General features: G+C 55.8%; 50 protein-coding genes, 5 tRNA genes and 1 riboswitch (1 of these 56 running past the window's edge). Of the genes, 22 read left to right on the top strand and 33 right to left on the bottom strand.

Going from position 1 to position 57,671, the window contains the following annotated elements; translation table 11 throughout:
- Window positions 1–39: 39 nt before the first annotated feature.
- The 9 genes from QMK58_RS06745 to QMK58_RS06705 all read left to right on the top strand — a co-directional run bounded on the left by QMK58_RS06745 (window position 40) and on the right by QMK58_RS06705 (window position 12,005).
- Window positions 40–240: a 4-oxalocrotonate tautomerase gene (locus QMK58_RS06745; protein WP_259198756.1), complete on the top strand. Its 201-nt coding sequence runs from the start codon at window positions 40–42 to the stop codon at window positions 238–240.
- A 286-nt stretch (window positions 241–526) separates the two neighbouring features.
- Complete coding sequence (gene putA / locus QMK58_RS06740; protein WP_320396041.1) at window positions 527–4,486, top strand: trifunctional transcriptional regulator/proline dehydrogenase/L-glutamate gamma-semialdehyde dehydrogenase; 3,960 nt, start codon at window positions 527–529, stop codon at window positions 4,484–4,486.
- Window positions 4,487–4,521: 35 nt separating this feature from the next.
- Window positions 4,522–5,307, top strand: coding sequence for a pyrroline-5-carboxylate reductase (proC, locus tag QMK58_RS06735; RefSeq protein ID WP_320396040.1), 786 nt, complete (start codon window positions 4,522–4,524; stop codon window positions 5,305–5,307).
- 620 nt (window positions 5,308–5,927) lie between these two features.
- Window positions 5,928–6,743, top strand: a complete 816-nt coding sequence (locus tag QMK58_RS06730; RefSeq protein ID WP_320396039.1) for a transporter substrate-binding domain-containing protein — start codon at window positions 5,928–5,930, stop codon at window positions 6,741–6,743.
- A gap of 37 nt (window positions 6,744–6,780) precedes the next feature.
- Window positions 6,781–7,443 (top strand): amino acid ABC transporter permease, encoded by a 663-nt coding sequence (locus QMK58_RS06725; RefSeq protein ID WP_320396038.1) that lies wholly within the window; start codon window positions 6,781–6,783, stop codon window positions 7,441–7,443.
- 21 nt (window positions 7,444–7,464) lie between these two features.
- Window positions 7,465–8,115, top strand: coding sequence for an amino acid ABC transporter permease (locus QMK58_RS06720; RefSeq protein ID WP_320396037.1), 651 nt, complete (start codon window positions 7,465–7,467; stop codon window positions 8,113–8,115).
- Window positions 8,108–8,830 (top strand): amino acid ABC transporter ATP-binding protein, encoded by a 723-nt coding sequence (locus QMK58_RS06715; protein WP_320396036.1) that lies wholly within the window; start codon window positions 8,108–8,110, stop codon window positions 8,828–8,830. The genes QMK58_RS06720 and QMK58_RS06715 overlap by 8 nt, the downstream gene beginning before the upstream one ends.
- Window positions 8,831–8,906: 76 nt before the next feature.
- A complete protein-coding gene (locus tag QMK58_RS06710; protein WP_320396035.1) occupies window positions 8,907–10,529 on the top strand; it encodes a choline dehydrogenase in 1,623 nt (540 codons plus the stop codon).
- Between the two features lie 39 nt (window positions 10,530–10,568).
- Window positions 10,569–12,005 (top strand): NAD-dependent succinate-semialdehyde dehydrogenase, encoded by a 1,437-nt coding sequence (locus QMK58_RS06705; RefSeq protein ID WP_320396034.1) that lies wholly within the window; start codon window positions 10,569–10,571, stop codon window positions 12,003–12,005.
- A gap of 38 nt (window positions 12,006–12,043) precedes the next feature.
- On the opposite strand, the gene QMK58_RS06700 is transcribed toward QMK58_RS06705, so the two are convergent.
- The 3 genes from QMK58_RS06700 to QMK58_RS06690 form a co-directional block, all read right to left on the bottom strand.
- Complete coding sequence (locus QMK58_RS06700; RefSeq protein WP_320396033.1) at window positions 12,044–12,793, bottom strand: helix-turn-helix domain-containing protein; 750 nt, start codon at window positions 12,791–12,793, stop codon at window positions 12,044–12,046.
- Window positions 12,794–12,832: 39 nt separating this feature from the next.
- The gene (locus QMK58_RS06695) at window positions 12,833–13,579 is read right to left on the bottom strand and encodes a GntR family transcriptional regulator (RefSeq protein WP_320396032.1); all 747 of its coding nucleotides are present in this window, start codon (window positions 13,577–13,579) and stop codon (window positions 12,833–12,835) included.
- Window positions 13,580–14,159: 580 nt separating this feature from the next.
- Entirely contained in the window at window positions 14,160–15,341 is a 1,182-nt protein-coding gene (locus tag QMK58_RS06690; RefSeq protein ID WP_320396031.1) for an FAD-binding oxidoreductase, read from the bottom strand.
- 247 nt (window positions 15,342–15,588) lie between these two features.
- Here QMK58_RS06690 and QMK58_RS06685 point away from each other — a divergent pair, with 247 nt between their 5' ends.
- Both QMK58_RS06685 and QMK58_RS06680 read left to right on the top strand, forming a co-directional pair.
- Window positions 15,589–16,212 (top strand): TetR/AcrR family transcriptional regulator, encoded by a 624-nt coding sequence (locus tag QMK58_RS06685; protein WP_320396030.1) that lies wholly within the window; start codon window positions 15,589–15,591, stop codon window positions 16,210–16,212.
- Between the two features lie 121 nt (window positions 16,213–16,333).
- Window positions 16,334–16,627, top strand: a complete 294-nt coding sequence (locus QMK58_RS06680) for a DUF3422 family protein (protein WP_320396029.1) — start codon at window positions 16,334–16,336, stop codon at window positions 16,625–16,627.
- Here the strand turns inward: QMK58_RS06680 and QMK58_RS06675 are convergent.
- Window positions 16,624–17,774 (bottom strand): IS3 family transposase gene (locus QMK58_RS06675; RefSeq protein ID WP_320394926.1). Its coding sequence is split into 2 segments (ribosomal slippage): window positions 16,624–17,540 and window positions 17,540–17,774, totalling 1,152 coding nucleotides; the frame shifts between segments, so codons are not numbered across the junction. The two genes, QMK58_RS06680 and QMK58_RS06675, sit on opposite strands and share 4 nt — an antisense overlap.
- Window positions 17,775–17,810: 36 nt before the next feature.
- On the opposite strand from QMK58_RS06675, the gene QMK58_RS06670 reads away from it, so the two are divergent.
- Complete coding sequence (locus tag QMK58_RS06670) at window positions 17,811–20,159, top strand: AAA family ATPase (protein WP_320396028.1); 2,349 nt, start codon at window positions 17,811–17,813, stop codon at window positions 20,157–20,159.
- 374 nt (window positions 20,160–20,533) lie between these two features.
- On the opposite strand, the gene QMK58_RS06665 is transcribed toward QMK58_RS06670, so the two are convergent.
- Window positions 20,534–20,605: transfer RNA gene (locus QMK58_RS06665), tRNA-Arg, on the bottom strand.
- 187 nt (window positions 20,606–20,792) lie between these two features.
- Window positions 20,793–20,861, bottom strand: a tRNA-Arg gene (locus QMK58_RS06660).
- A gap of 290 nt (window positions 20,862–21,151) precedes the next feature.
- Between QMK58_RS06660 and QMK58_RS06655 the strand changes: the two genes are divergently transcribed.
- The 3 genes from QMK58_RS06655 to QMK58_RS06645 all read left to right on the top strand — a co-directional run bounded on the left by QMK58_RS06655 (window position 21,152) and on the right by QMK58_RS06645 (window position 22,323).
- Complete coding sequence (locus QMK58_RS06655; RefSeq protein WP_053156140.1) at window positions 21,152–21,385, top strand: hypothetical protein; 234 nt, start codon at window positions 21,152–21,154, stop codon at window positions 21,383–21,385.
- 21 nt (window positions 21,386–21,406) lie between these two features.
- Window positions 21,407–21,586 carry a PA3371 family protein gene (locus tag QMK58_RS06650; protein ID WP_053156134.1) on the top strand — a complete coding sequence of 60 codons (180 nt, stop codon included), beginning with the start codon at window positions 21,407–21,409 and terminating at the stop codon, window positions 21,584–21,586.
- A 410-nt stretch (window positions 21,587–21,996) separates the two neighbouring features.
- Window positions 21,997–22,323, top strand: a complete 327-nt coding sequence (locus QMK58_RS06645; RefSeq protein WP_003178899.1) for an Arc family DNA-binding protein — start codon at window positions 21,997–21,999, stop codon at window positions 22,321–22,323.
- A gap of 100 nt (window positions 22,324–22,423) precedes the next feature.
- Here the strand turns inward: QMK58_RS06645 and mgtE are convergent, their stop codons facing one another.
- The gene (mgtE, locus tag QMK58_RS06640; protein WP_053156131.1) at window positions 22,424–23,866 is read right to left on the bottom strand and encodes a magnesium transporter; all 1,443 of its coding nucleotides are present in this window, start codon (window positions 23,864–23,866) and stop codon (window positions 22,424–22,426) included.
- A gap of 320 nt (window positions 23,867–24,186) precedes the next feature.
- On the opposite strand from mgtE, the gene QMK58_RS06635 reads away from it, so the two are divergent.
- A complete protein-coding gene (locus tag QMK58_RS06635; protein ID WP_320396027.1) occupies window positions 24,187–24,705 on the top strand; it encodes a cell envelope protein SmpA in 519 nt (172 codons plus the stop codon).
- Between the two features lie 19 nt (window positions 24,706–24,724).
- Here QMK58_RS06635 and QMK58_RS06630 read toward each other — a convergent pair.
- The 7 genes from QMK58_RS06630 to ltaE all read right to left on the bottom strand — a co-directional run bounded on the left by QMK58_RS06630 (window position 24,725) and on the right by ltaE (window position 30,689).
- Window positions 24,725–24,801, bottom strand: a tRNA-Arg gene (locus tag QMK58_RS06630).
- A gap of 72 nt (window positions 24,802–24,873) precedes the next feature.
- Window positions 24,874–24,950 (bottom strand) — tRNA-Arg (locus QMK58_RS06625).
- Window positions 24,951–25,057: 107 nt separating this feature from the next.
- Window positions 25,058–25,148: transfer RNA gene (locus tag QMK58_RS06620), tRNA-Ser, on the bottom strand.
- Between the two features lie 62 nt (window positions 25,149–25,210).
- On the bottom strand, window positions 25,211–25,399 hold the full coding sequence (gene csrA, locus QMK58_RS06615; RefSeq protein WP_002554426.1) for a carbon storage regulator CsrA: 189 nt from the start codon (window positions 25,397–25,399) through the stop codon (window positions 25,211–25,213).
- A gap of 186 nt (window positions 25,400–25,585) precedes the next feature.
- Window positions 25,586–26,827 (bottom strand): aspartate kinase, encoded by a 1,242-nt coding sequence (locus QMK58_RS06610; RefSeq protein ID WP_053156406.1) that lies wholly within the window; start codon window positions 26,825–26,827, stop codon window positions 25,586–25,588.
- 92 nt (window positions 26,828–26,919) lie between these two features.
- Window positions 26,920–29,538, bottom strand: a complete 2,619-nt coding sequence (gene alaS, locus QMK58_RS06605; RefSeq protein WP_053156125.1) for an alanine--tRNA ligase — start codon at window positions 29,536–29,538, stop codon at window positions 26,920–26,922.
- 146 nt (window positions 29,539–29,684) lie between these two features.
- Window positions 29,685–30,689, bottom strand: coding sequence for a low-specificity L-threonine aldolase (gene ltaE, locus QMK58_RS06600; protein ID WP_320396026.1), 1,005 nt, complete (start codon window positions 30,687–30,689; stop codon window positions 29,685–29,687).
- Window positions 30,690–30,885: 196 nt separating this feature from the next.
- A riboswitch (FMN riboswitch) is annotated at window positions 30,886–31,056 on the top strand.
- Window positions 31,057–31,157: 101 nt separating this feature from the next.
- Here ltaE and QMK58_RS06595 point away from each other — a divergent pair.
- Window positions 31,158–31,670 (top strand): 6,7-dimethyl-8-ribityllumazine synthase, encoded by a 513-nt coding sequence (locus QMK58_RS06595; RefSeq protein ID WP_053156117.1) that lies wholly within the window; start codon window positions 31,158–31,160, stop codon window positions 31,668–31,670.
- Between the two features lie 126 nt (window positions 31,671–31,796).
- On the opposite strand, the gene astE is transcribed toward QMK58_RS06595, so the two are convergent.
- The 14 genes from astE to acs form a co-directional block, all read right to left on the bottom strand.
- A complete protein-coding gene (gene astE / locus QMK58_RS06590; protein WP_053156115.1) occupies window positions 31,797–32,807 on the bottom strand; it encodes a succinylglutamate desuccinylase in 1,011 nt (336 codons plus the stop codon).
- Window positions 32,808–32,819: 12 nt separating this feature from the next.
- Window positions 32,820–33,110 carry a topoisomerase II gene (locus QMK58_RS06585; protein ID WP_320396025.1) on the bottom strand — a complete coding sequence of 97 codons (291 nt, stop codon included), beginning with the start codon at window positions 33,108–33,110 and terminating at the stop codon, window positions 32,820–32,822.
- A 60-nt stretch (window positions 33,111–33,170) separates the two neighbouring features.
- Window positions 33,171–34,517, bottom strand: coding sequence for an N-succinylarginine dihydrolase (gene astB / locus QMK58_RS06580; protein ID WP_053156109.1), 1,347 nt, complete (start codon window positions 34,515–34,517; stop codon window positions 33,171–33,173).
- Window positions 34,518–34,680: 163 nt separating this feature from the next.
- Window positions 34,681–36,150: a succinylglutamate-semialdehyde dehydrogenase gene (gene astD, locus QMK58_RS06575; protein WP_172681801.1), complete on the bottom strand. Its 1,470-nt coding sequence runs from the start codon at window positions 36,148–36,150 to the stop codon at window positions 34,681–34,683.
- Window positions 36,147–37,172, bottom strand: coding sequence for an arginine N-succinyltransferase (astA, locus tag QMK58_RS06570; RefSeq protein ID WP_053156104.1), 1,026 nt, complete (start codon window positions 37,170–37,172; stop codon window positions 36,147–36,149). Before astA ends, astD begins: the two co-directional genes overlap by 4 nt.
- Window positions 37,173–37,242: 70 nt before the next feature.
- Window positions 37,243–38,262, bottom strand: a complete 1,020-nt coding sequence (aruF, locus tag QMK58_RS06565) for an arginine/ornithine succinyltransferase subunit alpha (protein WP_053156101.1) — start codon at window positions 38,260–38,262, stop codon at window positions 37,243–37,245.
- 223 nt (window positions 38,263–38,485) lie between these two features.
- Window positions 38,486–39,706: an aspartate aminotransferase family protein gene (locus QMK58_RS06560; RefSeq protein ID WP_320396024.1), complete on the bottom strand. Its 1,221-nt coding sequence runs from the start codon at window positions 39,704–39,706 to the stop codon at window positions 38,486–38,488.
- A 328-nt stretch (window positions 39,707–40,034) separates the two neighbouring features.
- Window positions 40,035–41,015: a transcriptional regulator ArgR gene (gene argR, locus QMK58_RS06555; protein ID WP_053156095.1), complete on the bottom strand. Its 981-nt coding sequence runs from the start codon at window positions 41,013–41,015 to the stop codon at window positions 40,035–40,037.
- A 248-nt stretch (window positions 41,016–41,263) separates the two neighbouring features.
- Window positions 41,264–42,028, bottom strand: coding sequence for an ABC transporter ATP-binding protein (locus QMK58_RS06550; protein WP_053156092.1), 765 nt, complete (start codon window positions 42,026–42,028; stop codon window positions 41,264–41,266).
- A gap of 27 nt (window positions 42,029–42,055) precedes the next feature.
- Window positions 42,056–43,168, bottom strand: a complete 1,113-nt coding sequence (locus tag QMK58_RS06545) for a M14 family metallopeptidase (protein WP_053156089.1) — start codon at window positions 43,166–43,168, stop codon at window positions 42,056–42,058.
- A gap of 1 nt (window position 43,169) precedes the next feature.
- Window positions 43,170–43,868 carry an ABC transporter permease gene (locus QMK58_RS06540; RefSeq protein WP_053156085.1) on the bottom strand — a complete coding sequence of 233 codons (699 nt, stop codon included), beginning with the start codon at window positions 43,866–43,868 and terminating at the stop codon, window positions 43,170–43,172.
- Window positions 43,865–44,554 (bottom strand): ABC transporter permease, encoded by a 690-nt coding sequence (locus QMK58_RS06535; RefSeq protein WP_046819608.1) that lies wholly within the window; start codon window positions 44,552–44,554, stop codon window positions 43,865–43,867. The genes QMK58_RS06540 and QMK58_RS06535 overlap by 4 nt, the downstream gene beginning before the upstream one ends.
- An 83-nt stretch (window positions 44,555–44,637) precedes the next feature.
- The gene (locus tag QMK58_RS06530; protein WP_053156082.1) at window positions 44,638–45,411 is read right to left on the bottom strand and encodes an ABC transporter substrate-binding protein; all 774 of its coding nucleotides are present in this window, start codon (window positions 45,409–45,411) and stop codon (window positions 44,638–44,640) included.
- 703 nt (window positions 45,412–46,114) lie between these two features.
- Window positions 46,115–48,070, bottom strand: a complete 1,956-nt coding sequence (gene acs / locus QMK58_RS06525; RefSeq protein ID WP_053156080.1) for an acetate--CoA ligase — start codon at window positions 48,068–48,070, stop codon at window positions 46,115–46,117.
- 474 nt (window positions 48,071–48,544) lie between these two features.
- On the opposite strand from acs, the gene QMK58_RS06520 reads away from it, so the two are divergent.
- The 4 genes from QMK58_RS06520 to QMK58_RS06505 all read left to right on the top strand — a co-directional run bounded on the left by QMK58_RS06520 (window position 48,545) and on the right by QMK58_RS06505 (window position 51,759).
- The gene (locus tag QMK58_RS06520; protein WP_053156077.1) at window positions 48,545–48,808 is read left to right on the top strand and encodes a DUF2790 domain-containing protein; all 264 of its coding nucleotides are present in this window, start codon (window positions 48,545–48,547) and stop codon (window positions 48,806–48,808) included.
- 196 nt (window positions 48,809–49,004) lie between these two features.
- Window positions 49,005–49,280, top strand: a complete 276-nt coding sequence (locus QMK58_RS06515; RefSeq protein ID WP_053156074.1) for a hypothetical protein — start codon at window positions 49,005–49,007, stop codon at window positions 49,278–49,280.
- A gap of 526 nt (window positions 49,281–49,806) precedes the next feature.
- On the top strand, window positions 49,807–51,054 hold the full coding sequence (locus QMK58_RS06510; protein WP_007978181.1) for a ribonucleotide-diphosphate reductase subunit beta: 1,248 nt from the start codon (window positions 49,807–49,809) through the stop codon (window positions 51,052–51,054).
- A 480-nt stretch (window positions 51,055–51,534) separates the two neighbouring features.
- Window positions 51,535–51,759, top strand: a complete 225-nt coding sequence (locus QMK58_RS06505; protein WP_320396023.1) for a DUF2188 domain-containing protein — start codon at window positions 51,535–51,537, stop codon at window positions 51,757–51,759.
- A gap of 144 nt (window positions 51,760–51,903) precedes the next feature.
- Here the strand turns inward: QMK58_RS06505 and QMK58_RS06500 are convergent, their stop codons facing one another.
- The 3 genes from QMK58_RS06500 to dcm form a co-directional block, all read right to left on the bottom strand.
- Window positions 51,904–52,335: a very short patch repair endonuclease gene (locus tag QMK58_RS06500; protein ID WP_320396022.1), complete on the bottom strand. Its 432-nt coding sequence runs from the start codon at window positions 52,333–52,335 to the stop codon at window positions 51,904–51,906.
- A gap of 159 nt (window positions 52,336–52,494) precedes the next feature.
- A complete protein-coding gene (locus QMK58_RS06495) occupies window positions 52,495–53,706 on the bottom strand; it encodes a type II restriction endonuclease (protein ID WP_320396021.1) in 1,212 nt (403 codons plus the stop codon).
- 167 nt (window positions 53,707–53,873) lie between these two features.
- A complete protein-coding gene (gene dcm, locus QMK58_RS06490; protein ID WP_320396020.1) occupies window positions 53,874–55,310 on the bottom strand; it encodes a DNA (cytosine-5-)-methyltransferase in 1,437 nt (478 codons plus the stop codon).
- Window positions 55,311–55,885: 575 nt separating this feature from the next.
- On the opposite strand from dcm, the gene QMK58_RS06485 reads away from it, so the two are divergent.
- Window positions 55,886–56,395 (top strand): Bro-N domain-containing protein, encoded by a 510-nt coding sequence (locus tag QMK58_RS06485; RefSeq protein ID WP_320396019.1) that lies wholly within the window; start codon window positions 55,886–55,888, stop codon window positions 56,393–56,395.
- Between the two features lie 231 nt (window positions 56,396–56,626).
- Here QMK58_RS06485 and QMK58_RS06480 read toward each other — a convergent pair whose 3' ends face one another.
- Together QMK58_RS06480 and QMK58_RS06475 are read right to left on the bottom strand one after the other, a co-directional pair.
- Window positions 56,627–56,896, bottom strand: a complete 270-nt coding sequence (locus QMK58_RS06480) for a type II toxin-antitoxin system prevent-host-death family antitoxin (protein ID WP_320396018.1) — start codon at window positions 56,894–56,896, stop codon at window positions 56,627–56,629.
- Window positions 56,897–56,960: 64 nt separating this feature from the next.
- Window positions 56,961–57,671, bottom strand: partial view of a SulP family inorganic anion transporter gene (locus QMK58_RS06475; protein WP_320396017.1) — the final stretch only. Its footprint extends 1,065 nt past the window's final position; 711 of the gene's 1,776 nt are visible here — the last part of the coding sequence; the start codon falls outside the window, past its right edge; the stop codon is at window positions 56,961–56,963.

Raw genomic sequence — 57,671 nt, 5'->3', positions numbered from 1 at the left:
AGCGGTTCTTAAATCTGATAACAACCTGAGGAATCTGAGATGCCAACAGTCCGTGTGGAACTTTGCACTGGTAGGTCGCAAGAGCAAAAAGCTCAGTACGTGAAGGAGGTCACTCGCCTGACCGCAGACGTGCTGAAGTGCTCTCCGGAAAGTGTGGATGTCATATTTGCTGAAATCGCCCCTGAGAACTGGGCCCATGGAGGCCGCTTTTACTCAACCCCCGCTACAGAGGCTAGCTAAGATCCTAAAGCCCCCCCCCATCCAACCGCATGCGATGGGGATACCTGGTAGAGCGACGATAACAGGGCGAGACGCTTAAGCTCCGAGCAAAATCACCGCAGCGGCAAGCTTTTAGTCAATGGCATTGACTTGGCGCTCTCGCCGGCTAACTGCCTAGCAGTCAGCACGGCATCAATTGATGCAGACGTCAAAGTATACGAAATCTAATTAACGAATAATATTTCAAGGCGTTGTGGCTTGTGCCAAGCACCGAGCAAACGCTAACTCTGATTAGCAAGGATCACACATGAGCACGTCGACTGTTGGAGTGAAGTTATCCCCCGAAACCCGAGACCGCCTAAAGAAGGCGGCCCACGGCGCCGACAGAACTCCTCATTTTGTCATCAAACAACTCATCCTCCACTTCATTGAGCGATCCGAGCGTGGAGATATCGTCAACGACCTTCTGAATTTTCCGACCTCCGATGATGAGCCCTCCTTGCCGCTGTCAGAGATCGAAGCCAGCGGCCCGCTCATGCCGTTTTTGGATTTCGCCGAAACCGTTTTACCCCAGTCCACATTGCGCGCCGCGATCACAGGCGCTTACCGTCGCCCCGAAACTGAATCGGTGCCAATGTTGCTGGAACAAGCCCGCCTATCTGACGCGATGATCGACGCTACCAATAAGCTCGCGGCGGGGATCGCAGAGAAACTGCGCAACCAAAAAAATGCCAGCGGTCGTGCCGGTATCGTTCAAGGATTGCTACAAGAGTTTTCGCTTTCCTCGCAAGAGGGCGTTGCGTTGATGTGCCTGGCCGAGGCCTTACTCCGCGTTCCCGACAAAGGCACACGCGACGCTTTGATACGCGACAAAATCAGTACCGGTAACTGGCAGCCTCATCTAGGAAATAGCACATCACTGTTTGTAAACGCCGCTACTTGGGGCCTTCTGCTCACGGGGAAACTGGTCGGCACCCATAATGAATCTGGCCTCACATCCTCCCTGAGTCGGATCATTGGCAAGTCTGGCGAGCCTATGATCCGTAAAGGCGTAGACATGGCCATGCGCCTGATGGGAGAGCAATTCGTCACCGGCGAAACCATCGCTGCTGCCTTGGCGAATGCAAATAAATTCGAAAGCAAAGGCTTCCGGTACTCCTACGACATGCTGGGTGAAGCCGCTCTCACTGAAGTCGATGCACAGAAATACCTTGCGTCTTACGAACAAGCTATCCACTCAATTGGCAAAGCCTCACACGGCCGTGGCATTTATGAGGGGCCTGGCATCTCGATCAAGCTTTCGGCGCTGCACCCCCGTTACAGCCGGGCCCAGTACGATCGGGTGATGAACGAGCTGTACCCGCGCCTGCTGTCGTTGACCTTACTCGCCAAGCAGTACGACATCGGCTTGAACATTGACGCTGAGGAAGCTGACCGCCTGGAGCTGTCACTGGATCTATTGGAGCGCCTGTGTTTTGAGCCGCAACTCGCTGGATGGAATGGCATCGGTTTCGTGATTCAGGCATATCAAAAGCGATGCCCCTATGTGATCGACTACGTAATCGACCTAGCCCGCCGCAGCCGTCACCGCCTGATGATTCGCCTTGTAAAAGGCGCTTATTGGGATAGTGAAATTAAACGCGCACAGGTCGAAGGACTTGAGGGCTACCCGGTCTACACACGTAAGGTGTACACCGATGTTTCTTACATCGCGTGCGCACGCAAATTGCTCTCAGTGCCGGAAGCAATCTACCCACAGTTCGCCACTCATAACGCGCACACGCTATCCGCGATTTATCATATTGCCGGACAGAATTACTACCCAGGTCAGTACGAATTCCAATGCCTCCATGGCATGGGTGAGCCACTGTACGAACAGGTTGTTGGGAAGGTTTCCGATGGCAAGCTGAACCGCCCATGTCGCGTGTACGCGCCGGTTGGGACGCACGAAACCTTGTTGGCGTACCTCGTACGTCGCCTCCTGGAGAACGGTGCCAATACTTCGTTTGTTAATCGCATTGCAGACCACTCCATCTCCATACAAGAACTGGTCGCAGACCCTGTCCTGGTCATCGAAAATATGGCCAACCAGGAAGGGGGATTCGGCTTGCCCCACCCGCGCATACCTCTGCCGCGCCATCTGTACGGTAGCGATCGCTCCAACTCGTCTGGCATCGACATGGCCAACGAGCACCGTCTCGGCTCCCTGTCCAGCGCCCTGCTAGCTACTGCTCACAACGAATGGGTAGCTGGCCCATTGCTTGGTGGCCCGACTGTTCAAGGAACAGCGATTCCAGTGCGCAACCCTTCAGATCATCGAGATATCGTTGGTTACGTCCAAGAAGCATGCCTCAATGACGTCAGCACAGCGATTGAAGCTTCGCTAATCACAGGGCCAATCTGGCAAGCCACTCCACCAAGTCAGCGCGCTTCAATTCTTGATCGTGCGGCTGATCAAATGGAATCGAAGATTCAACCGTTGATGGGCTTGCTCGTACGCGAAGCGGGCAAAACATTTGCCAATGCGATCGCCGAAGTCCGTGAAGCCGTAGACTTCTTGCGTTACTACGCAGCGCAGGCTAGGCAAGACCTTTCGAATGATACCCACCGTCCTCTCGGGCCCGTGGTGTGCATTAGTCCGTGGAACTTCCCTCTGGCCATTTTCACCGGCCAAATCGCCGCAGCATTGGCTGCCGGCAACTCTGTACTCGCCAAGCCAGCGGAACAGACGCCCCTTGTTGCCGCCCAGGCAGTCCGTATTCTCCTGGGTGCTGGCGTGCCAGAAGGCGTGCTGCAGCTTCTCCCTGGTCGCGGGGAAACAGTAGGCGCCGGCTTGGTCGGCGACGAGCGCGTTAAAGGGGTTATGTTTACTGGTTCTACCGAGGTCGCACGCCTTCTGCAGCGTAACATCGCCGGCCGTTTGGACTCTCAAGGACGGCCTATCCCACTGATAGCCGAAACCGGCGGTCAGAACGCGATGATCGTCGACTCCTCAGCTCTGACTGAGCAAGTGGTCGTAGACGTGGTCTCCTCAGCGTTTGACAGCGCCGGCCAGCGCTGCTCGGCGTTGCGCGTACTATGCTTGCAGGAGGATTCCGCCGACCGTGTAATCGAGATGCTTAGAGGCGCAATGTCTGAAAGTCGCCTTGGCAACCCTGAGCGCTTGTCCGTAGACATCGGCCCGGTGATCGATGCAGAAGCCAAATCTGGTATTGAAAAGCACATTCAAGCCATGCGTGATAAGGGCCGTTCCGTCTACCAAGTCGCTATCGCGGACAAGGACGAAGTAAAGCGTGGCACTTATGTCATGCCAACCCTCATCGAACTTGAAAGCCTCGACGAACTGAAGCGCGAGATCTTCGGCCCGGTGCTGCACGTTGTTCGCTACAAACGCAAAGAGTTGGATCAGCTGATTGCGCAAATCAACGCGTCAGGTTATGGCCTGACACTAGGCGTACACACGCGCATCGATGAGACGATTGCCAAAGTCGTCGACAACGTCCATGCAGGCAACATTTACGTCAACCGCAACATCGTAGGCGCAGTGGTCGGGGTGCAGCCATTCGGTGGTGAGGGGTTGTCGGGGACAGGCCCAAAAGCGGGTGGCCCTCTCTACCTATATCGACTGCTTTCGACCTCTTCCTCGGACTCAGTCACTAAAACTCTCACACGCACCGCATCCTCAGCGCCTGATGAGCGAGCCAAAGAGAAGCAACTCGCCCCCCTGAAAGCGTTGAAAGCCTGGGCGGAAGCGAATAAAAAAATCGAGCTACGTGACCTCTGTATACGGTTCGCAGAACAGTCTCAGAGCGGGATGACTTATCTGCTTCCTGGCCCAACAGGAGAACGGAACTCCTACAGCATCCTCGGTCGCGATCGGGTGCTGTGCATAGCCGAGACACAGGGCGATTTGCTGATCCAGTTAGCAGCTGTTCTGGCTGTGGGTGGCAGTACGGTTTGGCTCGACGCCGATTCCAGCGTTCGACTTCTGACGAGCCTTCCCAAAGAGGTCACCTCTCAAATTCAGATGGTGTCTGATTGGGATAAAGACGACGTGCATTTTGACGCAGTACTCCACCACGGGGATTCAGATCAGTTGCGGATGATCTGCCAGCAGGTTGCGAAACGTGCAGGAGCCATTGTTGGAGTTCAAGGACTATCCCAAGGCGAAACAACGGTTGCCCTTGAACGTCTGGTCATCGAGCGAGCGGTAAGCGTGAATACGGCAGCTGCTGGCGGAAACGCAAGCTTGATGACCATCGACTAAGTCAGCCAAAACCAAACCGATCGGAGGACAATTGAATGAAAGTCTTGTTTCTAGGTTACGGAAAAATGGGTAGTGCATTAGGCGAGGCTTGGTTGAACACCGGCCTTGTCAATGAAGTAACTGCGTACGATCCGGGAGCACCCAGCGGTATGCAGGCGCTAATCGTTAACGACCTCTCCCAACTGCCTTCCCATAAGTTTGATCTTGTCGTCGTGGCGGTCAAACCCAACATGGCTGCCCAGGCAATTTCAGCGTTACCTGCTTCAGCGCTTCAAGGCGCAATTTTGCTGTCGGTAATGGCTGGAGTCACTAGCGCCACGTTGAAAACTGCGAGTGGTCACGCCATTCCAGTGGTACGAGCAATGCCAAATACACCGGTAATGGTAAATGCCGGCTGCACCGGGCTCTATACAGACTCTGATATCGGACAGCGCCGGCATGATCTGACTCGGTTATTCGAGGCAGTCGGTATTGCCTGCTGGGTCGATGAAGAGGAGCAGCTCCACGCGGTTACTGCAATCAGCGGAAGCGGCCCAGCTTATTTTCATCTCTTCAGCGAATCATTGGCTGATGCTGGCGCGGCTATGGGCCTCCCGGAAGAGCTTGCGAAGAGGTTGGCGAGCCACACGGCGCTGGGTGCTGCGAAACTGCAATGCCAACCAGATGCTAGCTTCGAAGCTCTGCGTAAGGCCGTTACCTCTCCCAATGGAACGACTGCTGCAGCCATCGATGTATTTGAGAAGCAGGGCTCTCTACGCGAGCTCGTGAAGACTGCAGCCGATGCTGCTCGTCAACGATCAGTGGAATTGTCCCAAGACTGATCCCCTCTAGACCCTAGCAATCCGTTGCTAGGGTCTGTACCCCCAATCCCCCTCCACACCGTCCCGCCCCCAGAAAAGCTCCCCCCACTCCGAACGCGGATAAAAAGCGCATTTGGCCAGAAATCCACAGCGGATTACTGCACACATTCTAAAATAAAATGTGTGCAAATTTTGCCACCACCCCACTTTCTCTCCAATCAGTTGCACCAGCCAGGTGCGCCATCTGCATACCCCGAAAAATAAGGCCCACAAAGTGTGCACTTAAGCGCTTTTTAGCGATGTTCCCTTTGGTAGCAGTGTGGATTTAAGCCGTGAGATAGAAACGGAATTCTGCACAATAAATAAATCACGGTTTTCTGCACAATTTTCAGAAAATTTTTTTTTCTGATTCCACGGTGTCATCTCTCACCTTCTTCATGAACTTGTGGGGATACGCAAACCCTTGGCCCAACGGGGCTGCATCGAATATCGCCTCCCCTCAGTGACCCTAGAAAACGAGACGATTGTTCGAGGCTCTTGGGCCGCCAATTGCCCCACCCCCGAAGACTGGCACGCTCTCTGCTCTATCACTATCGATCCTGTAGCACTTAGTGCTTAACCCACAAAGGCATCTAAACGTTATGAGCAAGTTTAATATTGTGTCTCTCGCGACCGCGATCAGCCTGGTTTCTGTATCCGCAGCACATGCCGATAAATTGGAAGATATCGTGGGGGACGGAACACTTCGCTGTGCAATCACACTGGATAATGGTCAAGCAGGTTTTCGCGATGCTCAAAACAATCCGGCAGGCTTCGACGTAGATTACTGTAAAGACCTCGCTGCCGCCTTGGGAGTCAAGGCCTCGATCATTGACGTCCCATTTCCTGACCGCATTCCATCAATCATTTCCGGCCGTGCCGATGTCGCTGTCGCATCGACATCACCAACAATGGAACGCGCTAGATCGATTGGCTTTTCGGTTCCATATTTCGCTTACCAGTACGTTGTGCTTACACGTGAAGATACCGGGATTAAAGGCTACGAGGATTTGAAAGGGCACACTGTCAGCACCCCTCAAGGTAACTACGGTACTGATTTTTTGACCGCAGACATCAAACGATGGAACGACCCTAAGGGTAGCCTGAAGTCATTCCAGAACATGAACGACAACATTCTTGCCGTCAGCCAAGGTCATAGCGATGCCACAGTTGTTGTGAATACGGTTGCTCAGGACGCGGTTAAATCTGGGAAATTTAAAGGCTTGAAAGTTGTTGGCGCCGCACCTTGGCAAATCGACTATGTATCTCTGGCTGTAGCACGAGACGAATATGGCTTCCTAAATTACTTAAACCTCTTCGTCAATCAACAGACGCGCTCCGGCCGTTATACCGAGTTGTGGAACAAGTGGATTGGCGGCCCAGTTCTGGATCCGAGCAAATCTGGCGAGCTCCTTTGATTGTGTGTCACCCGTTATCTGATTTGCGAGGGCCGTTATGAGTTACAACATCCAATGGAGCGCGATACGCCGAGCACTCCCCGCTATGCTAGACGGAGCCCTTGTCACCATTGAGATCGCTGCGATCTCAATGGTACTCGGAGTCATCATTGCGTTGCTGCTGACGGTTATGAGGGAATCGCCATTCCGCATCCTGAAAGGCATAGCAATGAGCTGGGTATCGATTGCTCGCAATACGCCTTCGCTTTTTCAGATCTACATTTTGTACTTCGGTCTCGGCTCCTTCGGCCTGCATGTGCCATCGCTTGTCGCTCTGGTGGCCGGCATTACCTTCAACAATGCTGGCTACCTGGCTGAAAGTTTCCGAGGGGGGATGAAGGCGGTACCTGATACTCAGGTCAGAGCTGCAAGGTCGCTTGGGCTTACCGCTACCCAAGCGTATCTACACATCGTCGTACCACAACTGTTGCGAATTGTTTTCCACCCCATAGCTAACCAGATGGTTTGGGCCGTACTGATGACGTCCCTCGGAGTTATTGTAGGCCTGAACAATGATCTCGCCGGGGTAACTCAAGAAATCAACATCAAGACCTTCCGTACGTTTGAACTCTTTGTAACAGCAGCCGTGATGTACTACTGCATTTGCAAGTTGGTGGTCGGATTAGCCCGCCTTTTAGGTTGGCGCTTATTCCGCTATTAAACACCAGCGAGGGATAGACACATGCTTACCACAAGCTTTACAAGCTCTGACCTGATGATATTGCTATCAGGCACTTGGCTCACCATACAATTGACATTTTGGGCGGTACTAATAGGAACCGTCTTGGGCATGGTGTTGGGCTGGTTGCGAAATTACGCACCCAGACTGACACTACCACTAGGCTGGATCCTGGATATTTTCAGAAGCGTGCCATTGTTAATCCAGTTTGTCGTGGCCAACTCGCTAAATAGCATCTTGGGCTGGCACTTTCAAACCTTCACTATCGGCTGTATCGCACTGGGACTTTATTGCACTGCCTATTGTACAGATATCGTCAGGAGCGGACTGCAGTCGGTTTCATACAACGTTACCCGTGCCGCGCGCTCACTGGGCTTAACTTACTGGCAGGAAATTCGTTGCATTAGTGCGCCACTTGCTGCACGAGTTGCGTTTCCATCTTGGGTAAATATGACCCTGGCGGCAATGAAGGATACAGCGCTTGTAACTTGGCTAGGCTTGTATGAGCTATTGCGATCATCTCAATCGATAATTACCCGAATACAAGAACCTTTGTTGGTGCTGTGCATCGTTGGTCTTATCTACTACATCATGAGTTGGGGTGTCGCCTGGTGCGGTGCTCACGTTGAAAAAAGGTTGAACAGCAATGATTAATATCCATCAAGTTCGCAAATCCTTTGGGGATCTAGAAGTTGTCAAAGGCGTTTCGCTGGATGTTAAGAAAGGCGAAGTGCTCTCGATCATTGGTGGTTCGGGTTCCGGCAAATCTACGCTCCTCATGTGTATCAACGGTCTGGAAAAAATTCAATCCGGCACGATCAAGGTTGACGGCATTGATGTCCACAACCCGAAAACCAACCTCAACCTGCTGCGTCGAAAAATCGGAATCGTTTTTCAACAATGGAATGCTTTTCCGCACCTTACGGTGCTCGAAAACGTGATGCTCGCGCCACGCAAGGTTTTGGGTAAAAGTCGTGAAGAAGCAGAGGAGGAAGCTGTTCGACAACTCAAGCATGTGGGGTTGGGAGAGAAGCTTAACGTGTTTCCTACCAGACTCTCAGGGGGCCAGCAACAGCGCATGGCAATCGCTCGTGCGCTGGCAATGAATCCCGACTATATGCTGTTCGATGAAGCCACATCCGCCTTGGATCCTCAACTCGTGGGCGAGGTACTCGATACGATGAGAATGCTCGCAGAAGACGGCATGACGATGGTGCTTGTAACGCACGAAATCGCATTTGCCCGAGAGGTCTCGGATCGAGTCGCCTTCTTCCGCCATGGTCTCATTCATGAGCTGGGCACTCCCGACGAAGTCATTCGCAATCCCACACGGCCAGAGACGATCGATTTCCTGAAGTCCATAAAATGATCAGCACTGAAGGCGGTTACGGGATCGAAGTATCGCCGTTATCCCAAATCCGAGTCACATGAAGATCGAGGCTCACGTGGAATACGATTACATAATTATTGGCGCGGGCTCTGCTGGATGCATTGTCGCTAACCGACTGACCGAGGATCCGTCTGTACGGGTTTTGCTGATTGAAGCCGGTGGAAAAGACAAGTCGCTTATCATCGATATGCCAGCAGCTTTGCCATTTGCGTATGGAAGCAAGAAATTGGGCTGGCAGTATGATTCCGGGCCAGAGCCGCACCTGAACAATCGCTTGATCGACGAAAAGCGAGGCAAAGTGCTCGGTGGTAGCTCGTCTATCAATGCCATGATTTTCAACCGTGGTAATCCGCTGGATTTCGAAGGCTGGGCTGCCAACGGCCTCCCCGAGTGGAGCTTCGCCCATTGCTTGCCCTATTTCCGTCGTATGGAAACTTTCTCCGGTGGCGCCGATCAATGGCGAGGTGGCGAAGGCCCGATGCAGATCACTCGCTGCAAGGCCGAGCACAAGCTCTACGACACCTTCCTGCGCTGCGGTGAACAAGCCGGATATGCGCTGACCAACGACCACAACGGGTACAAGCAGGAGGGCCTGCATGTTGCCCAGGCTCTGGTATATAACGGCGTGCGCTGGTCTTCCTCAAGGGGCTATCTGCACCCAGTGGAAAATCGCACCAACCTCGAAGTCTGGACTCACTCTACGGTGCGCCGTATTGATATCGAGAAGAAAATAGCCATTGGCGCACAGGTAGACCATCAAGGTAAAACCCATTCAATTCGTTGCAAACGCGAAGTGATTCTGTGCGCGGGAGCGTTTAACTCTCCACAGCTTCTGATGCTGTCGGGCATTGGCGACGCGGACGAGCTCATCAAGCTTGGTATCAAAAGCGAAGTACACCTCCCTGCAGTGGGCAAAAATCTGGAAAACCACCCTGGGGTGAACATCCAGTACGCCGCACGCCATCAGGATTCTCTCGTCTCGCAGCTTGGGCCCATTGGCAAGGTGAAGATGGGTGCACAGTGGCTGTTGCAGAAAAAAGGCTTGGGGGCGACCAACTTCTTTGAGACGGGCGCGTTTCTTAGAAGCCGTGACGACGTCGAATTCCCCAACGTTCAGTTCGAGTTTTTACCGCTGACCCGCTTTGTCCGCAATGGAAAGCTCGTAGCCGTTCCGGGATTCCAATTCTGGGTTGATCTTTCTCGTCCCGAAAGCCGTGGCTCGGTGACTCTTCGCTCCAAAGACCCGACTGACGCTCCTCTGATTGTGTTCAACCATTTGAGCACTCAACAGGACATGCGCGACATGATCGATTCGATCCGCCTCGCTCGCAAGCTGATCGCGCAGCCGGTCTGGGATGGAATTCGAGGAGAGGAGCTTGCACCCGGAGCTGACGCCCAGACCGATAAGGATCTGGAGGCATTCATACGCGCGAATACCGGCACTTCGTATCACCCCGCTGGAACTTGCCGGATGGGTTCTGATGATGACTCTGTAGTTGACTCAGAAGGTCGCGTGCGCGGTGTTCAGAAGTTGCGAGTTGTAGACGCCTCGATCATGCCACGCGTAGTCACAGCCAATCTCAGTGCCTCGATCATGATGATTGCTGAAAAAATCAGCGACCGCATCGCTGGCAAAACTCCTCTTCCCCCATCAACAGCGTCGTTTTACCGAAGCTGATCCGGGCATCGCGTCATACCCAAATTCATTGGAGTTCACATGTTTAACGAAAAGATCGAATTGCTGATTGATGGAGCATGGTGCCTTGGCAGCGAGGGTGAAACTCTACCTCTGCTCAACCCAGCCACTGGAGAAGAAATTGCCACCATTCCATGTGCGAGCATCGAAGACCTCGACCGGGCTCTCAATGCTACCCAGCGAGCGTTTGAAGAATGGAAACAGCTGACTGCAGCCCAACGATGGACGCTGCTCAGCAAAGCAGCTGATCTTTTGGAAGCGCGCAAACCAGAAATTTCCCGCGTACTCACCCAAGAGAACGGAAAGTCGTTGCAAGAAGCTGCTGGTGAAGTTCAGTTCTGTGTTGATGCCATCCGCTGGTACGCCGAGGAAGGCAAACGAGCATATGGTCGAATCATTCCTGCACGAAACCCGCTTGTTCGCCAGAGCGTTCTTAAAGAACCTGTCGGGCCGGCTTTGGGGTTTGCAGCTTGGAACTTCCCCGCTGGGAACGTTGCACTGAAGATCGCCGGCGCGCTAGCGGCGGGATGCTCCATCATCGTGAAACCAAGCAATGAAACACCTGGTACTGCAGTGGGTATCGTTCGTTGCTTCCAGGACGCAGGCATTCCAGCAGGAGTTATCGGTCTGGTATTTGGCCCCCCTGGCCCGATCTCGGAATACCTGATTGGCTCACCCATCCCCAAGAAAGTGTCACTCACCGGCTCCACACCAGTAGGGAAAACGCTGCAGAAGCTCGCTGCGGACACACTGAAACGTTGCACTATGGAACTGGGCGGACACGCTCCTGTATTGGTATTTGAGGACGCGAATCTGGAGCGTGCTCTCGATCAACTCGTGGCAGCGAAATTCAAAAACGCTGGGCAGGTGTGCACCTCCCCTACCCGCTTCTTTATCCACCGTTCAATCTATGAGCAATTCATAGCGGGTTTTCTGGAGCGTACCAAACGCCTGGTTATTGGGAACGGCTTGGAGCAAGGCGTAGTAATGGGCCCGCTGATCACCGAACGCCGCTTGGATAACATGGATACTTTGGTGGCAGATGCAGTAGCGAAAGGCGCCAAAGTACTCACCGGAGGAAGCCGACTGGAGCGCGAAGGTTTCTTCTTTGCTCCAACGGTAATGCGTGACGTCCCAGATGACGCATTAATCATGGTTGATGAACCGTTTGGCCCGCTCGCTCCTCTGACCGTGTTCGACACCTTCGAAGAGGTGATTCAGCGAGCGAACGCGCTGCCATATGCATTGGCCGCGTACATCTTTACTCGCGATGGAACGACTGCTGCACGAGCCAGCCAAGCGGTTGAGGCGGGCGTGGTGGGCATCAACCATATGTCTGTACATGAGGCAGAGACCCCTTTCGGAGGATTCAATGAATCAGGATATGGCCATGAAAGCGGGCTGGAAGGCTTGGACGCTTATCTGCGAACCAAAATGGTAGCTGACGCGCAGGTTTAACTAGAAGGTGCTCCAACCTAGTAAGGTTGGAGCACTCATTATCGACGCAAACCCGCAACCGCATGTCGATACTGAAGAGGGGTGTAGTGGGTACTCGCCTTGAACTGACGTGTGAATGCACTATGGTCTACATATCCGCAGTCACCGACAATCTCATTTACGCTCTGAGTCGTCGTTTCCAGCAGCGTGCAGGCTCTCTCCATGCGGAGCTGGGTCAAAATCTGCTTAGGCGTGAGACTGAACAGCTCTCGTGTCAGACGCTCAAGCACATCCGAAGAAAAATTAAACGTTTTGGCAGCATCCTTGATTAGGATAGGTGTGTTGCAGTTGTCTTTCAGATACGCCAAAAATGAATTCAACGTCCTATAGTTGTCATGCCGCTCCTCAGTCGCAGGGAGCACCCTGGAAATCCCCACCAACGCCGCGCCACCTGGCACTGCTCCTCGCACTTTAAATTTTGAGCTCAGACACCACTTGCGCTGTTTATTCAGGGAAAGGCACATCTCCAAAGCGTTCAGGACTTCTTTTCCCGTCTCGATGACATGCAAATCCTGCTGTGAAATCTTCCCGCCTGGGTTGGTGAAAATCTCTTCGCATGTGCGGCCGATCATGTCCCTTTTGTCTGATAGGCCAGCATGTTCGACAATGGCCTGGTTCACCACCAAATATCGAGCAGCGTGATCCTTGATAAAAAATTGGACATCCGGCAAGAGATCGAAGAGCTGTTCGACAAAGGACAAATTCGTTCCGGAGCAGGAGAGATCCGTTAAAAAATCAAGATCGACCATTTCGTAATCCTGTTTCTAAGCTGTGGTGATGTATCTAAGTCAAAATGCGAACGGCTCTGGGAGCACAGGTATTTGCAACAAAGCATTTTGAGTGTGCTCGATGTGCTGTTCCAACAAGAGGATAGCGGTTGCAACATCGCGGGCTTCGCACGCTTCCAAAATGTCTGCGTGCTCCCTAAGCGAGGATTTTTGCCCTACTGAATTGGACTGCAACACCTTGAGATGTAGGTCTACACCTTTGACAGTGTCCGCGATCATTTTCAACAGCGTTGGACGCTGACAGGCACGATAGAGAATGGAATGGAACTCAAGGTTCAGCTCACCCCACTCTCGTGGAGATGTACTTTCTTCGTATCGATGCAGCACATCCCGAGCGGCGCTAAAGTCGGAATCCTGGAGCTTTGGGATCGACAGCTGGAGTGCTCTGCTCTCTAGGGCGATCCGGATGTCCAGCGTTTCAATCAGGTCAGCAACTGACTTGTTCGCCACGACTGAACCTTGACGCGCTACGTGGCGGATGAGCCCCTCAGCTTCCAGTCTTTTTAGCGCCTCTCGAACTGGCAGCCGACTCACTCCAAACTGCTTGGCCAAATGAACCTGCTTAAGCTGTACGCCTATACCGATAGTCCCGCTCAATATCATTTCCCGGAGGCGGTTCGTGACGGCGTCGGCGCTTAAGCCGATCTTGTTTTCTTCGAGAGCACTTTGCACGGGCATATAAAGATCTTTTTGATGGACGGTTGAGAACAACACCCTAGCCTCAGGAGATCCCAAGACCCCCTGCATGGCGGAAACTCCTGAGGAATACTTGTTCTGCGCTTGAATAGAGCTGTAACGATTTGCTGGGTTATCAAATGACAGGAAAATGGTGATCTTGATGGGGCTAGATCAATAACGATTTTTTGCACATTTTCTGCGCACAAAAACTCTTCGAAATTCGGCATATCCACGTTGTATCCTTTTATGGATCCACTGTAAAGACCTGCCCTTATGGACTGCTGGTACTTTCTTATGTGGGACGTCTTGGTTGTTTCCACCGACACGAGAAGGTTTTCCTTGTCCCGCATTTCCGCACAAAACCGGCAGCCTGCCCGCTACTTGAATCACTGAGCGGTGCTCATCCGAGATGGCTGGATATCAACGACAGGGAATCGAAGCGACACCAACCAGATAAGTCAATGCGCACCTTCAAAAAATTGCCCAACTACAACAGTTGGGCAAGTGAGGAAACAACCCCGGGCAAGATGCCCAGTAGTACAGAGAGGCGGCATCAGCCTCGCCGCTGGCCGGCATCTGGCAGGTAGACGCCGGCACTCAATTAGTGATGTCTCTCAGCAGCATCCGCATCCTGTTTATTGCGGAAGAGTCAGAGAATACCTTCTTCAGCGTAAGGCGCATTTGCCTCCACTCGCTCATAACCCAGGCGAGTCAGATCCAAGGACTGGTACGAACCTTGGAGTAGTAGCTCGGCGATCGCTCGGCCCGCTGCGGGTGCATGCATCATTCCGTGCCCAGAGAAACCTGCAACTGTGTAGAGGTTAGGTAGTTTGGAGTTCCAGCGACCAATTACCGCGTTGCCATCCAGCTCGTTGACCTCATACAGGCCCGACCAAGTGCGATGGCATTTAGCAGCTTCCAATGCAGGGAAGCGGTGCGCGACGGCCGGCCAAACCACCTGCTCCCAGTAATCGTGATCAACTTCGAAATTGAAACCACGTGGCTCTGCACCGTTGACCAGCCCACCAGAAAAACCCTCCCCTTCGGAGCGGAATGCCAAACGCGAAAGGTCTTTGACGTACGGCAGCCGCTCCATCGGGGTAGCAGGCGTGAAGTAGTGCTCGAATCGACGCATGGGGACAATCGGCAGTTGCATGCCAAATTTCTCGGCAATCAGTCCTGACCAGGCTCCGCCGGCGTTGATGAAGGCCTCAGCATCGATGCGCAACCCAGACTCCAGAACAGCTGTCTGCGCCTTGTGGGTGCTCACCACCGCATCGACGAATTTATCCTTTATGTAGACCGCTCCCAGCTCTACAGCCTTGCGGCGATAACCCCAGAGCAGGCCGTTCGGATCGCACCAGCCATCATGGGGCGTAAATGCGCCTACGCCTAAGTCATCACTGTTGATAGATGGGAAGCGATTCTTGAGTCCCGCTGCGTCAAGGAGCTCCACCACGCATCCGTGCTCTTGCTGCTTGCGCACATTGCGCTCGATCGCGGCGACGTGTTCGGGCTCGACAACAAAAAGATATCCGCCCTCAACCCAATCTACAGGAGCCGGACGCCCCTTCGACTCCATCTCGTGCTCGAAATTTTTGATGCGCTCAATGCTGTAGAGCGACATCTCGATGTTCTCAGTACCGGTGAATTGAACTCGGCAACCACCCGAGGAACGCAGTGCACTTGCGAACTCATAGGTTGAATCTGGCTCGATCACGCACACCGACGTACCAGGCGAAGCCTTGAGGATATGGTACGCAACACTGGAGCCGATGATGCCGCCACCGATGATAGCAACATCGAATTTCTGCACATTTTGCTGAGTCATTTGTAGCCACCTGCTGGATTGATGGTGACTTTGTATCCTTTCGTGGATCCACTGTAAACCCCCTATTTACTTGGCATAAGATAAAATTCTATATTCATCTCAGCACATTTAGGGACGCATAAAAAACTGTGCAGCAATGCACTAATTAAAAACGGATTTCAGCACAAAATTGCGTCGCACTGGCTCTTGTCCGAGATCCAAACTGCGCCAAACACGAATCGCCCCAGCAACATGGATCGACTTGAACATGAATACCGCTATTGGCACCGCCCATGCGCCCTGCGCAGATACCATCGGCCAGCACATCGTGGACTCGGCTTGCCAACTGATCACCGATCAAGGCTTTTCTGGAATGTCCATGCGCGGCCTTGCGAAAACAGTTGGGCTTCACGCTGGGAGTCTCTACTACCACTTTCCAAGCAAACAGGATTTGCTTGAGGAAGTAATGGAGCATCTTCACCAGAAGCGACTGGCATCATGGCGTAGGGAAAAATCGAAGCACCGGTCAACGCGTCCAAGGCTGGAAGCATTCATTCGCTTCAACGTGCAAAGACATCTCCACAGCGAACCAGAGGAGCGCCTGCTCAAGATGGAAGCTTGTCATCTAGATCCTGTCCAGCAGAAGCGCGTTTTGGAACAGGAGCAGGTGTATACCCGTGAGCTCGAATGCATTTTGAAGAGAGGGATGAAAGAAGGCATTTTTCAGCGCATTGATGCCGAAGTCATTGCCTGCGGGATTCTCGGATTAACTAGCTGCACAGTAACGCTGAAGCAGCATCGCAATCTGCCAGAGCCAACACTTGTGAGTCTCATCAATGGCATGGTGAACCAGCTTCTGTCAGCGAGAACCGAGGCTTCTCGATCACCTTAACTCTATCGGCGCGGCATCTTGAGCGGCACGGATCCCGCTGAGCAATGCCTATGTATAGGGCGAATCACCCTAACGCTCCCACTATGAAAACGTGTCAGATCACTCACAATCCGAGCCCTTCATGCATTGTCAAAGACAGTCCCTCCATAACGAATTGCACGCTCGACCTTCTCTCTACTTTGAGGAACCCGCGCATGTTTATCACTTGGCATTCATCGGTGATCCGTTTGAATGCAAATCGCTTGTGGAAAAGCTCTGCCATTCACCTATAGACCCACTATCTGTTCAAGGCATCTCGCGACTGGGTGGCCACCCATTGAAATGGGAACAGCATGCCGAATTTTTTACGGTGACCTGGGTGGTGCCTTCTGAGGATGGACTCCGGAACTGGACTGAATCGCCCCGGATTCTCTAGACACCTTGCAAGCTCATTGCGTAACGCTTTTCAAACTCTACCGGCGACAGCTGATTGTTGAAACCATGACGACGTTTTGCGTTGTAGAACATCTCGATGTAATCGAACACATCACTACGAGCATCTTCCCGCGTGGTGTAAATTTTCCGCTTGATCCGTTCCCGTTTCAGAAGCTGGAAAAAGCTCTCGGCCACGGCATTATCATGACAGTTGCCTCGGCGACTCATGCTGGCAACCAAATTGTTCGCCTTCAAAAAGCTGCGCCAATCGGAGCTGCTGTACTGGCTACCTTGGTCGCTATGAACCATTACCTCTTGTTTCGGTTTACGCCTCCAAACCGCCATCAATAACGCATCAATAGCCAAATCACTGGTCATCTGAGACTTCATTGACCAGCCTACAACCTGACGAGAAAACAGATCCAGCACCACAGCCAAGTACAACCAGCCTTCATATGTACGAATGTAGGTGATGTCGGTGACCCAAACCTTGTTGGGTTCCACGACATCGAACTGGCGCTTCAGCAAATTGGGTGAGGCGACCGCTGGCTTACCGCCGTACTTTCCAGGGCGACGTCGATACCCTGTCTGAGAGCGCAGACCTTCAAGACGCATCAGCCTCGCTACACGATGGCGACCACAGTCTTCACCGACCTCGCGCAGATCGTCATGGATTTTGCGATAGCCATAAACGCCGCCACTTTCCAGCCATGAATGCTTGATCAAACCCAGCAGTCGTTGGTCGTCTTTGGCGCGTGCAGATTGCGGCTCAGACAACCAGGCGTAATACCCACTGGGGTGGACTTTCAGCGTCAGGCAAAGCCGTCGTATGGAATAGTCATCTGCTCGCTGCTTGATAAAGGCGTACTTCAACCGCACTCCTTGGCAAAGTACGCGGCGGCCTTTTTTAAGATGTCTCGCTCTTCAGTAACCCGCTTGAGTTCTGCTCGCAGACGACGCAGTTCAGCGTGCTGATCATCGTCCTGCTGCCGTTCTTCTTGAGGTTTGCTGTAGCGCTTTATCCAGGCGTAGAGGCTATGCGTCGACACGCCAAGACGGGCCGCTACATCAGCGACAGGCAGCTTCTTTTCGGTCACTTGATTGACCGCTTGGATTTTGAATTCTTCGGGGTAACGCGGGTTGCTCATGGCACCTCCTAATTGGCCTCAGTTTAAGGCAAAGAGGTGTCTACGAAACCCGGGGCGATTCATGCCGTCAAAGCAGGAGCCGCGCTTTCATTCGGGGCCGGGAACATAACGGTGTTCTATGGCCAGAATGGCTCAGGCAAGAGCGGCTACGCACGACTTCTAAAACAAGCTTGCGGCTCCAGATCGAAAGACGAAATTCACCCCAACGTGTTCGTCGAAGAGCCGGTGCCTTGCCGGGCTCAATTCCAGCTTTCTATTGGTGGCCAAGCTGGAAAAATCGAATGGACACTCGCCGACGGCGCTCATCCAAAGCTTCGCCATGCTCAGATCTTTGACTCAAGAACAGCCACACAGTACATGGGCAAAAACGAGGCAAGCTACGAACCTAGCCAGATGAAGTTCGTTGCGGCATTGATCGCAATATCAGATAGGGTTAGCCAGCACCTAGGATCGGCGAAGAACGCCTTATTGAGTTCGTTACCTCAATTTCCATTGGATTTGGGAATTACCGAAGAAAGCAAATGGCTTGCTGCGCTGAAGCCGGCAACAATCACAACAACCATCGACAAAGCATGTCTGTACACAGAGGAAAATGATGCAGAACGAATCGGCCTCGAAGGCGCTTTAGCTCAAAAAGACGTCGTTGGACGACTGGGCGAGATCACCAAGGAGAAGCAGGGCCTGGCTAACGTGCAATTGGCGATGAGTTCGCTCAAGGAGAAGCTTTCCGATGGTGCTGCCCAAGCCATCGTTAATGCCCACTCAGATGCAAAACTCAAACGTCAGGCTGCCCAACAGTCAGCTCAGCAACTGTTCGCAGAAGCTCCTCTCGACGGCGTGGGTGAACCCATATGGCAGCAACTTTGGGCACAGGCCCGGCTTTTTTCCCAAAGCCATGCCTATCCTGGAAACGAATTCCCCGTAGTTGGTCACGAGTCGCGATGCGTGCTCTGCCAACAGGAACTCAAGGACGATTCGGCTGATCGATTGCGACATTTCGAAAGTTTTGTCACCGAAGGCCTCGAACGTGCGGCCAAAGATGCAGAAGACAAATTAAAAGGATTGCTCCGCGCACTCCCCCACTCACCGACAGAGCAGGACTGGCTAGCTCACATGTCGCTGCTCAAAATAGACCAGCAGCACGCCATTGATTTACACACGGCATTAGTTAAAAGACGTGCAGACTTAGATAAGGCAGATCAGATTGAAAAGGTTGCAGCTTTTGATTGGGCGCCTGTGAATCAGGCACTAACTGATCAGTCACAGACGCTTGAGACGGAAGAGAAATCGCTGAACGAACTGCTGCAAGACGGTAAAAGGCAGCAAATGGAAGAACGAGTACGGAAGCTGAAGGGGATACAGTGGCTGGCTCAGAATAAACAATCAGTACTGACGGAGCGGGATCGACTGATAGCCGTTGAACAGTATGGGAAAGCAATAAAGCTCGCGGCCACCAACTCGCTCACAACAAAGAACAACGAGCTGGCAAAATCCGAATTAGACGCTGGTTATCAAACTCGCTTCGCTGCAGAACTGAAACTACTAGGCGGTTCGCGGCTACCTGTAGCTCCCCAAAGCAAGACCATTGGCAAAGGGCGGACTACTTTTGGATTGACGCTGATAGGTGCGAAAGGAAGTCGTCCGCCAGAGCAAATTCTCAGTGAAGGTGAGACGCGTATAGTTGCGCTCGCAGCTTTTTTTGCGGACATAACCGGTTCAAACCAGGTAGCCCCTTTTATCTTCGATGACCCGATCTCATCACTCGATCAGGATTTTGAAGAGCGAGTTGTCGCACGCCTTGTTGACCTTGCACAAACACGCCAAGTCATAATCTTCACTCACAGATTGTCACTGATCACACTTCTGGACGCCGCCGTGAAGAAGGTGGCAGAGCACCCGGATCTCCCAAATATTGTCCATGAGGTTCAAACCCTTCGACGCTTAGAGAAGATATCCGGAATCTTGACAGGACAAAGTGCCAGAGACTCGAAACCCAAAACGGCCATTAACAAGCTCTTGAACGAATTTCTGCCTAAGCTCAAAAAGCACCAAGCCGAAGGCGACGCCGAAAGCTATGACCTCATGGCTAAGAGTGTCTGCAGCGACTTCCGGATAATCGTAGAGCGTGCGGTAGAGGTGGTACTGCTGAACAGCGTCGTACTGCGATTCAGAAGAGAGGTGATGACTAAAGGGCTCCTCAGACAGCTGAGCAATATCACCCAGGAGGATTGCGATCTGATCGACGATCTGATGACTCGATATTCAGTTTACGAGCACTCCCAGGCAGATGATCTGCCCGCTGTTCCACCTGAGCTTGCAGACCTCGAAACAGACATGAAGTCGCTTGCCGATTGGATGGGAGAATACTCAAAACGGGTTGCCTGATTTTTGTCTTCAAGTGCCGGCCACGGACGATGAATCCGGGGCTGACTTTGGAGTGGCGAAAGTGCTGGAGCAGCTAGGGCGGGCTAAGTCGAAGGTGAATCGGTACCGGCAGTCGTAGGGGCTTTCTTACACCTAGCATTCGAAACGCCTAGTGATGAGCTATGACTGTGATTCCGCCCCAACGTGTATTCGTGCTCACCGCTAAGCCACGGCACTAGAATTGCTAGCTAAGGAGACTGGAAAGGGCAGAGTCGATCGGGCTAAAGCCTGTTAGCAGATAGCTTATCGAAACCGTTTCGCGATCGTCTTGGAAGGGGTATTGCTTGAGGGCTTAGCAACAAAGAATCTAGAGGAAAAAGCAAAGCGGGAGGATATGTCCCCTGCAGGAATCGAACCTGCATCTAGCCCTTAGGAGGGGCTCGTTCTATCCGTTGAACTAAGAGGACTCAACACATGTATCTTCGGTTCTTTCTCAGTCAGTTTCAAGCAAAGAGCAAGAAAAACAAAGCTTTAATGCTCAGTGCTCACCGATTTTCCATTTCGCCCCCGGCCCCCTTAAACCGAGTTGAGTCAGCTCAATCTCCTTACACCACTCCCAGTCAAAGGAGATGATCTCAATAGGAGTCTAGGGAGTACCCCAGATAAGAACTGCCAACCTTCCCCTTAGGAGGGGGATGCTCTATCCAATTGAGCTACTGAGACACAAATCCCCCGCATGATTCACAGTGCGATGGACGGCGTGCATGTTAACGGGCAGGCACGATTTTGTCATGTCGTCCGTAGGGCTTTTTAAGTGTAGGCAAGCGCCTCTTTCGAGCGAAGAGTTACCTACCGTGCAAAATGCATCACCGCAAAAAGCCACCATTGCAAAATGCAACATCAGCCTTTCGAAAACTCGACCTATCTAATTGTTTTTAAAGGAAAAAAATACATACAGAGTCTGGCATGCGAGCTGCTTTAGCTGTTCTCACAGAACAAATGAGGCCAGCGTCATGAACCGTGTCCTTTTAATATCGAATGCGATCACGCTGACAATACTGCTGGGTGGTCATTTTTTTGCCGATCACATTGATACGCAGGTGGCCCAACGCATGCCGCACTACCTTCAACTGCAGGAATCTCCACAACTGGCAGTGATGAGCGATCAGCGTGGGTTTGTCGGTCAGGACGTAAGCCAGGAAAACGTCGTGTTGCCAGCACCTTCTGCCGAACGTCTGGTTTTTTAATCTACCCTCGAGGAGCACAGCATGTCCAAATCAGCCGCAGGATTTTTTATCCTCGCCTTACTGAGCGGCCTTTTCCATTTGATGATGGCCCAGGACATGTCCTTCACCCTGCCGCTGCTGGCCTGCGGGATTTTCACCACGCTGTTCGTGCTGGCATTGATAGTCGGGCGCAAGATCAAATTTGACCCGGTCTTGCGTTAATCCCCCCGCTATCGGATGGCTGAACCGACTGCCATCCATCCTGAATTTCCTCGCTCACTGCATGCCACCTAGTAAATCGGCCATTTGCCACTACTCTGTATAATTAAGAAACAGTGATCGCATCTGCCTGTTCACGCCTTCAAACGCCGTTTGTCGGTCAAAAAGCACGGTCGGCTATAGGCGCTTGTCCAAGTTTTCAAACCAGTCCGCATTTTTGACAAATGGTGCTGGCAGAACGCCTTTATCCAGTTCAATATTTGTCACAGAATTGACGCCAAGGATCCGGCTTGCTTGAGGCATGATGCACGCCTCCATCAATTCAGGTTGAACATTTGGCCAGAGCGCTTGTCTTATCAGACATCCTGCGGCCAATCCCGAAAACCGCTCCCCTGAACTAACCGGTTAAATATATGCGCCCATTGAAACAGGCAATTTATTCCAGCCGTACGGCTGACAAGTTCGTCGTACGTCTGCCAGACGGAATGCGTGAACGCATTGCCGAGGTGGCTCGCAATCATCATCGCAGCATGAACTCCGAAATCATCGCACGCCTTGAGCAGAGTCTTATTCAGGAAGGCGCCTTGGGAGAAGAGCTGAGCATGCGCCTGGACAGCCCAGAGCTCTCGCTGCACGAGCGCGAGTTGCTGCAACGCTTTCGCCAACTCTCACACCGTCAGCAGAACGCCCTTGTTTCGCTGATCGCTCATGATGCCGAAATGGCCGCCGACGCGTCCTGATTCAACCCGAAAGCCCAAGCCAGCCTGATCGCTGGCTTTTTTTTGCCTGAAATTCGCACACAAAAAACCCGCCGAGCGGCGGGTTTTGGTGAGCGGTAACTCAGAGCAGGAAGATCGTTGCCAACCCCAAAAAGATGAAAAAACCACCGCTGTCGGTCATCGCGGTAATCATCACACTGGCGCCCATCGCAGGATCTCGCCCAAGCCGCGCCAGCGTCATCGGGATCAAGACCCCCATCAAAGCCGCCAGCAACAGGTTGAGGATCATCGCCGCGGTCATCACCACACCCAGCGACCAACTGCCGTACAACAGGTAGGCGACGACCCCGATCACCCCACCCCAGATCACGCCGTTGATCAAGGCAACCGCCAACTCTTTGCGCATCAGCCGTGTCGTATTGCCAGTGCTGACCTGATCCAGCGCCATGGCCCGAACAATCATGGTGATGGTCTGGTTGCCCGAGTTGCCACCAATGCCCGCCACGATAGGCATCAATGCCGCGAGCGCCACGAGTTTTTCGATCGAGCCCTCGAACAACCCAATCACTCGGGACGCCACAAACGCGGTAATCAGGTTGATCGCCAGCCAGGCCCAGCGGTTACGCAAAGACTTCCAGACCGATGCGAAGATATCTTCCTCTTCGCGCAGACCCGCCATGTTGAGGACTTCGTTTTCACTCTCTTCACGGATAAGGTCGACCATTTCGTCAATGGTCAGACGGCCGATCAGCTTGCCGTTCTTGTCGACCACGGGAGCGGAAATCAAGTCATAACGCTCGAACGCCTGCGCAGCATCGTAAGCGTCTTCGTCCGGGTGGAAACTCACCGGATCGCTCGCCATCACTTCGGAAACCTGTTTGTCCGGGTCGTTGACCAGCAAACGCTTGATCGGCAACACACCCTTGAGGACGCCGTCGTAATCGACCACAAACAGCTTGTCGGTATGCCCCGGAAGCTCCTTGAGACGGCGAAGGTAACGCAGGACCACTTCAAGGCTGACATCCTCGCGAATCGTCACCATCTCGAAGTCCATCAGTGCGCCGACTTGCTCCTCGTCATAGGACAGCGCTGAGCGCACCCGCTCGCGTTGCTGCAGGTCCAGAGTCTCCATCAGTTCATGGACGACGTCTCGCGGCAGCTCGGAGGCCAGGTCAGCGAGTTCGTCGGCATCCATGTCCTTGGCTGCAGCCAGGAGCTCGTGATCGTCCATGTCGGCGATCAGGGTTTCACGAACCGAATCTGATACTTCAAGAAGGATGTCGCCGTCGCGATCAGCCTTGACCAGTTGCCAAAGCGTCAGACGGTCGTCCAGAGGCAAGGCTTCAAGGATGTAAGCGACGTCGGCGGAGTGCAAATCATCGAGCTTGCGTTGTAACTCGACGAGGTTTTGCCGATGAACCAGGTTCTCGATCCGATCGTGATGCGGACCTTCCTGGCGATGAGTCAGGTCTTCGACAACTCGCTGGCGCTGCAGCAATTCAACCACCTGAGCCAGGCGGTCCTGCAAGCTTTCCTGCGTTTTCTTTACTTCAACTTCAGACATAGGCGAACTCCACTCCCAGCAGCGGGGCGCGCCGGAAGGATCAATCAGTCAATTCATGATTGGAAAAACGGGGTGCTGAGTAACTACTGGGTAAGTCCATGGAAAAAATCCAAAAGCCCCGGCGGGGCTGACGGGCGCAATGATACACCGCCTGACGGTTTAAAACGTTAAAAAATCGCGGCTGAAACAAGCGCTTGCGAAACAAACTTGAGCACTGTCCTGACCCATGAAAGTGCGACGACTCATTCTGAAAAGAAAACACACCGCCCTCGAAATTTGTTCCGGCTACCCTTCTGACAGCACGTCCAGGAGGACGATCAATGCGATCGAATGCGCCGTACTTTTTACTGCTCGCCCTGCTCAACCTGCCGCCCCCGGTGCTCGCTGCCACCGTTAACCGCTGCGAGGCAGGCGATGGCCGGATCACCTTCACGACATTGAGTTGCGAGGCGGGAGAACGCGTTTCGATACACCACATTCGTACCTTTCAACCTGGAAGCATCATGACTCTCATGCCGGAATCCGAAATGCGCGACACACCAGGTATGAAATCCACGAGGAGAGAACCGGTCGTGGTCGGCCAGCAGGAGGACAAATGTGGAAACTTGCTCAATGCCAGGCAGCGCCGCGAGGCAATCATCAATCAGCGCGTGGTCGCCGGCATGAGCCGCCAGGATGTCGAAAGCGCACTCGGCAAGCCGGATAGGATCAGTATTCGAAATTCGGCCACGAGTTACCGCTACGACACACAGCGAGGCCGCAGCGCACACATTGAGTTTGACGAGAGGGGATGCACAAAGGGAAAAGCCAAATCCCAGACGGCAAAAAGCCCGCTTTAAAAGCGGGCTTTCTGTTGTATGGTGCACTCGACAGGATTCGAACCTGTGACCGCTCGGTTCGTAGCCGAGTACTCTATCCAGCTGAGCTACGAGTGCAGTTTGTGTTTTTAGACCAGATCACAACTGGTTGAAGCCAAGTTACTTACATTACTATAAATAACTCTTAAATGGTGCACTCGACAGGATTCGAACCTGTGACCGCTCGGTTCGTAGCCGAGTACTCTATCCAGCTGAGCTACGAGTGCATTTGTTGCCGCGCATTATAGGCCGTCTAATCTCTATGTCAAACACTTTTTCTAGTAATTTCAACAACTTACCGAAAAAGCCAGATTACAACGTACTACGCAAATAATGGCGGAGAACGGGGGATTCGAACCCCCGACACCCTTTTGAGGTGTACTCCCTTAGCAGGGGAGCGCCTTCGGCCACTCGGCCAGCTCTCCGCAACACGGGGCGTATATTAACCAGCTTCTTCCCCGTTTGCAAACATAAAAAACGATAAAAATTAATGGCTTGGTTCTTCGTCCTTCTCTTTCTTGATACGCAGGTAAATTTCTTCCCGGTGAACCGCCACCTCTTTAGGGGCGTTGACGCCGATGCGCACTTGATTTCCTTTGACGCCGAGCACGGTCACGGTGATTTCGCCATCACCGATAATCAGGCTTTCTGCGCACCGACGAGTCAGAATCAGCATACCTTTCTCCTCACGCAATTCATTTCAGGGACAACAGTCTGCAAAAAAAAGGCACTCGACCCACAACCGGAGCGGTCGCAGCCCTACATGCCTGAGTATTGACCAGCGCGAGCAAAAGAACAGGCTCGGGGTCACGCCATTCAAAAAACAAAGGGCGCGGTCAGACCGCGCCCTCTGGCAAACGCATTACTCGCCCTGTCGGGCCGGTGCGTCCAGTTCGAAAGCCGTGTGCAGAGCGCGCACAGCCAGTTCCAGGTACTTCTCTTCGATCACTACGGAAACCTTGATTTCCGAAGTCGAGATCATCTGGATATTGATGCTTTCCTTGGCCAGGGATTCGAACATGCGGCTGGCCACGCCTGCGTGAGAGCGCATGCCAACGCCGACGATCGACACCTTGGCGATCTTGGTGTCACCAACCACTTCGCGGGCACCCAGCTCGGCAGCGGTCTTTTCCAGCACCGCTTGCGCGGCCTGGTAGTCGTTGCGGTGCACAGTGAAGGTGAAGTCGGTGGTGTTATCGTGCGCAACGTTCTGCACGATCATGTCGACTTCGATGTTCGCGGCACTGATCGGGCCGAGAATCTTGAAGGCAACGCCCGGGATGTCTGGCACGCCACGGATGGTCAGCTTGGCTTCATCGCGGTTGAAAGCGATACCGGAAATGATCGGCTGTTCCATGGTTTCCTCTTCATCAATAGTAATGAGGGTGCCCGGACCCTCCTTGAAGCTGTGCAATACGCGCAGCGGAACGTTGTACTTGCCGGCGAACTCGACCGCGCGGATCTGCAACACCTTGGAACCGAGGCTGGCCATTTCCAGCATCTCTTCGAAGGTGATCTTGTCCAGACGCTGCGCCACGGAGACCACACGCGGGTCAGTGGTGTAGACACCGTCGACGTCGGTGTAGATCTGGCACTCGTCAGCCTTCAGGGCTGCCGCCAGCGCTACGCCGGTGGTGTCGGAACCACCACGACCGAGAGTGGTGATGTTGCCGTGCTCATCGACGCCCTGGAAACCGGCGACAACCACCACGCGACCGGCCTTCAGGTCACCACGAATCTTCTGGTCATCAATCTGCAAGATACGCGCTTTATTGTGCGCGCTGTCCGTCAGGATCCGCACCTGGTTGCCGGTGTAGGAAACCGCCGGCACACCACGCTTGATCAGCGCCATGGCCAACAGGGCAATCGTCACCTGCTCACCGGTGGAAACGATCACGTCCAGTTCACGGGGAACCGGTTGATCTTCGCCACTGATTTGCTTGGCCAGATCGATCAGACGGTTGGTTTCGCCGCTCATTGCAGACAGCACAACCACCAGGTCATCGCCGGCATCGCGGAATTTCTTAACCTTGTCGGCGACCTGCTCGATTCTCTCGACAGTACCGACCGAGGTGCCTCCAAATTTCTGTACGATCAAAGCCATTTCAAAGCCGCCTCTGCCCATGAAGGGCGCCCAAATAATCACTCAAAACAGCGTTCCGGCCCGCCACTAGACTGCAGACCGGAGGCATTGCCTTATAAACCCTGCTCTACAAACGGAACAGTCAGAGCCAGTGCCCCATCCAGTGCGCCAGCGTCGGTACCGCCGCCTTGCGCCATGTCTGGACGACCACCGCCCTTCCCGCCCACTGCCGCAGCGGCTTGCTTCATCAAATCACCGGCTTTGAGTTGGCCAGTCAGGTCTTTGGTTACGCCTGCAACCAGAACGACCTTTTCCTCATGGACACTGCCGAGCAGGATCACTGCGCGACCGAGTTTGTTTTTCAGTTGATCGACCAGCGCCAGCAGCGCCTTGCCATCCTGACCGTCCAGACGCACGGCCAGCACTTTCACGCCTTTGACGTCCTGTGCCTGCGCCGACAGATCGTCGCCCGCCGCGCTGGCTGCCTTGGCTTGCAACTGCTCGAGTTGCTTTTCCAGCAGACGGTTGCGCTCCAGCACAGCCGACAACTTGTCGATCAGGTTGTCGCGGCTGCCCTTGACCAGGCTGGCCGCTTCCTTGAGTTGTTCTTCGGCCGCGTTCAAGTACGCCAGCGCAGCTGCGCCGGTGACCGCTTCGATACGACGCACGCCCGAAGCCACACCACCTTCGCTGATGATTTTCAGCAGGCCGATGTCGCCGGTACGGTTGGCGTGGATGCCGCCACACAGCTCGACGGAGAAATCACCGCCCATGCTCAACACGCGCACGTTGTCGCCGTACTTCTCGCCGAACAGCGCCATGGCGCCTTTTTGCTTGGCGGTTTCGATATCGGTTTCTTCGGTTTCAACGGCGGAGTTCTTGCGAATCTCGGCGTTGACGATGTCTTCCAGCGCTTTGATCTGTTCAGGCTTGATCGCTTCGAAGTGGCTGAAGTCGAAGCGCAGGCGCTGACTGTCGACCAACGAACCTTTCTGCTGCACGTGATCGCCCAGTACTTTGCGCAATGCTGCGTGCAGCAAATGCGTGGCCGAGTGGTTCAGCGAAGTGGCGTGACGCACGTCAGAATCGACGTGGGTTTCCACTGGCGCGCCAACGATCAGGCTGCCCGAAGCCAGCACGCCGTGGTGCAGGAATGCGCCACCGGTCTTGGTGGTGTCGCGCACGTCGAAACGAGCATTGCCGGCCTGCAGGTAACCGCAGTCGCCCACCTGGCCACCGGACTCGGCGTAGAACGGCGTCTTGTTGAGAACGATTACGCCCTCGTCACCTTCACTCAGTACATCGACCGACTGGCCGTTTTTGTACAGGGCGACGATTTTTGCCGAACCACTGGTATCGGTATAGCCAGTGAACTCGGTGGCCACGTCAACCTTGACCAGGGTGTTGTAGTCCAGGCCGAACGAGCTGGCCGAACGCGCTCGCACGCGCTGGGCTTCCATCTCGCGCTCGAAACCGGCTTCGTCGATGGTCAGCTCGCGCTCACGGGCGATGTCGGCGGTCAGGTCCATCGGGAAACCGTAGGTGTCATACAGCTTGAACACCACGTCGCCCGGTACCACGGTGCCTTTGAGCTCCAGCAGATCCTGCTCGAGAATCTTCAGGCCGTGCTCCAGAGTCTTGGAAAACTGCTCTTCTTCAGCCTTGAGGACGCGCTCGATGTTGCTCTGCTGCGCTTTCAGTTCCGGGAAGGCTTCGCCCATCTCGGCGACCAGCGCCGCGACGATCTTGTAGAAGAAGCTGCCGGTGGCACCCAGCTTGTTACCGTGACGGCAAGCGCGACGGATGATCCGGCGCAGCACGTAACCACGACCTTCGTTGGACGGCAGCACGCCGTCGGCGATCAGGAAGCCGCACGAACGGATGTGGTCGGAAACCACTTTCAGCGAAGACTGATCGCCATTTTCACAGCCGATCGCTTCGGCCGACGCGCTCAGCAGGTTCTTGAACAGGTCGATTTCGTAGTTGGAATTGACGTGCTGCATCACCGCGCTGATTCGCTCCAGGCCCATGCCGGTGTCGACCGACGGCGCTGGCAACGGATGCAACACGCCATCGGCGGTGCGGTTGAACTGCATGAACACGTTGTTCCAGATCTCGATGTAGCGGTCGCCGTCTTCTTCCGGCGAGCCCGGCGGGCCGCCCCAGATGTGGTCGCCGTGATCGTAGAAAATTTCGGTGCATGGGCCGCACGGGCCGGTATCGCCCATGGTCCAGAAGTTGTCGGACGCGTAAGGCGCGCCTTTGTTGTCGCCGATGCGGATCATGCGCTCGACCGGGACGCCGATGTCCTGGGTCCAGATGTCATAGGCTTCGTCGTCGGAGGCGTAGACGGTCACCCAGAGCTTTTCCTTTGGCAGCTCCAGCACGCCGGTCAGGAAGGTCCAGGCGTAGGTGATGGCATCACGCTTGAAGTAATCGCCGAAGCTGAAGTTACCCAGCATCTCGAAAAAGGTGTGGTGACGAGCGGTATAACCGACGTTTTCCAGGTCGCTGTTCTTGCCGCCGGCGCGTACGCACTTCTGGCTGCTGGTGGCGCGGGTGTACGCGCGCTTTTCCTGGCCCAGGAAGCAGTCCTTGAACTGGTTCATCCCCGCGTTAGTGAACAGCAGGGTTGGGTCGTTGCCCGGAATCAAAGAGCTGGAGGCGACACGGGTGTGGCCTTGCTCTTCGAAGAAGCGAAGGAAGGCTTCACGGATTTCTGCGCTTTTCATTAGGTTCTTCCACGGAGGCTGCGGCCAAAGGCCTGTTCGAAACGTCATCAGACGAAACGACGGCAAAGGGCCGCATTATATCGGCCCTGCGCGCGCGGTACAGCGTGTTTATACGATAGAAACGGTCAATTGGACCGCTAACCCTATCACTTGCAGGAAAAGTCGACGAATGTCGCGACGACCTGCTCGATTTGCTCACGGCTGACGTCCATGTGGGTGACCATGCGCAGACGAGCGGCAGCACTGAGCTTGATGCCGCGCTCGCCGGCAAATGCCTTGATCGCCTCGGCCTTGGTGCCCATCGCCACGTAAACCATGTTCGTCTGCACCGGCTCGACCTCGAAACCCGCCGTGCGCAGGCCTTCTGCCAGCAATTGTGCATTGGCATGATCGTCGGCCAGGCGCTGGACGTTATTATCCAGCGCGTACAGGCCGGCTGCCGCCAGAATCCCGGCCTGACGCATGCCACCACCGACCATTTTGCGCAAACGGCGCGCCTTGCCGATCAACGCCTCGGAGCCGCAGAGCACCGAGCCGATCGGCGCGCCCAGGCCTTTGGACAGGCACACCGAGACGGAATCGAAATACCGGGTAATTTCTCGGGCATCGACGCCCAGTCCGACTGCTGCGTTATACAGCCGCGCGCCGTCCAGATGCAGTTGCAGGCCATGTTCGCGGGTAAACCTGCGGGCCTGGGCCAGGTACTCCAGCGGCAGAATCTTGCCCTGCATCGTGTTTTCCAGCGCCAGTAAACGAGTGCGGGCGAAATGGAAGTCATCCGGTTTGATCGCGGCCGCGACTTGCGTCAGGTCCAGCGAACCGTCGGCCTGCACGTCCAGTGGTTGCGGCTGGATCGAACCGAGCACCGCTGCGCCACCACCTTCGTATTTATAGGTGTGAGCCTGCTGACCGACGATGTACTCGTCACCGCGCTCGCAATGAGCCATCAGCCCCAGCAGATTGCTCATGGTGCCGGTCGGCACGAACAACGCGGCGGCAAAGCCCAGGCGCCGGGCCAGATCGGCCTCCAGATGATTGACCGTCGGATCCTCCCCATACACATCGTCACCTGTGGCGGCTTTGGCCATCGCGTCGAGCATGCCGGCGCAAGGTTGGGTAACGGTGTCGCTGCGAAGATCGATAACGCTCATGAAACTGGCCTCGGTAAGCAGGGGAAATCCCTTTCAGGAGGAATTACTGCGGGCATCCCCATGAATATTCAACCCTTGGATAAGGATAATGCCCGCTAATACATCGCAATACTCGATAACAATCATCCAAAAGCACCGATGCGAATAAAGGAAATATGTGTTAAAAACGCTGCGCCGCCACACTTTTCGGCGGCAAAAACGTTCTCAGGGCGGGGCGCAACTCCCCACCGGCGGTAATTGCGCGCAACGCGCATAGCCCGCGAGCGCTTGGCGGCAGCATGGCTTCGGCGGTGACTGGCGACAAGGTCAGCAGACCCGGTGTGATCCCGGGGCCGACGGTCATAGTCCGGATGAAGAGAGAACGGGATTGGCACCATAGGGCCGTCCGCAGGCATTCATGCATGCGCGTACCCTCAAATCCCCTTCGATTCATAAAGCCCTGTTTTTCACACAAACAGGAGTCAGAACATGCAACCCACCGCAATCGACAGCAAAAGCAAACACCATCAGGGCGAGCGCGTAGCGTTCATCCAGGCCTGCTGGCACAAGGATATTGTTGACCAGAGCCGCAAAGGCTTCGTCGCCGAAATGATTGCCCAGGGTTATCAGGAATCCGACATCGACTTCTTCGAAGTCGGCGGTGCATTTGAAATGCCATTGCACGCCAAGCTACTGGCCAGGACCGGTCGTTATGCCGGCATCGTCGCCGCAGCCCTGGTGGTGGACGGCGGCATCTACCGTCACGAGTTTGTCGCCCAGTCGGTGGTCAGCGGCCTGATGCAAGTGCAACTGGAAACCGAAGTGCCTGTGTTCTCGGTGTCCCTGACCCCGCACCACTTCCATGCAGGCGAAGAACTGCATCACAAGTTCTTCTTCGATCACTTCGTGCACAAAGGCCAGGAAGCGGCGAAGACCTGTGCGGATACGCTGCGCAAGATTCGCAGCCTGCGCCGCATCGAGCCGCGTGCACTAGCGGTCTAAACACAACCCTGTAGGAGCGAGCATGGTCGCGATGGGCCCAAGAGCGCCACGGGGTGTCAGACTCCCAGCGTTATCGTTGACGACCATCGCGAGCATGCTCGCTCCTACAGAGTGAATCGTGTTGTTTCAGGCCAGGTTTTCGTCGGTGGTCGGCACGACCAGGATGCCGGCGCGCAGGCCGTTCTTCACCTTGGGGTTCGGAAAGATGATCCGGGCGCCCTCCTCCTCGATGATCCAGCGGGTATTGGCGATGTCTTCCGCCAACAGATAACCCACTTCCAGCTCCGAAAAATTCTCGATGTCCACTGGCAGGTTCAGGCGGAAGCTGTCGCTGTGCTTGATGATTTCCCGTGCCACGCTGTAGAGCTGCAAACCGTCCAGCGCCGTGTCGGTCAATTCCGGCTCGGTACCTTCAATGATCTGCTTGAGGCGTTTTTCCAGCAGAGACACATTGACCCCGTCGTTCTGCCCGAACGGCCGCGCCTTGCCCAGCTCGAGGGTGAATGCCTCGGCCCCGAGCTTGTCGTAGGTGTAGGAACTGAACACGATGGACGGTTTGTTTTGCAGCAGCACCGCTTCCATGCCGGCAGCACGCAGGCGAGCCAGCTCCTGGCGCGAGTGTTGGCGGTCTTCCTTCCATGGATACAAGGCGAACTGCTCGATTTTTGAGCCACGGATGGCGGTGTGCAGGTCGTAATGCAAGCGCTGGCGATCCGGCAGGCTGAAGAAACTCGCCGCCAACCGCTCCAGCTCACAAGCACGCAGGGCTTCGCAACCGCTGCTTTGTTCGTGACGGCCGTTGAACAGCCGATTGACGTCCTGCTCGACGAAACGCTCGCCCTTGCGAATCGCTTCCGGGTTGCCAAACAGGAACAGAATACGGGCGCGCGGCTTCAGGTCGCCGCGGGCTATGTCATGCAACAGGCGATCAAGCAACTCGATCGGCGCTGTTTCGTTGCCATGGATACCCGCCGACAGCAGCAGGTCCAGGCCATTGTCGCGAGCTTCAGGTGGCCGGACTTCCAGCGCACCTTCGCTCAACCAGCGCATACGCACGCCTTCGACAGTCAGTTGAGTCTTCTCCGCCGGTTCGCGGCCGGCGAGGGTCAGTTCAAGCAGTTTGCCGAGGGCGAGCATAGAGCGGCTTCCTTAGTGGTCGTGATTGCAATCCGGGCCGTGAACGTGATCCTCGTCGTCGCCGAGTTCAGCCGGTTCCATCTCCAGCTGCAGACTTACCAGATTAGTCGCCAATGGGCGCAACAGCAGGTTTGCGTATTCGGCGTCGCCTTCTTCGACGTCCACGCCGATCAACAGTTGGCCGCGGCCGTCCTGCTGGATCCACAGCTCTTTGCCTTGCCACAGGACCGCGACGCGGGTGCAGGAAGTCTCCAGTTGCGTACCGTCGGTGTCTTCAAGGATCAGCTGCAGGGAATCGCTCATGTTTTACGCTCTCGTTTGAGATGAAGCGGTGCGCTGTCGTATCGGACAACGCACCGTCGATCAATTGATCTGGAATGGATAAACCGCGCCCAGTTTAAGGATTTGCGTCAGTTCATCCAGTGCCGTCCGGCACTCAAGCAGCAACTGCGGGTCCGCCAGATCGTTTTCGGTCATGCGGTCGCGGTAGTGCTTGTCGACCCATTCGGTCAGCGAGCCGTACAACGGTGCGGTCATGATAACCCCTTGATTGACCGCCGCCAGTTCGGTTTCGTTGAGTGCGACGCGCAGTCGCAAGCAAGCCGGGCCACCACCGTTCTGCATGCTCTGCTTGAGATCGAAGACTTTCACTTCGCGGATAAGGCCGCCGGAGCTGGTCAAACCCTGCAAGTATTGCCAGACACGCTCGTTGCCACGGCATTCTTCCGGCACGATCAACAGCATGGAGCCGTCAGAACGCGACAGAAGCTGGCTATTGAACAGGTAGGACCGAACCGCGTCTTCTACGGTTACCGCGGAACGCGGTACGCAAACCGACTGAAATTTCCCACCGACCTTGGCAAGTTTACTCTGCAATTCTGCGAGCATCTTCTCGGTCTCGAGAAACGCGTCCTCGTGATAGAACAGCACTTCACCGTTGCCCACGGCGATCACGTCGTTGTGGAACACGCCCTGATCGATCACCGACGGGTTCTGCTGGGCATAGACCACGCCGTCATCGCTCAAACCATGCAGACGGGCAACGGCCTGGGACGCTTCGAGGGTCTGGCGCGCCGGGTACTTCTGCGGTGCCGGGTAGCGGGTGTCGAACGCGCTGCGACCGAACACGAAGAACTCGACGCCGGCTTCGCCGTACTCACGGCAGAAACGCGTGTGGTTGGCCGCGCCTTCATCACCGAACTGCGCCACGGCCGGCAACGCGGCGTGGTGCGCGAAGTGTTGTTGATCAGCGAACATCGCGCCCAGCACACGACTGGTGGTCGGATGCTCGATGCTGCGGTGATATTTGCAGTTGAGGTTGGCGGCGGTGAAATGCACGCGGCCGTCCGCGGTGTCGGCGCTGGGGCTGACAGTGGCGGCGTTGGCCACCCACATGCTCGACGCCGAGCAACTGGCGACCAGTAGCGGCATCGCTTCCTTGGCGGCGCGCTCGATGACTTGAGCGTCGGTGCCGCCAAAGCCCAGGCGACGCAGGGCTGCCACGTCCGGACGTTCTTGCGGTGCCAGCACGCCTTGCTGGAAGCCCATTTCCATCAGCGCTTTCATCTTCGCCAGGCCTTGCAGCGCGGCTTCCTTCGGGTTGGAAGACTGCTGGCTGTTGCTCTGGGAGGCGACGTTGCCGTAGGACAGACCGCCGTAGTTATGGGTCGGCCCCACTAGACCGTCAAAATTGACTTCATAGGATTTCATCAGCGAGGCTCCACGAATCTGTTTTTTATAGGCATCAGTAACAAAGGATTGGCGGCCGCTTCGCGGCCGATCGCTGGCAAGCCAGCTCCTACAGGTTCAGCGGTGTTCACAAATCTTGTGTTCGACGCAGGACCTGTGGGAGCTGGCTTGCCAGCGATGGGCATCACACCATCTTCACGCCTGGCGTCAGGGTGGCAGGCATCACCAGGCTCGGCGTTTCCAGCGAGGCCACCGGGTACGCGCAATAATCCGCCGCGTAGTAAGCGCTGGCGCGATGGTTGCCCGAGGCGCCAACGCCGCCGAATGGCGCGCTGCTCGCGGCACCCGTCAGTTGCTTGTTCCAGTTGACGATCCCGGCACGGCTCTGCAGCCAGAACTGCTGATAACGCGCTTCGGAATCCGACAGCAAACCGGCAGCGAGACCGTAAGCGGTGTCATTGGCTTCAGTGATCGCCGCCTCAAAATCAGCGTAGCGGATCACTTGCAGCAACGGGCCGAACAGCTCTTCGTCAGGACGATCGGCTACTGCGCTCACGTCCAGAATGCCCGGTGTCAGCAACGCCGATTGAGCGTGCGGCTGAGTCATTTCCAACAACGCCACAGCGCCATTGGCCAACAGATGTTCTTGCGCATCCATCAACGCTTTCGCCGCGCCAAGGGACACCACCGAGCCCATGAACGGCGCCGGCTGCTGATCGAAAGCACCGACCGAGAGAGTCGAGCTGACCGCGACCAGACGCGCCAGCAACGAGTCGCCCCACGCGCCTTGCGGCACCAGCAAACGGCGGGCACAGGTGCAACGCTGACCGGCAGAAATGAACGCGGATTGAATGATGGTGTACACCGCGGCATCGAGGTCGGCGACCTGATCGACCACCAGCGGGTTGTTGCCGCCCATTTCCAGCGCGAGGATCTTGTCCGGACGACCGGCGAATTGCTGATGCAGGTGATTGCCGGTGCGGCTGGAACCGGTGAAGAACAGCCCGTCGATGCCGGGGTTCGCCGCCAGGGCGATACCGGTTTCGCGAGCGCCTTGCAGCAGGTTCAACACGCCTGCCGGCAGCCCCGCCTCAATCCAGCACTTGACCGTCAGCTCGGCGACTTTCGGTGTCAGTTCGCTTGGCTTGAACAGCACGCTGTTACCGGCCAGCAGCGCCGGCACGATGTGACCGTTAGGCAAGTGGCCCGGGAAGTTATAAGGCCCGAACACCGCCACCACACCATGAGGTTTGTGACGCAGTACGGCAGTGGCGTCGCCCAGCGGGCCGCTCTTCTCGCCGGTGCGTTCACGATAGCTCTGCACCGAGATCGCGATCTTGTTGACCATGCTGGTGACTTCGGTTGCGGCTTCCCACAGGGGTTTGCCGGTTTCTTCGCCGATGGTGTGCGCCAGTTCGTCAGCGTGGCTTTTCAGCGCAGCGGCAAAGGCCTCCAGCACCGAAATGCGTTCTTCCAGGGTCCGACGAGCCCAGTCCGGGAACGCCTGACGTGCAGCTTGCACCGCTGATTCAACCTGATCAGGGGTGGCGCCGGTGCCGGACCACAGCACTTGCTGGGTCACCGGGTTCAGCGATTCGAAGGCATCGCCCCCGCCTGCCAGCCATTCACCTGCAATGTATAGCGACTTCATTATTTCGACTCCCGGGCAGCGGATAACGCCACGGCGCGCACTTGGTCGCCGGCGTTCAGTTGAAGACGTTTGGCGGTCTGCGGGTCGACCACCAGCGTACCCGCGGCCAGACGTGCCGGTGCAGCAGTGATGCGGCAGTCATCGCGTTTACGGTTATGGATAATGAACGGCGTTGCGTCGTCGCCCGGCGTGCCAACGGCCAGCACCAGTGCCTGACTGTCGCGCACCGCGCGGATCTTGCCGGTTTCGCACTCGATGGCCGGGCCGGCGTCGAAGATGTCGACGTAGCCCTGATAGCTGAAGCCTTCGCTTTTGAGCATGGCCAGCGCCGGTTCGGTGTCCGGGTGTACCTGACCGATCACGTTGCGCGCATCCGGCGACAGGAAGCAGGTGTACAGCGGGAATTTCGGCATCAGTTCGGCGATGAACGCCTTGTTGCCCACGCCGGTCAGGTAATCGGCCTGGCTGAATTCCATTTTGAAAAAGTGTCGACCCAGGCTCTCCCAGAACGGCGAGCGCCCGGCTTCATCAGAGACACCGCGCATCTCGGCAATGATCTTGTTGCCGAACAATTGCGGGAATTCGGCGATGAACAGCATGCGCGCCTTGGACAACATGCGACCGTTGAGACCACTGCGGTAATCGGCGTGCAAGAACAGCGAGCACAACTCGGAGTTGCCGGTCAGGTCGTTGGCCAGGAACAGCGTCGGGATTTCGCGATAGATGTTCAGCTCTTGGGAAGCACTGACCGTCAGACCGACCCGGAAGTTGTACCAAGGCTCACGCAGGCCAACGGCACCGGCGATGGCGGAAATACCGACCACTCGAGCGTCGTCATCTTCGAGCACGAACAGATAATCCGCATCTCCCCGCCCGGCTTCGCCGCGGAAGGTCTTCTCGGCCCAGCCGACCCGATGGGCCAGACGTTCTTCGTTGGCCGGCAAGGTGGTCAGGCCAGTGCCGGTGCTACGGGCCAGGTCGATCAGAGCGGGTAAATCGCTGCTGCGTACGGGACGAACGATCATGCTATCTCCTCAGACGGGTCGCTTGCGCCCCCCGTGAAACTTCGCTGCTTTCTAGGCATCAATTGCGACGTTAAACCGCTACCAGGCGCACGCTCGCACCCTCGCCGACGCCCAGGGCTTCGGCCGCTTCCAGATCCAGGATCACGGGTTTGCCCGGCGCGTAGTCGAGCTCGAGCATGACCGCACGGTAATCCTGCAACTGGGCATTGGCCACCAGGTACTGTCGGCCGACACCTTTGGCCGGCTCGCCGATCTTTACCGGCACCACGCGGCTCTGGGCAATCGAACGAATCCCCGAAACGCGGGCATGCAGCGTTGGGCCGCCGTCGAAGATGTCGATGTAGTGATCGGTCTCGAAGCCTTCGCGCATCAGGATGTCGAAGGTGATCTGTGCCCGCGGATGTACCTGGCCCATGGCTTCTTGCGCGGAGTCCGGCAGCAACGGCACGTAGATCGGGTAATGCGGCATCAGTTCGGCGAGGAACGTGCGGCTTTTGAGCCCGCACAGACGCTCGGCTTCGGCATAGTTGAGGTCGAAGAAGTTGCGGCCGATGGCATCCCAGAATGGCGAGTCACCGTTTTCATCGCTGTAGCCGACGATCTCGGTCACCACCGAATCGGCAAAGCGCTCTGGATGGCTGGCGACGAACAGCAAGCGGCCACGGGAATTGAGTTCAGCCCAAGGCGAACCCACCAGCTCACGCTGCACGTAGAAACTGGTCAACAAGCTGTTGCCGGTCAGGTCGTGGCACTGCGAGAGCACGTGGATCTTGTTGTGAATCTTCAGCTCGCGGGAGGCGTGCACGAAGGTTTCGTTGCGGAAACTGTAGAACGGCTCGGAATAACCGGCCGAGGCCACGATGGCCGAACAGCCCACCAGTTTGCCGGTGGTCGAGTCTTCAAGAACGAAGAAATAGCTCTCTTCACCGTTGAAGCTCACTTCGGCGGCAAACGAAGCTTCGCTCGCGGCGATCTTGTCGCTCAGGCGTTCAACGTCATCCGGCAAGGAAGTGACACCAATCGGGCTGTCCGCAGCCAGACGCTGTACCTCGCCCAGATCAGCCATTTGCGCGGGGCGCATCACCAGCATGGTGTCACTCCTTATCGTAAAACTCTTATAGGAAAAAACACCGGGTTCAACTTGAAACACCCTTTGCAGGAGCCGGCTTGGTGGCGATGGCGGCAGGTTGATCGTCGCAAGGCTTAAGGGCCTCATCGCCAGCAAGCCGGCTCCTACAGGGGTGGTGCGTCAGGACTGGTCCGGCATAAAAAATTCGGTTCGACGCCTGAAAGCTCAGGCGTCGAAGGGTCTATCAGGCTTGTGTCAGTTTTGCAGCGGCACGTTCGAAGCGGTCCAGACCGGCATCGATATCGGCGTCTTCCACCACCAGGCTCGGGGCGAAACGCACCACGTCCGGGCCGGCTTGCAGGACCATCAGGCCTTCTTGCTCAGCGGCGTTGAAGACGTCCTTGGCCTTGCCTTTCCAGGCATCGCTCAGCACGCAACCGATCAGCAGGCCCATGCCACGGACCTTGGTGAACAGGCCGTACTTCTCGCCGATCTGCTCAAGGCGCGCCTTGAACTTGTCATGCTTGGCGTTGACGCCAGCCAGCACTTGCGGGGTGTTGATTACGTCGATCACGGCTTCGGCGACAGCGCACGCCAGCGGGTTGCCGCCGTAAGTGGTGCCGTGGGTGCCGACGACCAGGTGCTTGGCCAGGTCTTCGGTGGTCAGCATCGCCGCGATCGGGAAACCGCCGCCCAGGCTCTTGGCGCTGGTGAGGATGTCCGGGATCACGCCGTAGTGCTGGTAGGCAAACAGATGACCGGTACGGCCCATGCCGGTTTGCACTTCGTCGAAGATCAGCAGCGCGTTGTTCGCGGTGCAGAGCTCGCGAGCGCCTTGCAGGTATTCGAGTTCAGCAGGGATCACACCGCTTTCGCCCTGGATCGGCTCCAGTACCACGGCGCACGTCTTGTCGGAAATGGCGGCTTTGAGCGCAGCCAGATCGTTGTAGGGCACGTGGGTGATGCCGGTGATTTTCGGACCGAAGCCATCGGAGTACTTCGACTGGCCACCGACGTTCACGGTGAACAGAGTACGGCCGTGGAAGCTGTTGAGCGCGGCGATGATCTCGTACTTCTCGCTGCCGAAACGGTCGAACGCAACACGACGGGCCAGCTTGAAAGCGGCCTCGTTGGCTTCGGCACCGGAGTTGCAGAAGAAGGCGCGGTCGGCAAACGTGGCGTCGATCAGCTTATGGGCCAGGCGCAGGGCCGGCTCATTGGTGAACACGTTGGACACGTGCCACAGCTTGTTCGCCTGTTCGGTCAAGGCACCGACCAGCGCGGGGTGCGCGTGGCCCAATACGTTGACGGCAATCCCGCCGGCGAAGTCGATCAGCTCGCGGCCGGACTGGTCCCAAACGCGGGAACCGGCACCACGCACAGGAATGAATGCGGCAGGCGCATAGTTGGGAACCATTACCTGATCGAAATCGGCGCGTTGTACCGCAGCGTGCTCAACGGACATCGGAGTCTCCTGAAGAGAAAACACTCGCCTGAAACTGGCGAGCTTGGTGAGGATTGTAAGGACAGTTTTCAGCCCGGCCTTGCCGCCAAGCGACAACTTCTTATAGCGCAAACCCCGTATTTTTCCGGGTTTACGGCAATGCGACATATAGGGTCGCAAAGGCGCAGTTTAAACTGTCGCGAGCGCTTATAGGCAGTTCCGCGGGAAACCGACGCCCTTGTAGGAGCTGGCTTGCCAGCGAAGGCGGCCCAGAGCCATACACTGCCCTTGAGGACGCCTTCGCCGGCAAGCCGTCTCCTACAGGGCACATGATCGACGGGCGCTGGAGCTAGCCGCGCTCGGAAGGCACCGACGACAATTCAAACGGGCTGCTGCTGCGCCGCTGGTTGCGATCTTCCCGCGGCGTGGCGCCGAAGAAATTGCGGTAGGCACTGGAGAAATGCGGCCCCGAGGAGAAGCCACACGACAGGCCGATCTGGATGATCGACTTGCTGGTTTGCATCAACATTTGCCGGGCCTTGTTCAGGCGCAGCTCCAGGTAATACTGGCTCGGCACGCGGTTGAGGTACTGCTTGAAGATGCGCTCCAGCTGCCGACGGGACACGCACACGTGCTGGGCGATTTCGTCAGTGGTCAGTGGCTCTTCGATATTGGCTTCCATCAGCAACACCGCCTGGGTGAGTTTCGGATGGCTGGAGCCGAGGCGGTTTTGCAGTGGAATGCGCTGGCGTTCGCCGCCCTCGCGGATGCGCTCGACCACCAGTTCTTCCGACACGGCACCGGCCAGTTCAGCGCCGTGATCTCGGGCCAGCACCGCCAGCAACAGGTCGAGTACCGACATGCCGCCGCACGCGGTCAGGCGATCGCGGTCCCAGTCGAACAGATGGCTGGTGGCGATGACTTTCGGGAAGCGCTCGGCGAAATCGTCCTGCCAGCGCCAGTGCACGGCAGCACGATAGCCATCGAGCAAACCCAGTTGCGCCAGCGGATAGACACCGGCCGACAGGCCGCCAATCACGCAACCGGCGCGCACCAGTTGCTTGAGCGCGCTGCTGAGCGCAGGCGCCATTGTGGTCGGCGGCTCGTCAGCGAGCAGGAACAGTTTCTGAAAGTTTTCGAGCTTGCCGGTCCACGCTTCACCGGGCAATTGCCAGGCGCCTTCGGTCGGCGGTTCGGCCTGCAGGAACGTCAGTTCGTAGACCACGTCCGGATGCACACGCTGGGCAACACGCAAGGCCTCCTCAGCCAGCGCAAGCGTCAGTGCTTTGGTGCTGGGCCAAATCAGGAAACCAATTCGATGGGCAGTCATTGTGGGCAATCCGAAGCGAAAAACAGTGATGAAGGCATGGGCCAATGCTAGCCCGTAAATGAACGCAAATCTCAAAACCAGCAACGATCAAACCTGTAGGTGCCGGCTTGCTGGCGATAGCGATGGGCCAGGCTGCATATCTGGCACAGACATACCGCCATCGCCGGCAAGCCGGCTCCTACAGGGGATTGGGGTCGGCCTCTAAATCGCGAAGCATGCACTATCGCGGTGCGCAACGGCAGTCTTGATTACTTCAAGCTGCCGGACAGGAATTGCTGCAACCGCTCGGACTGCGGATTGACCAGCACTTCACGCGGGTTGCCACTTTCTTCGACGATACCTTTGTGCAGGAACACCAACTGGTTCGACACTTCACGGGCGAAGCCCATTTCGTGGGTCACCACGACCATGGTCCGGCCTTCCTGAGCCAGGGCCTGCATGACTTTCAGCACGTCGCCGACCAGCTCCGGGTCGAGGGCCGAGGTCGGCTCATCGAACAGCATCACTTCAGGCTCCATCGCCAGCGCACGGGCAATCGCCACACGCTGTTGTTCGCCACCGGACATATGGCCCGGGTAAGCGTCTTTGCGATGGGCCACGCCGACCTTGTTCAGGTAGTGCTCGGCTTTCTCACGCGCTTCAGCTTTCGATATACCGAGCACGTGAACCGGCGCTTCCATGATGTTTTCCAGCGCGGTCATGTGCGACCACAGGTTGAAATGCTGGAACACCATCGACAGGCGCGAACGCATGCGTTGCAACTGTTTCGGGTCGGCAGCCTTCAGCGCGCCGTCCTTGTTCGCCACCAGCTTCAACTCTTCGTTGTTGAGCAGGATCTTGCCCGCGTGCGGCTGCTCCAGCAGGTTGATGCAGCGCAGGAAAGTACTTTTGCCAGAGCCACTGGAGCCGATGATGCTGATCACATCGCCAGCCGCCGCTTTCAGGGACACGCCCTTGAGCACTTCGTGACTGCCGTAGCGTTTATGCAGGTCTTGGACTTCAAGCTTGTACATGCGGTCGGTTCTCACAAAAACAGTCAGTCAGTCGTTGAGCAAGCGCCCGTGACGCAGCGCTTCGCGCCCCGCCACCTTGGCCAGCCAGAAACCGGGTTGGGCATAACGCAGCCGTTCAATGGCAAACAGCACCCCGGACGTACCAGCACACACCGTGCTGACCCGATCCGCCAACGGATCGATCACTTCAAAAATCTCATCGCCCGCCTCAACCCATTCGCCGGGTTTACGCAGGAAACTCACCACACCGGGGTGCGGCGCGAACAGCAATTCGGTGCCCTCGAACGGCAGGCCTTCGCAAGGGTCTTGCGCAGGTTTCGGCCATTGGCCGCTGATCAAGCCTTGCTCGGCGAGGAACGCCAGAATGCCCTCGGCGTAGGCTTGGGCCTCGGCGCGACCGGTATCGGCCTGACCACCTAATTCAATGGTAGTCGCCAGGCACGCCAGTGGAATCTGCGCATCGGGGAACAGACGCGACAGACGCAACCACGGCAGCGAACAGGCTTCGTCAAACGAACTGCCGCCAGAATCTTCCGCCAGCAAACCGACCCGCACGTTCAGGTGCGCGGCCAGCGAGCGCCACTGCGGCCAATGCTGCGGCAAGGCGTACATGTGCAGCGCCGCCTCGGCATCGCAATGCAGATCCAGCACGACATCAGCGGTGCAGGCGTGACTGAGCAGGACGCGCTGCATGCCCTGCAACTGGCTGCTCGCCGGTGGCAACGCGGCCAGATGATCGCTCATGGTCTGGCGGATCAACTGGATATTGGCGTGCGGGTCATCGCCCAGATGCCCATCGAGTTGTGCGGCCACTGGCGCGCTCAACTCAACGAAATCACGGTTGAAGTTCTTGCCGCTGCCCGCCTCGAAACGCCCTTGATGATTACCCTGAAGCAATTGACCAAGGCCCAGTGGGTTTGCCACCGGCACCAGTTCGATCACACCGTTGAGCAAGCCTTGGGCTTCAAGTTCGGCCAGACGCTTTTTCAGCTCGAACGCCGTGCGCATGCCCGGCAGTTCATCGGCGTGGAGGCTCGCCTGGATATAAGCCTTGCGCTCGCCATTACCGAAACGGAACACCGAAATCTGGCGCTCGCTGCCAAGGTGGCTCCACGGCAAAGCATGATCGATGCGTTCCATATCAGTGCTTCCGCGGGGCCAGGTAGCCCAGCCAGCGACGCTCGGCCAGCTTGAACAGCTTCACCAGAGTGAAGGTCAGGCACAGGTAGAAAACGCCGGCGGTGATGTACGCCTCGAACGGCAGGTAGTACTGCGCGTTGACCGTGCGCGCCGCACCGGTGATGTCGATCAGGGTCACGATGGACGCCAGACTGGTGGTCTGCAACATCATGATCACTTCGTTGCTGTACTGCGGCAGCGCCCGGCGCAGGGCCGACGGCAGCAGGATGCGCTTGTACATCTTGAAGCGCGACATGCCCATGGCCTTGGCCGCTTCGATCTCGCCGTTCGGCGTGGCCCGCAGGCTGCCGGCGATGATTTCGGCGGTGTAGGCACTGGTGTTGATCGCGAAGGCCAGGCACGCACAGAACGTGGCGCTGGACAGCCACGGCCAGAGGAAGCTCTCACGTACCGCTTCGAATTGCGCCAGACCGTAGTAGATCAGGAACAGTTGCACCAGCATCGGCGTGCCGCGAATCACGTAGGTGTAGAGCCAGGCCGATATGTTGACGACGGCGTTTTTCGAGACGCGCATCAAGCCCAAAGGCAACGCGCACAGCAGGCCGAAAAACAGCGACAGTGCGAGCAACTTGAGGGTAGTCACCAGGCCGCCGAGGTACAGCGGCAAAGCCTCCCAAATGACGTTGTAGTCGAAGATCATAGATCAGCCGCCCTTACGCCTACCGAGTAGCGCTTCTCAAGGTGACGCAACGCCAGCAACGAGACACTGGTGATCACCAGGTACATCGCCGCCACTGCGAGGAAGAAGGTGAAAGGTTCGCGGGTGGCGTCTGCCGCCTGCTTGGCCTTGAACATCATGTCTTGCAGGCCTACTACCGAAATCAGCGCGGTAGCCTTGGTCAGTACCAGCCAGTTATTGGTGAAGCCCGGAATCGCCAGGCGAATCATCTGCGGCACCAACACCCGGAAGAACACCTGAAAACTGCTCATGCCGTACGCCATGCCGGCTTCGGCCTGCCCCTTGGGGATCGCCATGAACGCGCCACGGAAGGTTTCCGACAGGTACGCACCGAAGATGAAACCCAGGGTGCCGATGCCGGCGGCCAACGGGTTCAGGTCGATGTACTCGTCAAAACCCAGCAGTGGTGCGACGCGGTTCAACAGGTCCTGACCACCGTAGAAAATCAGCAGGATCAACACCAGGTCGGGAATACCGCGGATCACCGTGGAGTAGAGGTCGCCCAGCCACGCCAGCCAACGCACTGGCGACAGACGCAGAGCCACGCCGATCAGGCCCAGAACAATGGCCAGGACCATGGACGACAAGGCGAGCTGAAGCGTCAGCCAAGCGCCATCGAGGATGACAGCCCCGTAGCCTTTCAACATGATTCAGGTCCTCGAAAGTTCGGATGAAAAAATGGCGCAAACCTCAGAAATCCTGCTGCTTGCGCCATTTCGGACGTGTCGTGTTACTTGCCGTAGATATCGAAGGCGAAGTACTTGTCCTGGATTTGCTTGTACTTGCCGTTCTCGCGAATGGCCACGATCGCGGTGTTGATCTTGTCCTTCAGCGCGTCACCCTTGCGAACCGCGATACCTACGCCGTCGCCGAAGTATTTGACGTCGGTGAATGCCGGGCCGACGAACGCGAAGCCTTTACCGGCGTCGGTCTTCAGGAAGCCGTCATCCAGAAGCGTAGCGTCTGCCACGGTGCCGTCGAGGCGGCCGGCGGCCACATCGAGGTAAATTTCGTTCTGCGAACCGTATGGCTTGATCTCGGCACCCAGCGGGGCCAGGACTTCGCGGGCGAAACGCTCGTGGATCGAACCGCGCTGCACACCGATGTTCTTGCCCTTGAGCTCGGTCAGGCCATCGCTGACCTGGGTGCCGGCCTTCATGACCAGACGTGCCGGAGTGTTGTAGTACTTGTTGGTGAAGTCCACGGACTTCTTGCGGTCTTCAGTGATCGACATGGACGACAGGATCGCGTCGATCTTGCGCACTTTGAGCGCCGGGATCAGACCGTCGAACTCTTGCTCGACCCACACGCACTTGACCTTCATCTCTTCGCACAGGGCGTTGCCGATGTCGTAGTCGAAGCCGACGATGCTGCCGTCCGGTGCTTTGGAAGCGAATGGAGGGTAAGCCGCTTCGATACCGATTTTCAGAGGCTTTTCATCGGCGAAGGTTGGCAGGGACAGCACGGACAGTGCCAGGGCGCCAAGCAGCACGAGTTTCTTCATCTTGGGAACTCCATCGGTAAAGGGCTAAAACGGCAGAGTGAGCGACAGCCCAATATGCGAATGAGTGGAACCGCAAAACAGTGCTGCGTCCTGGGAAGCGGGCGTTGAATTTCAACACGGGCAACGACGAGCGAGTGATCGGCATTCTAACGACAGGCCGTAAGCCGATATTTCTTCAATGCGACAACTAATTACAGAAGCACCGAGAAAGCCGTTTGAGCGCGTTGACAGCCCTGCAAAATCATGCGAGAGCAAAAGACAGTGAACCGATCTATATAGCAAGTTGCGGGCCTATTATTGGCAAACCCTTCTAATCCGGCAAGCGCAGCGTAGAGTCTTATTTTTTTCCGGTGGTTTTGAGGCCCTGAAACGGGGCTTGGCGTTTCCCAATGCCCCGTGCTGGGTCGATGCGGTTACACATTAAGTAACTTGAAAGAACGCAGGTAACAGCAGGAATGTTCCCACGAGCGATGCCGATAATTATTGGCTGTTGTTGATGTGGTGTCGAAAAGCTCGCCATCGCTAGCAGGCTAGCGCCCACAATGGTTTTGTGTCGCGCCAAAAACCTCCCCCCCAAAAAAATCCCCTGTAGGAGCTAGCTTGCTAGCGATGAGGCCAGCCCAGCAACACAAAACCCTCAGGCACAAAAAAGCCCCGCCAGGCTCATCACCTGACGGGGCTTTCAGTGACTCAGAATCAGCGCTTACGCGACATTCATCGTCTTGTGCGTATCAATCAAATGCTGCACCACGCTCGGATCGGCCAGGGTGGAAATGTCGCCCAACCCATCGTACTCAGCCGTCGCGATCTTGCGCAGAATCCGCCGCATGATCTTGCCCGAACGGGTCTTCGGCAGCCCCGGCGCCCACTGGATCACATCCGGCGAAGCAATCGGACCGATCTCCTTGCGCACCCAGTTTTTCAGTTCCAGGCGCAGCTGCTCGTTCGGCTCTTCACCATTCTTGAGAGTGACGTAGACATAAATGCCCTGCCCCTTGATGTCGTGCGGCACACCGACTACGGCGGCTTCGGCGACTTTCGGGTGAGCGACCATCGCGCTTTCGATCTCGGCGGTGCCCATACGGTGGCCGGACACGTTGAGCACGTCGTCCACGCGACCGGTGATCCAGTAGTAACCATCAGCATCACGACGCGCACCGTCACCGGTGAAGTACATGCCGCGGAAGGTCTTGAAGTAGGTATCAACGAAGCGGTCATGGTCGCCAAACAGCGTCCGCGCCTGGCCAGGCCACGAATCGAGAATCACCAGGTTGCCCTCGGCCTCGCCTTCGATGATGTTGCCCAGGTTGTCCACCAATGCCGGCACCACGCCGAAGAACGGACGCGCCGCAGAACCCGGCTTGAGCGCATGAGCACCCGGCAGCGGGCTCATCATGTTGCCGCCGGTTTCGGTCTGCCACCAGGTATCGACGATCGGGCAGCGGGACTTGCCGACATTCTTGTAGTACCAATCCCACGCTTCCGGGTTGATCGGCTCGCCGACCGAACCCAACAGGCGCAGGCTGCTGCCATCGGCGCCTTCTACAGCGGCTTGGCCCGAAGCCATCATCGCGCGGATCGCGGTCGGAGCGGTGTAGAGGATGTTGACCTTGTGCTTGTCGACGATCTTCGCCACCCGGGTGATGTCCGGATAGTTCGGCACGCCTTCGAACAGCAGCGTGGTCGCGCCATTGGCCAGCGGGCCGTAGACGATGTAGCTGTGGCCGGTGACCCAGCCGACGTCGGCGGTGCACCAGTAGACTTCACCCGGACGGTAGTCGAACACGCGCTCGTGGGTCATGGCGGCGTACAGCAAGTAGCCGCCAGTGGTGTGCTGCACGCCCTTCGGCTTGCCGGTCGAGCCCGAGGTATAAAGGATGAACAGCGCTTCTTCGGCGCCCATCTCTTTCGGCGCACACACGGTGCCCGCCACCTTCATCAGGTCTTCGAACCAGATGTCGCGATGCTGGTTCCACTTGATTTCGCCACCGGTGCGCTGGCACACAATGACTTTCTGGATGCTGCTGGTTTCCGGGTTGGTCAGCGCGTCGTCGACGTTGGCCTTGAGCGGGATCTTCTTGCCGGCACGAATGCCTTCGTCAGCGGTGATCACCACTTTGGATTTGCAGTCGATGATGCGACCGGCCAGGGCTTCCGGCGAGAAACCGCCGAACACCACCGAGTGAATCGCGCCGATCCGGGTACAGGCCAGCATGGCGACCACGGCTTCGGGGATCATCGGCATATAGATAGTCACCACGTCGCCGCGGTGTACGTCCTGACCACGCAGGGCGTTGGCGAACTTGCACACTTGTTCGTGCAGTTCGCGGTAGGTGATGTTGCGGCTTTCGGAAGGGTCGTCGCCCTCCCAGATGATTGCCACTTGATCGCCGCGCTCGGCCAGATGACGGTCGAGGCAGTTGTAGGAAACGTTCAGGGTGCCATCAGCGAACCATTTGATGTCGACATGGTGATCGTCGAAGGACGTCTGCTTCACCGTGGTGAAAGGCTTGATCCAGTCGAGGCGCTTGGCTTGCTCGCGCCAGAAGCCGTCGGGGTTGACGACCGACTGCTGGTACATCGCCTTGTAGGTCGCCTCGTCGGTCAGCGTGTTAGCCAGAACCTCGGGACGAACGGGATACAGGGAAGCCGCACTCATCTTTCTTACCTCGGTGGAATAGTTGTTTTTGTATGGCCCAGTTGTAGCCGGGCCAGCCCTATAGAACCATTCGACGATGGTAGTAACAAGTCCCTACAAATTGCCCTGATAAGCCCTCAAACCCTCTAACACCGCGGTACCTGTAGGAGCGAGCCTGCTCGCGATGGTCATCAACGATAACGCGCCCAATCTGACACCCCACAGTTCTCTCTGGCTCATCGCGAGCACGCTCGCTCCTACAAAAGAAGAGGCTATTCAGGGATTGTTACAGGATCTGTCAAAAGTGTTTATCAAAACCACGGCTATATGCCTGAAGCACTCACCCCTAAAATCCACTTCGCCAACAAGGCAACCTGATTAACCACGTTGCAGCCCCCACGAAGGCAGTTAATCAAAACCCCTGATACCGAAGCTCCACACGCAATCCCAAAAAGATTGCGTGCCCCCTTTCGACCTCCAAAAGGTAAATCCGAAATGAAAGCTTTATTAGTTCTGGCCCTCAGCAGCCTGTGCGCAACCGCCATGGCCAACGAGGTCCCGACTGATGTCGCGCAGCAACAACCGGCCATAGAGGAATACACCTACTCCACCCACCTGGACATCGCCAAAGTGATCTCCATGAGCGAAGCGCCTAACGTGTGTGAAGTAGTGCCGATGAAAATGGAATACGAAGACTCCCAAGGCCAACGGCACATCCTGCGATACAGCATGATGGGCAACGGTTGCTCCAACGGCTGATCTCCCGCTTCACCCCTCCCCTCCCCTCCAAAAGGTTCGACCCACCTGCCGCAATCAGACAGATGCAGTGCCGAACCTTAATGATCGATTAATTCGATTACTTTAAGCATTTATTTGCGCTTTTTAATCGAATGAGTCGGCGTATTATCAACTGCAACCCAACACAAACAACGCTTACGAAACTGGAGCAACGACCATGAAAACCCAACTGATCCTCGCCCTGACCCTCTCCGTCCTGGCTGCCAACACCTTCGCTGCCGATGGTTATGACCGCACCGGCTCAGCGGCTTACACCACTGAAGCAGCTGTCGCCTCCGACGGTTCTGACCATACCGGCACCGCCCGCCTCGCTGCCGATGGTGCCGATCACGTCGGTGCAGGCAAACTCGCCGCCGACGGCGCCGACCACACTGGCGCTGCCCGCCTCGCCGCCGATGGTGCTGATCACGTCGGTGCCGCTCGCCTGAGCTGATCCGCCAGCGTGACTTCACAGCCCGACTTCGGTCGGGCTTAGTTGTGTCTGGAGCCTGAGAAAACCCCACCTAAACACAAGATGTAGTGAAAAAAGCCTTTTTTGGTTATTTCTTGAACAAAAATAATCGGCGGCAAAAAATTAAGAAAAAAAATCTTCCCCCGCCAACCTCGTGCAAAGCCCTGTAAACCCTCACTCCGATCGAAAAACCGTCCCCGTCAACCGATTTGTAAGCCATTTCGCCGCACCACAGCCGGCAAAACTTCCTTATAATGCGGCCTTAAACGGGCCTGCAATATCCCCTTACAGGGATGAAAAGCCAGTCTGAAGCCCCGCACAAGCGATCAAAGCTTGCTGCGCCCATCAGAGGCTCTCGGAACCCCGTACAAAATTCTGTTTGATGCCTGCGTATAGCTGCTGCAAAAAACGATTCCTTTAGATCCAACGCGGCCAGTACGGCTGTGTGAAAAACCAACCATCCATTTTCACACGGGCACACTGGCCCTCACGCAGGAGACGACACGTCATGCTGAGCTGGGACGAATTCGACAAAGAAGACACGGAAGTAGCAGTCAAGAGCGCTAACGCTGGCCACGCCACCGAAGCCAACATGGACCGTCTCGACAGCGCCGGCGGTGCCGCCGCCCTGGAAGCCCGCGCCGTAACCGCTGCCGACTCCGCCGCCGTGGCCCGCGCCAAAGCTGCACTGGACTCGCTCGACGTCGCCGAAGGTCTGGCCGAACTCGAAGGCGCCTCCGCCCGTGTCGCCGTTGACGAAAAGCGCATGATCAACTGCCGCGCCGACCTCAACCAACTCGTGCCGTTCAAGTACGACTGGGCCTGGCAGAAATACCTGGACGGCTGCGCAAACCACTGGATGCCGCAAGAAGTCAACATGACCGCCGACATTGCCCTCTGGAAAAACCCGGAAGGCCTGACCGACGACGAGCGCCGCATCGTAATGCGCAACCTCGGCTTCTTCTCCACCGCCGACTCCCTGGTTGCCAACAACCTGGTCCTGGCCGTGTACCGCCTGATCACCAACCCGGAATGCCGCCAGTACATCCTGCGCCAGGCCTTCGAAGAGGCGATCCACACCCACGCCTACCAGTACTGCATCGAATCGCTGGCCATGGATGAAGGCGAAATCTTCAACATGTACCACGAGATCCCATCGGTCGCGAAAAAAGCCACCTGGGGCCTGAAGTACACCCGCTCGATCTCCGATCCGAAGTTCGAAACCGGCACCGTCGAAACCGACAAAGAACTGCTGCGCAACCTGATCGCCTACTACTGCGTTCTGGAAGGCATCTTCTTCTACTGCGGCTTCACCCAGATCCTCTCCATGGGCCGCCGCAACAAAATGACCGGCGTCGCCGAGCAGTTCCAGTACATCCTGCGCGACGAATCCATGCACCTGAACTTCGGCATCGACGTGATCAACCAGATCAAAATCGAAAACCCACACCTGTGGGATGCCGAAATGAAGGAAGAAGCTTCGCAGATGATCCTGCAGGGCACTCAACTGGAAATCGAATACGCTCGTGACACCATGCCTCGCGGCGTACTGGGCATGAACGCGGCGATGATGGAGGACTACCTCAAGTTCATCGCTAACCGTCGTTTGAGCCAGATTGGTTTGAAGGAAGAGTATCCGGGGACTACGAATCCGTTCCCTTGGATGAGCGAGATCATGGACTTGAAGAAAGAGAAGAATTTCTTTGAGACAAGAGTTATTGAGTATCAGACTGGTGGGGCGCTTAGCTGGGATTGATTCCGAGTGCATTGCCTAAAGAAACGACGTGTTTTTTTAGCCCATCGTACTTTTTTGAATGAGAAATAAGTCAGAGCGGAGCCGCAGTCATTGCGATAGCGGCGGCTCAATGTTTCTGGCGCACGACTGTTAACCACTAAGCATCTAGCACAGAAGTCGCTAAGAGTAGAGCCTCAACGTCTGCTATCGAGAGATGGCGAAAAAGATTTGGGGGACAAAAGCAAGAAACCCACAGCAACCGTTCGAGCGGATGCTGTGGGTCTTGACCGTACAGGTGAAAAAAGCCCACCCGTACGGGCCGTAATCGGGGGGAACCCACAATCACGAAAGCATTTGGGAAATGCGGGGCGTGATTATGGACGACCTTTGAGCGGTGTCAACGGCTGATCGTCGGAGACAGGGTTTCGCACGAAATCTTGTTTCCAAAAGGCTAGGCAGTTTTGCCAATGCTCAGACATCCACATTGAGAGAGTTTTAATCATGTCCAAGAAAAATCAGCATGTCGTTCCACATGGAGACGAATGGGCCGTCAAAGGCGCGGGCAACTCAAGGGCAACAAAGGTTGTGAACACGCAAGCGGAAGCTATTGAGCTCGCGCGCGAGATCGCAAAAAACCAAGGAAGCGAAATGTTCATTCATGGACAGAATGGGCAAATTAGAGAACGTAACACCTACGGAGATGATCCGTTTCCTCCCAAGGGCTAATCGATCGGCTCAAGGAAGAGCCGACACCTTGCTAGCTGAACAGACAACGCTCTCGAATTATCCCACCTACCTAGAATAGCGCTATTCGCGCCCACCATCAGTGCTGGCCCGGTTCCAACCTTTGAGTGTGCGCTGCCTACGTAATCAGCTTGCTGAATGACCAGAGGCAATAACACGCAATTTCTCCGCCAGCCTCTCCAAAGTGTCGGGATCATTCTTAAGATGGCATTCCCAGACAATCAAAACATTCCAGCCAGCAGCTTCAAGAACATCGATGTTGGCTGAATCTCTCACTACATTCTTCTGAAATTTTTCGTTCCAGAATTCGGGGCGCGTCTTCGGAGTCGTTGAATAGACGCAACCCGGATGGCGATGCCAGAAGCAACCATGGACAAAAATACAGACTTTCAAACCAGAAAGTACAATATCAGGTTTACCCGGAAGATCTCTCCGATGGACTCGGTACCGATAGCCTCGAGCATGCAGGAATTTTCTGACCACCATTTCCGGGACCGTATTCTTACCGCGAATGCCGGACATCATCCTAGAGCGAGTTGCAGAATCAACTATGTCCATTTCAGCTCTACCTGGAGAACCTCATTGCCAACCTAGATTTAGCTGCCAACCTCATCAGATTAGGGCTCGTGAAATGGACGCCCCTCCTTGGTTACGGATGATTAGCGACCTGAAACTAGCATCCCTAGCATCCTCTGAAGACTTCAAAGTCTAGGTGCCCTAGCGTAGATCTTTGGTTTCCACAATAAAATCGCTCAACGTCATAAGCTTGTCACGAACTTCATCCGGGTACTTCGTGTGCAATGGCTTAGGCACCACCAACTTGACGTTCGCAGCCTTCATCTCGGCGAATTGGTGAGGAGAAACGCCCTCTTGAAGAGTAAACAGATGAATTCTGTCCACCCTGTTGGCTTCATTTAGAACCTGGCGCCAGCGGTCCTTGCAGGTTGTCTTGACAGCCAGCATACGCAAATTCTGATCGGGGAACGCAGGGTCATGATAATCGGCGCATGAAGGGAAGATGAAATCAGGCCGCTTGTTGCCCTCTGTTTTGCACTGAGTGCTGAACGCCACAAGCCCGAATTGTTGAAAGAGATGCTCAAGATGTATTTCAAGTGACTTTCCCGACCTTGATTTGCGGCGATTGCTGACCGAGTTCGCCATCTGCATGAACTCCTCGACCGAACCAAATCCCTTCTGGACTTGATGCAGTATGTGAAATTCTTCAATCTGACGGAACAGTTTGTATTCGTTGTCTCGCCGTTCGAGAATGAGCTCATCAGGTGTTGTCTTCGCAGAACGAAACACTGCAAGTAAATAGGTAATAATCTCTTCGCCACTAGGGAATTTATCCTCCCAAGCAATCGGAATCACAACATTGCTAGGCTTTTTATCCGGACTCGGAGCAAAGCCAGCAAACAGCCTGTCACCTCTGTCAAAAAGCGAACTGCCGGGAATTACTTCACCGATCTTGTTTTCGACAAACTCTTCCTCTTCCAAGCTTTTGCATATCCAGATATCCAAAAACTCGGAGTCTCGACCGAAATGAGGTAAATGAAATGCAAAAATCGCTAATGCCCCCGTGTTCTCGGGATCTTGGGCGGGACTGTTTTTAACGTCTGTATTCCATCTCGTCAAACGGTGTTCGTTTCGTGACCCTGGACCATCAAAATGGCGGTTATTGTAGTAAATACCTCTCAGCGTCTGCTCTGGAAAACCATGAGAGGTGATCTGCGCCGTCAGACTGCAGTCAGGATTCATACAACAAGTGCTAGAAATGGACGGTAACGCTATGTCTATAACCGCTTTGGGCACATAAATACCTACCCCGTTGCCCCCCGTGAGTCCCGTGTCGTTGGCCGAAAGTCGCTTGATGAATATCCACCATTCATCTTGATTCTTGTCTTCAATCCACTGCGAAAAGGTTGTCATGGGTAAGGTCGCTGAACAATTTGGGAGTCGAAATGAAAGTATGTCAGGAAGCTTCGCAGAATTGCTTCTGCGAGATGTTCCGACTCAGAAATTCTGTCACGACTTAAAGGCCTGAGTCACCAAACGAGCCTTAATTCAAAAGTATCCAAATAGAGATGTACGACTCATCACTCAGGAAGAGCAAACTCCAATTGAGGTTGCTCCTTATCAGCAGTTTTTTCTTTCGCAGCTAAAATTCGGTCCTTCATCAGCCGAGCCACAGCCTCAAAAACAGGGACGGCAACCGAGTTTCCGAACTGACGATACGCTTGGGTATCGGACACAGGAATCACAAATTCGCTTTCCCCCGGCTTGTCGAAGCCCATCAGACGCGAACACTCATGAGGAGTGAGCCGGCGTGGACGATTAAGCTGATTCAACTCACTGTTGAAGTCCAAAGTTTCCACGAACCCACGGTCAACCAAGATTTCCGAACCGTCTTTGTGATATCTCGCCGAGAGGGTGCGAGCCACATCGTTTGGCCCGGTCAAACCAAAGCCAAAGCCGTTGCCCTTCTCGCGATGCTTAGCAGCGTAGCGATAGAGATAATCCCAAAGCTTTGGCGTGAGGATGTATTTTTCATCCACATCCTTATCAAGCAGATCACCAAAACTAGGTCGCTGCTTCGGTATGTGCTTGCTGATGTCACGCAGTGTGAATCCTTGGTGGACGTTCAAGTCACGACGAAAACCGACCAACACGATTCGCTCGCGGTGTTGTGGAACAAAGTGCCTGGCATCGATGACCTTGGGATCAGAGCCCTTCGGCGCGTTTACATCTGCCACCTCATAACCCAGCTCGTCCAGCGCTTCGCAAATGATTCGGAACGTGTTGCCCTTGTCATGGCTTTTCAGGTTTTTCACGTTCTCAAGCAAGAATGCGGCCGGCCGTTTCGCGGCAATAATCCGCGCTACATCGAAAAACAGAGTTCCTTGGGTCTCGCATTCGAAACCGTGTTTTCGCCCTAATGAGTTCTTCTTGGAAACACCTGCAAGCGAGAACGGTTGGCATGGGAAACCCGCCAACAGGACATCGTGATCAGGAATTTCTCGATCAATGTTCTTGTAGGCTTCCTCGTCACTGATTTCAGGCTGGTCTGAAAGCGTTACCGAACGGATATCAAGATTGAAGCGGTGACGAGCCGGATCACAGAAGTGGTTCGCCTTGTAGGTTTTGACCGCGTACTTATTCCATTCGGACGTGAATAGGCATTCACCGCCGATGGCTTCAAACCCTTTTCTGATACCGCCGATACCCGCGAAGAGATCGATAAAGGTGAAGGAAGGTTTATGGTTCAAGCGCTTGGGCAACAAATCTTTCAAACGAGTGAACTCGATATGGGACAGCTTCGGCGAGGCCTTTCCTTTTATCCAACGATTAATAGTTTCACGGCACCAGTGGCTCGGGCTTACATCATTGAGAGTTTCGGCCAACTGCCCCTGATCGTAGATCTCCAACAGCTTGTGCAGCAGCGCAAGGTCAGTCACAGGATGAGAGTCAAGGTCATGGGAAGCCGAGGTCGTTTCGCTCAAGGATTCAAAAGATGGTGTTTCAAAAAGATTCATGAGCCCGAAATTCCTCTGGGTCAAAACTGTGACGAATGGTCACCATTCTAGCCCCGCAAATTTCAAAGTAAATGAAATTTCCTAGAATCCGAGTTGAATCCTAGGGACAGGGATTGTGGGTAACGGCAAAGATCAATGGCAACCGAGTACTGGATATAAACACAGCATAATTTACTCCACGCCGTTGTCCAGATTTCGTTTTGTTTCACATGCGTTAGGAAAAGTCGCTGGTTGACGACTGCCCGTGATCCTCCTACCCTCAGCTCCGAGCCTAAGAAACTCTACAAACCAGAGCGGTCCTCCGCACCCGACAGTCATGCGGCTTTTTTTCGTCTGCGGTTTCTCTACGCCTGCGAGAAAATCCCCGTTATGTCGGGAGTGGGCGAATACAAGACCCGAAAGGGGAATATGTCCGGCCCGTCTCTGGTGGGTTTCTTAGCTCCCGACACCCTTAACGAATGCCCTAAGAAAGCAGCCAGAGGTAAAGGAAATGCCTGACTATCCGACCTTCACGATGAAGGTGAATCACCCTGCCCACAGATCCAACCACGCGCTTCCGCTCCAGGAGGCACACCATGGCTGAATCACTCAAACCTAACCTTTTCACCCGTCACAACGTCCATATGCATGCCGTTCTTGTAGAGAACCAGGCTTGGTTCTGCGCGCATGATCTAGGACGACTGATGGGTAAGCACCTTGATGAACGCATGACGCGCAAGCTGGATGCAGACCAGAGGCAGATGATGCTCGTCGAGGTCTATGGCACCGACAAAGAGCGTTTGATGGTGAGCGAGTCAGGTGCGTATGCGTTGTTGATTTATCACTATTGCCCTGAGAATCGATTGCTGCGGGAGTGGCTGACTCATCAGGTGGTGCCTGCGCTGCGTGATGCGCAGCCGTCGCGTATGGTGGAGCGTCCGACGTTGAGTGTGCTCGATTGGCCGAAGATGTCGCTCTGTATGTTGCATTGGCAGGATGAGCCGTGGATTCGATTGCGGGATATGCCGTGCGTGCTGGCAGATGATCCTTTCAATCGACGTGAATCCTGGTGGCGGAAGGCATCACGGGTAATGCGTGGATACTGATTGTTTGCCCCATCCACTGCCTGAATTGCAGGCAGTGGATTTTTTGTTTTGCGCTCATATCGTCATCCGCACCATTCGGTTTGTCTGATGCTCCGCGTTGGCTGGCTTTGGGGCCGCTTCGCAGCCCAACGGGGGCAAGCCCCCTCGCCACAGGTGGGGTGCTTGGCTTGGGTACTGAGTTGACGTTGGGAGTCGCGAGCAAGCGCTCTCCCACAAGGGATCTGTGGTGGGTTAGAAACTATAGTGTTCTGTCCCTTCACAAATGCACTCAAATTCCTCAACGATATCCTCGGAAGTTTTGTCAAAATCCGTCGTCATCCGAATTTTCCCTTTCAACCGCCCCGGTTTGCGCAGCCGAGTGGTATCGACGTGAGGGAGCAGGTCCACGTAAGGCTTGCCGTCTTTTAAGATCACAACCTCGTCGCCATGCCATGCCCGCTCAGCAAGTTGAGTAAGCTGGGATTTGGCTTCGCGCATGTCTACTTGAACCCGTTCAGTCACCTGACACCTCCATGAATTAGCAACCCGAGTAAACGCTGAAAGCGTACCACTAGCTAACCATATCTCAACGCCCATCCCCCTCCTCATAACCCACCCCATAATTCGCCACATAACTATCCACAGCCGTCCCAATCGTTGGAAAAAACGCCGTCTCCCCCAACCGTGCAAACAACCCGAACCGCTTCAGCTTGTCCTTCACCGGGTCTTTCATCTCGGCAATGCACAACTCGATACCCGCCGCATGCAACGTGTCGTCCAGCTCAGCCAGCATGTCGGCGGAGGTGACGTCGACGCTGGTGACCGGTTCGGCGGCGACCACCAGCCAGCGCACGGGTGTGGGGGATGCGGCGACGGCGTCCAGGACTCGGTCGTTGAATTGTTCGGCGTTGGCGAAAAACAGTGGGGCGTCCCAGCGGAACAGGACCAGGCCGGGGATTCGGCGGGCGTCGGGGTAGCGTTTGATGTCGTGGTAGCCCTTTACGCCATCGGCGCGGCCCAGTACGGCGGAGTATGGGCGCCAGGCGTCCCAGAGGAATTCGATGATCGCGATCACGATGGCCAGGCCGATGCCTTCGATGGCGCCGAACACGGCCACGCCGACGGTGCAGACGATCGACAGCCAGCATTCCCAGCGCTGGATGCGGTAAATCCGGCGCAGGTCGCTGATTTCGATCAGGCCGATGGCCGAGGCGATCACAACGGCGGCCAGTGCACTGGACGGTAGGTGTTGCAGCAGGTCCGGTGCGACCACCAACAGCAAGGCAACCGCCAGTGC

This window comes from Pseudomonas sp. P8_241, from assembly GCF_034008315.1.
Classification (GTDB): Bacteria; Pseudomonadota; Gammaproteobacteria; order Pseudomonadales; family Pseudomonadaceae; genus Aquipseudomonas.
This window is presented reverse-complemented; position numbering and strand designations above follow the sequence as displayed.

What these genes read in the sequence shown, in the direction of transcription:
- QMK58_RS06745 (WP_259198756.1), top strand. Translation starts at nt 40, where the DNA reads ATGCCAACAGTCCGTGTGGAACTTTGCACTGGTAGGTCGCAAGAGCAA.
- putA (WP_320396041.1), top strand. Translation starts at nt 527, where the DNA reads ATGAGCACGTCGACTGTTGGAGTGAAGTTATCCCCCGAAACCCGAGAC.
- proC (WP_320396040.1), top strand. Translation starts at nt 4,522, where the DNA reads ATGAAAGTCTTGTTTCTAGGTTACGGAAAAATGGGTAGTGCATTAGGC.
- QMK58_RS06730 (WP_320396039.1), top strand. Translation starts at nt 5,928, where the DNA reads ATGAGCAAGTTTAATATTGTGTCTCTCGCGACCGCGATCAGCCTGGTT.
- QMK58_RS06725 (WP_320396038.1), top strand. Translation starts at nt 6,781, where the DNA reads ATGAGTTACAACATCCAATGGAGCGCGATACGCCGAGCACTCCCCGCT.
- QMK58_RS06720 (WP_320396037.1), top strand. Translation starts at nt 7,465, where the DNA reads ATGCTTACCACAAGCTTTACAAGCTCTGACCTGATGATATTGCTATCA.
- QMK58_RS06715 (WP_320396036.1), top strand. Translation starts at nt 8,108, where the DNA reads ATGATTAATATCCATCAAGTTCGCAAATCCTTTGGGGATCTAGAAGTT.
- QMK58_RS06705 (WP_320396034.1), top strand. Translation starts at nt 10,569, where the DNA reads ATGTTTAACGAAAAGATCGAATTGCTGATTGATGGAGCATGGTGCCTT.
- QMK58_RS06700 (WP_320396033.1), bottom strand. Translation starts at nt 12,793, where the DNA reads ATGGTCGATCTTGATTTTTTAACGGATCTCTCCTGCTCCGGAACGAAT.
- QMK58_RS06695 (WP_320396032.1), bottom strand. Translation starts at nt 13,579, where the DNA reads ATGCAGGGGGTCTTGGGATCTCCTGAGGCTAGGGTGTTGTTCTCAACC.
- QMK58_RS06690 (WP_320396031.1), bottom strand. Translation starts at nt 15,341, where the DNA reads ATGACTCAGCAAAATGTGCAGAAATTCGATGTTGCTATCATCGGTGGC.
- QMK58_RS06685 (WP_320396030.1), top strand. Translation starts at nt 15,589, where the DNA reads ATGAATACCGCTATTGGCACCGCCCATGCGCCCTGCGCAGATACCATC.
- QMK58_RS06680 (WP_320396029.1), top strand. Translation starts at nt 16,334, where the DNA reads ATGCATTGTCAAAGACAGTCCCTCCATAACGAATTGCACGCTCGACCT.
- QMK58_RS06655 (WP_053156140.1), top strand. Translation starts at nt 21,152, where the DNA reads ATGAACCGTGTCCTTTTAATATCGAATGCGATCACGCTGACAATACTG.
- QMK58_RS06650 (WP_053156134.1), top strand. Translation starts at nt 21,407, where the DNA reads ATGTCCAAATCAGCCGCAGGATTTTTTATCCTCGCCTTACTGAGCGGC.
- QMK58_RS06645 (WP_003178899.1), top strand. Translation starts at nt 21,997, where the DNA reads ATGCGCCCATTGAAACAGGCAATTTATTCCAGCCGTACGGCTGACAAG.
- mgtE (WP_053156131.1), bottom strand. Translation starts at nt 23,866, where the DNA reads ATGTCTGAAGTTGAAGTAAAGAAAACGCAGGAAAGCTTGCAGGACCGC.
- QMK58_RS06635 (WP_320396027.1), top strand. Translation starts at nt 24,187, where the DNA reads ATGCGATCGAATGCGCCGTACTTTTTACTGCTCGCCCTGCTCAACCTG.
- csrA (WP_002554426.1), bottom strand. Translation starts at nt 25,399, where the DNA reads ATGCTGATTCTGACTCGTCGGTGCGCAGAAAGCCTGATTATCGGTGAT.
- QMK58_RS06610 (WP_053156406.1), bottom strand. Translation starts at nt 26,827, where the DNA reads ATGGCTTTGATCGTACAGAAATTTGGAGGCACCTCGGTCGGTACTGTC.
- alaS (WP_053156125.1), bottom strand. Translation starts at nt 29,538, where the DNA reads ATGAAAAGCGCAGAAATCCGTGAAGCCTTCCTTCGCTTCTTCGAAGAG.
- ltaE (WP_320396026.1), bottom strand. Translation starts at nt 30,689, where the DNA reads ATGAGCGTTATCGATCTTCGCAGCGACACCGTTACCCAACCTTGCGCC.
- QMK58_RS06595 (WP_053156117.1), top strand. Translation starts at nt 31,158, where the DNA reads ATGCAACCCACCGCAATCGACAGCAAAAGCAAACACCATCAGGGCGAG.
- astE (WP_053156115.1), bottom strand. Translation starts at nt 32,807, where the DNA reads ATGCTCGCCCTCGGCAAACTGCTTGAACTGACCCTCGCCGGCCGCGAA.
- QMK58_RS06585 (WP_320396025.1), bottom strand. Translation starts at nt 33,110, where the DNA reads ATGAGCGATTCCCTGCAGCTGATCCTTGAAGACACCGACGGTACGCAA.
- astB (WP_053156109.1), bottom strand. Translation starts at nt 34,517, where the DNA reads ATGAAATCCTATGAAGTCAATTTTGACGGTCTAGTGGGGCCGACCCAT.
- astA (WP_053156104.1), bottom strand. Translation starts at nt 37,172, where the DNA reads ATGATCGTTCGTCCCGTACGCAGCAGCGATTTACCCGCTCTGATCGAC.
- aruF (WP_053156101.1), bottom strand. Translation starts at nt 38,262, where the DNA reads ATGCTGGTGATGCGCCCCGCGCAAATGGCTGATCTGGGCGAGGTACAG.
- QMK58_RS06560 (WP_320396024.1), bottom strand. Translation starts at nt 39,706, where the DNA reads ATGTCCGTTGAGCACGCTGCGGTACAACGCGCCGATTTCGATCAGGTA.
- argR (WP_053156095.1), bottom strand. Translation starts at nt 41,015, where the DNA reads ATGACTGCCCATCGAATTGGTTTCCTGATTTGGCCCAGCACCAAAGCA.
- QMK58_RS06550 (WP_053156092.1), bottom strand. Translation starts at nt 42,028, where the DNA reads ATGTACAAGCTTGAAGTCCAAGACCTGCATAAACGCTACGGCAGTCAC.
- QMK58_RS06545 (WP_053156089.1), bottom strand. Translation starts at nt 43,168, where the DNA reads ATGGAACGCATCGATCATGCTTTGCCGTGGAGCCACCTTGGCAGCGAG.
- QMK58_RS06540 (WP_053156085.1), bottom strand. Translation starts at nt 43,868, where the DNA reads ATGATCTTCGACTACAACGTCATTTGGGAGGCTTTGCCGCTGTACCTC.
- QMK58_RS06535 (WP_046819608.1), bottom strand. Translation starts at nt 44,554, where the DNA reads ATGTTGAAAGGCTACGGGGCTGTCATCCTCGATGGCGCTTGGCTGACG.
- QMK58_RS06530 (WP_053156082.1), bottom strand. Translation starts at nt 45,411, where the DNA reads ATGAAGAAACTCGTGCTGCTTGGCGCCCTGGCACTGTCCGTGCTGTCC.
- acs (WP_053156080.1), bottom strand. Translation starts at nt 48,070, where the DNA reads ATGAGTGCGGCTTCCCTGTATCCCGTTCGTCCCGAGGTTCTGGCTAAC.
- QMK58_RS06520 (WP_053156077.1), top strand. Translation starts at nt 48,545, where the DNA reads ATGAAAGCTTTATTAGTTCTGGCCCTCAGCAGCCTGTGCGCAACCGCC.
- QMK58_RS06515 (WP_053156074.1), top strand. Translation starts at nt 49,005, where the DNA reads ATGAAAACCCAACTGATCCTCGCCCTGACCCTCTCCGTCCTGGCTGCC.
- QMK58_RS06510 (WP_007978181.1), top strand. Translation starts at nt 49,807, where the DNA reads ATGCTGAGCTGGGACGAATTCGACAAAGAAGACACGGAAGTAGCAGTC.
- QMK58_RS06505 (WP_320396023.1), top strand. Translation starts at nt 51,535, where the DNA reads ATGTCCAAGAAAAATCAGCATGTCGTTCCACATGGAGACGAATGGGCC.
- QMK58_RS06500 (WP_320396022.1), bottom strand. Translation starts at nt 52,335, where the DNA reads ATGGACATAGTTGATTCTGCAACTCGCTCTAGGATGATGTCCGGCATT.
- QMK58_RS06495 (WP_320396021.1), bottom strand. Translation starts at nt 53,706, where the DNA reads ATGACAACCTTTTCGCAGTGGATTGAAGACAAGAATCAAGATGAATGG.
- dcm (WP_320396020.1), bottom strand. Translation starts at nt 55,310, where the DNA reads ATGAATCTTTTTGAAACACCATCTTTTGAATCCTTGAGCGAAACGACC.
- QMK58_RS06485 (WP_320396019.1), top strand. Translation starts at nt 55,886, where the DNA reads ATGGCTGAATCACTCAAACCTAACCTTTTCACCCGTCACAACGTCCAT.